At 58.7% G+C, this 57,671-nt stretch carries 47 protein-coding genes (1 of these 47 only partly in view); 25 read left to right on the top strand and 22 right to left on the bottom strand.

The window, feature by feature from the left end; genetic code table 11:
- Nucleotides 1-492 carry the beginning of an ABC transporter ATP-binding protein gene (locus ACU4F7_RS12890; protein WP_481637072.1) on the bottom strand. Its footprint begins 624 nt before the window's first position, so 492 of the gene's 1,116 nt are visible here — the first part of the coding sequence; it begins with the start codon at nucleotides 490-492; its stop codon lies off the left edge, out of view.
- A 353-nt stretch (nucleotides 493-845) separates the two neighbouring features.
- Between ACU4F7_RS12890 and ACU4F7_RS12885 the strand changes: the two genes are divergently transcribed.
- The 6 genes from ACU4F7_RS12885 (at nucleotide 846) to ACU4F7_RS12860 (ending at nucleotide 8,057) form a co-directional block, all read left to right on the top strand.
- Entirely contained in the window at nucleotides 846-2,078 is a 1,233-nt protein-coding gene (locus ACU4F7_RS12885) for an extracellular solute-binding protein (RefSeq protein WP_481637071.1), read from the top strand.
- 55 nt (nucleotides 2,079-2,133) lie between these two features.
- The gene (locus ACU4F7_RS12880; RefSeq protein ID WP_029591466.1) at nucleotides 2,134-3,441 is read left to right on the top strand and encodes a carbohydrate ABC transporter permease; all 1,308 of its coding nucleotides are present in this window, start codon (nucleotides 2,134-2,136) and stop codon (nucleotides 3,439-3,441) included.
- Nucleotides 3,442-3,452: 11 nt separating this feature from the next.
- Nucleotides 3,453-4,304, top strand: a complete 852-nt coding sequence (locus ACU4F7_RS12875) for a sugar ABC transporter permease (RefSeq protein ID WP_029591467.1) — start codon at nucleotides 3,453-3,455, stop codon at nucleotides 4,302-4,304.
- A gap of 4 nt (nucleotides 4,305-4,308) precedes the next feature.
- A complete protein-coding gene (locus tag ACU4F7_RS12870; protein ID WP_481637070.1) occupies nucleotides 4,309-5,511 on the top strand; it encodes a glycoside hydrolase family 53 protein in 1,203 nt (400 codons plus the stop codon).
- A 31-nt stretch (nucleotides 5,512-5,542) separates the two neighbouring features.
- Nucleotides 5,543-7,600, top strand: a complete 2,058-nt coding sequence (locus ACU4F7_RS12865) for a beta-galactosidase (RefSeq protein WP_481637069.1) — start codon at nucleotides 5,543-5,545, stop codon at nucleotides 7,598-7,600.
- Between the two features lie 142 nt (nucleotides 7,601-7,742).
- Entirely contained in the window at nucleotides 7,743-8,057 is a 315-nt protein-coding gene (locus ACU4F7_RS12860; RefSeq protein ID WP_029591470.1) for a PTS sugar transporter subunit IIB, read from the top strand.
- Between the two features lie 141 nt (nucleotides 8,058-8,198).
- Here ACU4F7_RS12860 and ACU4F7_RS12855 read toward each other — a convergent pair whose 3' ends face one another.
- A complete protein-coding gene (locus ACU4F7_RS12855) occupies nucleotides 8,199-9,464 on the bottom strand; it encodes a maltoporin (protein WP_029591471.1) in 1,266 nt (421 codons plus the stop codon).
- A gap of 268 nt (nucleotides 9,465-9,732) precedes the next feature.
- Here ACU4F7_RS12855 and ACU4F7_RS12850 point away from each other — a divergent pair, with 268 nt between their 5' ends.
- Nucleotides 9,733-10,809: a LacI family DNA-binding transcriptional regulator gene (locus tag ACU4F7_RS12850; protein ID WP_029591472.1), complete on the top strand. Its 1,077-nt coding sequence runs from the start codon at nucleotides 9,733-9,735 to the stop codon at nucleotides 10,807-10,809.
- A gap of 77 nt (nucleotides 10,810-10,886) precedes the next feature.
- On the opposite strand, the gene ychF is transcribed toward ACU4F7_RS12850, so the two are convergent.
- Complete coding sequence (gene ychF, locus ACU4F7_RS12845) at nucleotides 10,887-11,978, bottom strand: redox-regulated ATPase YchF (RefSeq protein ID WP_024558577.1); 1,092 nt, start codon at nucleotides 11,976-11,978, stop codon at nucleotides 10,887-10,889.
- Nucleotides 11,979-12,118: 140 nt separating this feature from the next.
- Complete coding sequence (pth, locus tag ACU4F7_RS12840; RefSeq protein WP_481637068.1) at nucleotides 12,119-12,703, bottom strand: aminoacyl-tRNA hydrolase; 585 nt, start codon at nucleotides 12,701-12,703, stop codon at nucleotides 12,119-12,121.
- 273 nt (nucleotides 12,704-12,976) lie between these two features.
- Between pth and ychH the strand changes: the two genes are divergently transcribed.
- Together ychH and ACU4F7_RS12830 are read left to right on the top strand one after the other, a co-directional pair.
- Nucleotides 12,977-13,246 (top strand): stress-induced protein YchH, encoded by a 270-nt coding sequence (gene ychH, locus ACU4F7_RS12835; RefSeq protein ID WP_024558579.1) that lies wholly within the window; start codon nucleotides 12,977-12,979, stop codon nucleotides 13,244-13,246.
- Nucleotides 13,247-13,379: 133 nt separating this feature from the next.
- Nucleotides 13,380-14,420, top strand: a complete 1,041-nt coding sequence (locus tag ACU4F7_RS12830) for a MerR family transcriptional regulator (RefSeq protein WP_481637067.1) — start codon at nucleotides 13,380-13,382, stop codon at nucleotides 14,418-14,420.
- A gap of 10 nt (nucleotides 14,421-14,430) precedes the next feature.
- Here ACU4F7_RS12830 and dauA read toward each other — a convergent pair whose 3' ends face one another.
- The 4 genes from dauA to lolB all read right to left on the bottom strand — a co-directional run bounded on the left by dauA (nucleotide 14,431) and on the right by lolB (nucleotide 18,782).
- Nucleotides 14,431-16,119: a C4-dicarboxylic acid transporter DauA gene (gene dauA / locus ACU4F7_RS12825; RefSeq protein ID WP_481637066.1), complete on the bottom strand. Its 1,689-nt coding sequence runs from the start codon at nucleotides 16,117-16,119 to the stop codon at nucleotides 14,431-14,433.
- A 110-nt stretch (nucleotides 16,120-16,229) separates the two neighbouring features.
- Entirely contained in the window at nucleotides 16,230-17,177 is a 948-nt protein-coding gene (gene prs, locus ACU4F7_RS12820) for a ribose-phosphate diphosphokinase (protein WP_024553864.1), read from the bottom strand.
- A gap of 115 nt (nucleotides 17,178-17,292) precedes the next feature.
- Nucleotides 17,293-18,159 (bottom strand): 4-(cytidine 5'-diphospho)-2-C-methyl-D-erythritol kinase, encoded by an 867-nt coding sequence (gene ispE, locus ACU4F7_RS12815; RefSeq protein ID WP_029591476.1) that lies wholly within the window; start codon nucleotides 18,157-18,159, stop codon nucleotides 17,293-17,295.
- Complete coding sequence (gene lolB, locus ACU4F7_RS12810) at nucleotides 18,159-18,782, bottom strand: lipoprotein insertase outer membrane protein LolB (protein WP_024558583.1); 624 nt, start codon at nucleotides 18,780-18,782, stop codon at nucleotides 18,159-18,161. Before lolB ends, ispE begins: the two co-directional genes overlap by 1 nt.
- 201 nt (nucleotides 18,783-18,983) lie before the next feature.
- Here lolB and hemA point away from each other — a divergent pair, with 201 nt between their 5' ends.
- Genes hemA through kdsA form a run of 6 tightly spaced genes read left to right on the top strand, consistent with a single transcriptional unit; the run spans nucleotide 18,984 to nucleotide 24,308 of the window.
- Entirely contained in the window at nucleotides 18,984-20,240 is a 1,257-nt protein-coding gene (gene hemA / locus ACU4F7_RS12805) for a glutamyl-tRNA reductase (RefSeq protein ID WP_481637065.1), read from the top strand.
- Nucleotides 20,241-20,279: 39 nt separating this feature from the next.
- Complete coding sequence (gene prfA / locus ACU4F7_RS12800) at nucleotides 20,280-21,362, top strand: peptide chain release factor 1 (RefSeq protein ID WP_024558585.1); 1,083 nt, start codon at nucleotides 20,280-20,282, stop codon at nucleotides 21,360-21,362.
- Nucleotides 21,362-22,204 carry a peptide chain release factor N(5)-glutamine methyltransferase gene (gene prmC, locus ACU4F7_RS12795; protein ID WP_481637064.1) on the top strand — a complete coding sequence of 281 codons (843 nt, stop codon included), beginning with the start codon at nucleotides 21,362-21,364 and terminating at the stop codon, nucleotides 22,202-22,204. The genes prfA and prmC overlap by 1 nt, the downstream gene beginning before the upstream one ends.
- A 7-nt stretch (nucleotides 22,205-22,211) precedes the next feature.
- Nucleotides 22,212-22,607 carry a SirB2 family protein gene (locus ACU4F7_RS12790; RefSeq protein ID WP_024558587.1) on the top strand — a complete coding sequence of 132 codons (396 nt, stop codon included), beginning with the start codon at nucleotides 22,212-22,214 and terminating at the stop codon, nucleotides 22,605-22,607.
- Entirely contained in the window at nucleotides 22,604-23,413 is an 810-nt protein-coding gene (sirB1, locus tag ACU4F7_RS12785) for an invasion regulator SirB1 (protein ID WP_024558588.1), read from the top strand. Before ACU4F7_RS12790 ends, sirB1 begins: the two co-directional genes overlap by 4 nt.
- Before the next feature lie 40 nt (nucleotides 23,414-23,453).
- Nucleotides 23,454-24,308 (top strand): 3-deoxy-8-phosphooctulonate synthase, encoded by an 855-nt coding sequence (gene kdsA, locus ACU4F7_RS12780; protein WP_024558589.1) that lies wholly within the window; start codon nucleotides 23,454-23,456, stop codon nucleotides 24,306-24,308.
- Between the two features lie 215 nt (nucleotides 24,309-24,523).
- On the opposite strand, the gene ACU4F7_RS12775 is transcribed toward kdsA, so the two are convergent.
- From ACU4F7_RS12775 to chaA, 8 genes are all read right to left on the bottom strand, one after another.
- The gene (locus ACU4F7_RS12775) at nucleotides 24,524-25,891 is read right to left on the bottom strand and encodes a hypothetical protein (protein ID WP_481637063.1); all 1,368 of its coding nucleotides are present in this window, start codon (nucleotides 25,889-25,891) and stop codon (nucleotides 24,524-24,526) included.
- Between the two features lies 1 nt (nucleotide 25,892).
- A complete protein-coding gene (locus tag ACU4F7_RS12770; protein ID WP_414842472.1) occupies nucleotides 25,893-26,156 on the bottom strand; it encodes a PAAR domain-containing protein in 264 nt (87 codons plus the stop codon).
- Nucleotides 26,153-26,872 carry a T6SS immunity protein Tli3 family protein gene (locus tag ACU4F7_RS12765; protein ID WP_481637062.1) on the bottom strand — a complete coding sequence of 240 codons (720 nt, stop codon included), beginning with the start codon at nucleotides 26,870-26,872 and terminating at the stop codon, nucleotides 26,153-26,155. Before ACU4F7_RS12765 ends, ACU4F7_RS12770 begins: the two co-directional genes overlap by 4 nt.
- A 121-nt stretch (nucleotides 26,873-26,993) precedes the next feature.
- Entirely contained in the window at nucleotides 26,994-27,713 is a 720-nt protein-coding gene (locus ACU4F7_RS12760) for a T6SS immunity protein Tli3 family protein (protein WP_481637061.1), read from the bottom strand.
- Between the two features lie 121 nt (nucleotides 27,714-27,834).
- Nucleotides 27,835-28,554: a T6SS immunity protein Tli3 family protein gene (locus ACU4F7_RS12755; RefSeq protein ID WP_481637060.1), complete on the bottom strand. Its 720-nt coding sequence runs from the start codon at nucleotides 28,552-28,554 to the stop codon at nucleotides 27,835-27,837.
- Nucleotides 28,551-30,704, bottom strand: a complete 2,154-nt coding sequence (locus ACU4F7_RS12750) for a T6SS effector phospholipase Tle3 domain-containing protein (protein ID WP_481637059.1) — start codon at nucleotides 30,702-30,704, stop codon at nucleotides 28,551-28,553. Before ACU4F7_RS12750 ends, ACU4F7_RS12755 begins: the two co-directional genes overlap by 4 nt.
- A complete protein-coding gene (locus ACU4F7_RS12745) occupies nucleotides 30,704-33,217 on the bottom strand; it encodes a type VI secretion system Vgr family protein (protein ID WP_481637058.1) in 2,514 nt (837 codons plus the stop codon). Before ACU4F7_RS12745 ends, ACU4F7_RS12750 begins: the two co-directional genes overlap by 1 nt.
- A 345-nt stretch (nucleotides 33,218-33,562) precedes the next feature.
- On the bottom strand, nucleotides 33,563-34,666 hold the full coding sequence (gene chaA, locus ACU4F7_RS12740) for a sodium-potassium/proton antiporter ChaA (protein ID WP_029591491.1): 1,104 nt from the start codon (nucleotides 34,664-34,666) through the stop codon (nucleotides 33,563-33,565).
- Between the two features lie 272 nt (nucleotides 34,667-34,938).
- Between chaA and chaB the strand changes: the two genes are divergently transcribed.
- Nucleotides 34,939-35,169 carry a putative cation transport regulator ChaB gene (chaB, locus tag ACU4F7_RS12735; protein ID WP_024558598.1) on the top strand — a complete coding sequence of 77 codons (231 nt, stop codon included), beginning with the start codon at nucleotides 34,939-34,941 and terminating at the stop codon, nucleotides 35,167-35,169.
- A 229-nt stretch (nucleotides 35,170-35,398) separates the two neighbouring features.
- The gene (locus ACU4F7_RS12730; protein WP_029591492.1) at nucleotides 35,399-36,094 is read left to right on the top strand and encodes a gamma-glutamylcyclotransferase; all 696 of its coding nucleotides are present in this window, start codon (nucleotides 35,399-35,401) and stop codon (nucleotides 36,092-36,094) included.
- Nucleotides 36,095-36,123: 29 nt separating this feature from the next.
- Here ACU4F7_RS12730 and ACU4F7_RS12725 read toward each other — a convergent pair whose 3' ends face one another.
- The 3 genes from ACU4F7_RS12725 to ACU4F7_RS12715 form a co-directional block, all read right to left on the bottom strand.
- Nucleotides 36,124-36,366, bottom strand: a complete 243-nt coding sequence (locus tag ACU4F7_RS12725; protein ID WP_024558600.1) for a DUF1883 domain-containing protein — start codon at nucleotides 36,364-36,366, stop codon at nucleotides 36,124-36,126.
- A gap of 221 nt (nucleotides 36,367-36,587) precedes the next feature.
- Nucleotides 36,588-38,375, bottom strand: coding sequence for a methyl-accepting chemotaxis protein (locus ACU4F7_RS12720; protein ID WP_481637057.1), 1,788 nt, complete (start codon nucleotides 38,373-38,375; stop codon nucleotides 36,588-36,590).
- Between the two features lie 106 nt (nucleotides 38,376-38,481).
- Nucleotides 38,482-38,835 carry a DsrE/DsrF/TusD sulfur relay family protein gene (locus tag ACU4F7_RS12715; RefSeq protein ID WP_029591494.1) on the bottom strand — a complete coding sequence of 118 codons (354 nt, stop codon included), beginning with the start codon at nucleotides 38,833-38,835 and terminating at the stop codon, nucleotides 38,482-38,484.
- Between the two features lie 75 nt (nucleotides 38,836-38,910).
- On the opposite strand from ACU4F7_RS12715, the gene ACU4F7_RS12710 reads away from it, so the two are divergent.
- The 6 genes from ACU4F7_RS12710 (at nucleotide 38,911) to ACU4F7_RS12685 (ending at nucleotide 51,392) form a co-directional block, all read left to right on the top strand.
- Nucleotides 38,911-40,125 carry a nitrate- and nitrite sensing domain-containing protein gene (locus ACU4F7_RS12710; RefSeq protein WP_481637056.1) on the top strand — a complete coding sequence of 405 codons (1,215 nt, stop codon included), beginning with the start codon at nucleotides 38,911-38,913 and terminating at the stop codon, nucleotides 40,123-40,125.
- A gap of 1,612 nt (nucleotides 40,126-41,737) precedes the next feature.
- Nucleotides 41,738-42,994 carry a CmpA/NrtA family ABC transporter substrate-binding protein gene (locus ACU4F7_RS12705; protein ID WP_029591496.1) on the top strand — a complete coding sequence of 419 codons (1,257 nt, stop codon included), beginning with the start codon at nucleotides 41,738-41,740 and terminating at the stop codon, nucleotides 42,992-42,994.
- Nucleotides 42,995-42,999: 5 nt separating this feature from the next.
- On the top strand, nucleotides 43,000-43,884 hold the full coding sequence (gene ntrB / locus ACU4F7_RS12700) for a nitrate ABC transporter permease (RefSeq protein WP_029591497.1): 885 nt from the start codon (nucleotides 43,000-43,002) through the stop codon (nucleotides 43,882-43,884).
- Between the two features lie 9 nt (nucleotides 43,885-43,893).
- Nucleotides 43,894-44,682 carry an ABC transporter ATP-binding protein gene (locus ACU4F7_RS12695; protein WP_481637055.1) on the top strand — a complete coding sequence of 263 codons (789 nt, stop codon included), beginning with the start codon at nucleotides 43,894-43,896 and terminating at the stop codon, nucleotides 44,680-44,682.
- Between the two features lie 9 nt (nucleotides 44,683-44,691).
- Nucleotides 44,692-48,756: a nitrite reductase large subunit NirB gene (gene nirB, locus ACU4F7_RS12690; RefSeq protein WP_481637054.1), complete on the top strand. Its 4,065-nt coding sequence runs from the start codon at nucleotides 44,692-44,694 to the stop codon at nucleotides 48,754-48,756.
- Nucleotides 48,753-51,392, top strand: coding sequence for a nitrate reductase (locus ACU4F7_RS12685; protein ID WP_481637053.1), 2,640 nt, complete (start codon nucleotides 48,753-48,755; stop codon nucleotides 51,390-51,392). Before nirB ends, ACU4F7_RS12685 begins: the two co-directional genes overlap by 4 nt.
- Here ACU4F7_RS12685 and ACU4F7_RS12680 read toward each other — a convergent pair.
- On the bottom strand, nucleotides 51,330-51,881 hold the full coding sequence (locus ACU4F7_RS12680) for a YbhB/YbcL family Raf kinase inhibitor-like protein (RefSeq protein WP_024556070.1): 552 nt from the start codon (nucleotides 51,879-51,881) through the stop codon (nucleotides 51,330-51,332). The genes ACU4F7_RS12685 and ACU4F7_RS12680 overlap by 63 nt on opposite strands.
- Before the next feature lie 241 nt (nucleotides 51,882-52,122).
- On the opposite strand from ACU4F7_RS12680, the gene ACU4F7_RS12675 reads away from it, so the two are divergent.
- Nucleotides 52,123-53,502 (top strand): YchO/YchP family invasin, encoded by a 1,380-nt coding sequence (locus ACU4F7_RS12675; protein WP_481638729.1) that lies wholly within the window; start codon nucleotides 52,123-52,125, stop codon nucleotides 53,500-53,502.
- Here ACU4F7_RS12675 and narL read toward each other — a convergent pair.
- Nucleotides 53,499-54,149, bottom strand: a complete 651-nt coding sequence (narL, locus tag ACU4F7_RS12670) for a two-component system response regulator NarL (RefSeq protein ID WP_024559770.1) — start codon at nucleotides 54,147-54,149, stop codon at nucleotides 53,499-53,501. The genes ACU4F7_RS12675 and narL overlap by 4 nt on opposite strands.
- On the bottom strand, nucleotides 54,142-55,935 hold the full coding sequence (narX, locus tag ACU4F7_RS12665) for a nitrate/nitrite two-component system sensor histidine kinase NarX (protein WP_481637052.1): 1,794 nt from the start codon (nucleotides 55,933-55,935) through the stop codon (nucleotides 54,142-54,144). Before narX ends, narL begins: the two co-directional genes overlap by 8 nt.
- Before the next feature lie 307 nt (nucleotides 55,936-56,242).
- On the opposite strand from narX, the gene ACU4F7_RS12660 reads away from it, so the two are divergent.
- The gene (locus ACU4F7_RS12660; RefSeq protein WP_024556074.1) at nucleotides 56,243-57,634 is read left to right on the top strand and encodes a NarK family nitrate/nitrite MFS transporter; all 1,392 of its coding nucleotides are present in this window, start codon (nucleotides 56,243-56,245) and stop codon (nucleotides 57,632-57,634) included.
- Nucleotides 57,635-57,671 lie beyond the last annotated feature (37 nt).

Below are 57,671 nucleotides of genomic sequence, written 5' to 3'. Positions count from 1 at the left end.
CAGGTTGGAAAGCGGCTCGTCAAACATGAACACGCGCGGGTTACGCACAATGGCGCGGCCAATCGCCACGCGCTGACGCTGTCCGCCGGAGAGTTGCTTAGGTTTGCGGTCCAGCAGGTGCGAAAGCTGGAGCGTTTTGGCGACCATCTCCACCTGGTGGCGGATTTGCGCTTTCGGCACTTTATTTACTTTCAGCCCGTAGCCCATGTTTTCCGCCACCGTCATATGCGGGTAGAGGGCGTAGGACTGAAACACCATCGACACGCCGCGGTGCGCCGGAGCGATATCGTTCATCACCTCGTCGCCAATCAATACTTCCCCTTCACTGACCTCTTCCAGCCCGGCAATCATGCGCAGCAGCGTGGATTTACCGCAGCCGGAGGGGCCGACAAACACCGCGAACTCCCCGTCTTCAATAGCCAGATTCACATTGCGCAGCGTAACGGTGTCGCCAAAGCGTTTGGTGACGTTCCTTAATTGTATGTTCGACATCAGAAATCCCCGAGTAAGCCGCCGTTTTGGGTCGTTGTCAGAGTGCGGATGCATTGTTTGTGTTTTACGTATAACAATGAAGCCGGACACGGCGCGACGGCGCATTTTGTCTGCACTGACTATAACTTCCCGTATCTGCAGGCCCTATACAGATATTTCATTTGTGTTATGACGATCACACAACTTACCGTTTTTAGTAGAGTTATCCTGACCTGAAGGGTAGCGTATAACAAACCAAATGCATCGACTGCTTTGCTCTGTAAGTCAGTAATCATAAGCAATCTGAAGAAGTATCACGGCAGCCTGGTGCGATAAAAACCATTAAATTGTTATACCTTCACATGAGGTTGATAATGAAAAAGAACAGACTCTCTGCTTTGATCCTCTGTACGCTGGCCACCGGTTCCTTGCTCAGCCTGCAGGCTCATGCGGCGCAGCAGCTTAATGTCTGGGAAGACATCAAAAAATCGGCCGGCATCAAAGACGCCATCGCCGCCTTTGAAAAGCAGTATGACGTTAAGGTCAACGTGCAGGAGATGCCTTATGCCCAGCAGCTGGAGAAGCTGCGTCTGGATGGCCCGGCGGGCATCGGCCCGGATGTGCTGGTTATCCCTAATGATCAACTGGGCGGCGCCGTGGTGCAAGGGCTGCTGGCCCCCCTGAATCTGGAGGGGATGGCGACCGAGCAATACACGCCCGCCTCCATTAACGCCTTCAAAATGGACAATGCGCTTTACGGCGTGCCGAAAGCGGTTGAAACGCTGGTGCTGATTTACAACAAAGAGCGGGTGGATAAGCCGTTCGCCACCTTGCAGGAGTGGTACGACTTTTCAAAACAGCAGCGCGCGAAAAACCAGTACGGCCTGCTGGCGAAGTTTGACCAGATCTATTACAGCTGGGGCGCCATCGAACCGATGGGCGGCTACCTCTTCGGTAAAAATGACAAGGGCGGCTATAACACTGCCGACATCGGTCTGAACAAGCCCGGCGCGGTGGAAGCCGTTACTTACCTGAAAAAATTCTACGCCGACGACATCTTCCCGGCAGGGATCCTTGGCGATAACGGCCTCAATGCCATCGACTCGCTGTTTACCGAGAAAAAAGCGGCGGCGGTGATCAACGGCCCGTGGGCGTTCCAGCCCTATGAAGCCGCCGGGGTGAACTACGGCGTCGCGCCGCTGCCCACTCTCCCGGACGGCAAGCCCATGAGCTCCTTCCTTGGCGTGAAAGGCTACGTGGTATCAACCTGGAGCCAGGACAAGGCGCTGGCGCAGAAGTTTATTGCGTTCATCAACCAGCCGCAGTACGTAAAAACGCGCTACATCGCCACCCGAGAAATCCCGCCGCTGACCGCCATGATTGACGACCCGGTGATTAAAAATGATGAGAAAGCGAGCGCCGTCGCCGTGCAGGCGGCGCGCGCGTCGGCGATGCCCGGCATCCCTGAAATGGGCGAAGTCTGGGGACCGGCCAACGCCGCGCTGGAGCTGAGCCTCACGGGCAAACAGGCGCCGAAAGCGGCGCTGGATGGCGCCGAGAAACAGGTTCAGATGCAGATAGAAGCCATGCAGGCCAGCAACCAGTAATTGTCCGGGAAACCGAGCGGGAGGGCTGCCTCCCGCTTTTCGAAAGGAGTTGTCTGTGATTATCAGTCCCAGCGAAAATTTTGCCAAAAGGCATGCAGCCGGGCGCCATGCCTGGCGCGGTTTGCTGTTGGCGCTCATACCAGGTTTTGGGCAGTTTTATCACCGCCAGTGGCTGAAAGGGCTGGTGTTTCTGGTGCTGCTCGCCAGTTTTCTCGGCGTCTTTTACGATTTTCTCGGCGAAGGGCTATGGGGGCTCGCCACCTTAGGCGAAGCGGTGCCGCGCGATAATTCCATCTTCCTGCTGGCGGAAGGGATAATCAGCGTGCTGCTGGTCGCATTCGGGGCGCTGGTCTATTACCTGTCGCTGCGCGACGCGTGGGTTAACGGCCGCAAACGGGATGAAGGGGGCCAGTTGAACAGCGTGCGTAAGCAGTACCAGATGCTGCTGAGCGACGGTTTTCCTTATCTGATGATCACGCCCGGTTTTATCCTGCTGGTGTTTGTGGTGGTGTTCCCGATCCTTTTCGGTTTTTCTATCGCCTTTACCAATTACAACCTCTACCACACGCCACCGGCGAAGCTGGTGGACTGGGTGGGCTTCAAAAACTTTATTAACATCTTCACGCTCTCTATCTGGCGCTCCACCTTCCTGGACGTGCTGCAGTGGACCGTGGTCTGGACGCTGCTCGCCACCACGCTGCAATGCACCGTCGGCGTGCTGCTGGCTATCCTGGTTAACCAGAAAGATCTGCGCTTCAAGCCGCTTATCCGCACCATTTTTATTCTGCCGTGGGCGGTGCCGGGGTTTGTCACCATCCTGGTGTTTGCCGGCATGTTTAACGACTCTTTCGGCGTTATCAACAATGCCATCCTGGCCTTTTTCGGCATCGCGCCGAAAGCCTGGATGACCGACCCGTTCTGGACCAAAACCGCGCTTATCATGATGCAGACCTGGCTTGGCTTCCCGTTTGTCTTTGCCATGACCACCGGCGTGCTGCAGGCCATTCCGGATGACCTGTATGAAGCGGCGACCATGGACGGCGCGAGCAGCTGGACCAAACTGCGCACCATTACGCTGCCGCTGGTGCTCTACTCGATTGCGCCGATCCTTATCACGCAGTACACCTTCAATTTCAATAACTTCAACATCATCTACCTGTTTAACAACGGCGGACCGGCGGTGGTGGGGTCGAACGCGGGCGGGACCGACATCCTGGTGTCCTGGATTTACAAACTCACCATGTCCTCGTCGCAGTACGCGATTGCGGCGACCATCACCATCCTGCTGTCGATATTTGTCGTCGGCCTGGCGCTGTGGCAGTTCCGCGCCACCAAATCTTTCAAAAATGACGACATGGCGTAAAGGACATAACAATGGCTAAATCACAAAGCATCCGGCGTGAAAAAGGGGTTCGTCTTACGCTCTCCTGGCTGGTTATCGCGCTGGTGTCGGTAATCATTATCTACCCGCTGGTCTGGACCGTTGGCGCGTCGCTGAACGCGGGCAACAGCCTGCTGAGCTCGTCGATCGTTCCGGAAAACCTCTCGTTTCAGCACTATGCCGATCTCTTCAACGGTCAGGTCAACTATGTGACCTGGTACTGGAACTCGATGAAGATAAGCTTCATGACCATGGCGCTGACCCTGATTAGCGTCAGTTTTACCGCCTACGCCTTCTCGCGCTTTCGTTTCAAAGGGCGGCAGAACGGCCTGATGCTTTTCCTGCTGTTGCAGATGATCCCGCAGTTCTCCGCGCTTATCGCTATCTTTGTGCTTTCGCAACTGCTCGGGCTTATCAACAGTCACCTGGCGCTGGTGCTGATTTACGTCGGCGGCATGATCCCGATGAATACGTACCTGATGAAAGGCTATCTCGACGCCATTCCGAAAGACCTGGATGAGTCGGCGCGTATGGACGGCGCCAGCAACTTCCGCATTTTCATCGAAATTATTCTGCCGCTCTCCAAACCGATTCTGGCGGTGGTGGCGCTCTTCTCTTTCACCGGACCGCTGGGGGATTTCATCCTCTCCAGCACCATTCTGCGCACCCCGGATAAATACACGCTGCCCATCGGGCTTTATAACCTGGTGGCGCAGAAAATGGGGGCCAGCTACACCACCTACGCGGCAGGGGCGGTGCTGATAGCCGTACCGGTAGCCATCCTTTATCTGGCATTACAAAAATATTTTGTTTCCGGCCTGACCTCCGGCAGTACTAAGGGATAACGACATGACAGGTTTCAAACCCGCTTTGCTTGCTCTGTGTCTCTCCTGCGGCGTCGCCGCCAGCGCCTGGAGCGCGGATGCGCTGGTGACGCGGCCTTTTACGGCGATGCCGGGCGACTTCATCAAAGGCGCCGACATCTCGACATTGCTGGAGGCCGAACAGCACGGCGCGACGTTTTATAACCACAATCGCCAGCAGCAGGATGCGCTCGCCATTCTGAAGGCCAACGGGGTGAACTATGTGCGCCTGCGTCTGTGGGTCGACCCGCAAGATGCGCAGGGCAATAGCTACGGCGGCGGCGGTAATTCGCTGCAAACCACGCTTGCGCTGGCTAAGAGGGCCAAAGCGCAGGGCATGAAGCTGCTGCTCGATTTTCACTACAGCGATTTCTGGACCGACCCGGGCAAACAGTTCAAGCCGAAGGCCTGGGAGAAAATGGACTATCCGCAGTTAAAAACGGCCATCCACGATTACACCCGCGACACCATCGCCCGCTTTAAAAAAGAGGGCGTACTGCCGGACATGGTGCAGATCGGCAATGAAATTAACGGCGGCATGCTCTGGCCGGAAGGCAAAAGCTGGGGGCAGGGCGGCGGCGAATTCGATCGTTTAGCCGGGCTGCTGAACGCGGCTATCGACGGGCTTAAAGAGAATCTTAACAACGGCGAGCGGGTGAAAATCATGCTGCACCTCGCCGAAGGCACCAAAAACGACACCTTCCGCTGGTGGTTTGATGAAATCACGAAACGCCAGGTGCCGTTCGATATTATCGGCCTGTCGATGTACACCTACTGGAACGGCCCGCTTAGCGCTCTGCAAGCCAACATGGATGACATCAGCAAACGGTATAACAAAGAGGTTATCGTTGTTGAAGCCGCCTACGGTTATACGCTGGAAAACTGCGACAACGCTGAAAATAGTTTTCAGGCGAAAGAAGAAAAAGATGGCGGTTATCCGGGCACCGTGCAGGGGCAATACGATTTTCTTCACGACTTAATGCAGACCGTTATTAACGTGCCGGCGCATCGCGGCAAAGGCATATTTTACTGGGAGCCGACCTGGATTGCCGTGCCGGGCACAACATGGGCTACCAGAGCAGGCATGAAATATATCCACGACGAGTGGAAAGAGGGCAATGCCCGTGAAAACCAGGCGTTATTTGATTGCCAGGGCCACGCGTTGCCGTCGCTGGCCGTTTTTAAATAAATTCCTCCTCTGAATTCAGGAAGCTGTAAAGATGAATAAATTTGCGCCTTTAAGTCCGAAGGTCGCCGCCTTATTGCATGGCGCGGACTATAACCCGGAACAGTGGGAAAATTATCCCGGTATTATTGAAAAAGATATCGCCATGATGCAGCAGGCGAAATGCAACGTGATGTCGGTCGGTATATTTAGCTGGGCGAAGCTGGAACCTCGCGAAGGGGAATATGATTTCGCGTGGCTGGATAATGTCATTGAAAAACTTTACGCCGCGGGAATTCATATTTTTCTCGCCACGCCGAGCGGCGCGCGTCCGGCCTGGATGTCGCAAAAATATCCGCAGGTGCTGCGCGTGGGGCGCGACCGTGTGCCGGCGCTGCACGGCGGTCGCCATAACCATTGCATGACATCGCCGGTCTACCGTGAAAAAACGCTGAAAATTAACCGTCTGCTGGCGGAGCGCTATTCGCGCCATCCGGCGGTATTGGGCTGGCATATTTCTAATGAGTACGGCGGCGAATGCCACTGCGAGCTGTGCCAGGAGAAATTTCGCGACTGGCTGAAGGCGCGTTACGAGACGCTCGATAATCTTAACCACGCGTGGTGGAGCACCTTCTGGAGCCACACCTACACCGACTGGTCGCAGATCCAGTCGCCAGCGCCGCAGGGCGAGATGTCGATTCACGGCCTCAATCTTGACTGGCGGCGCTTTAACACCGCGCAGGTCACCGACTTCTGTCGCCATGAAATCGCCCCGCTGAAGGCGGCGAACCCGGAGCTGCCGGTCACCACCAACTTTATGGAGTATTTCTACGACTACGATTACTGGCAACTGGCCGAAGCGCTCGACTTCATCTCCTGGGACAGCTACCCGATGTGGCACCGGGAAAAAGACGAGACCACGCTTGCCTGCTACACCGCCATGTATCACGACATGATGCGCAGCCTGAAGGGCGGCAAGCCGTTTGTGCTGATGGAATCGACGCCGAGCGTGACCAACTGGCAGCCTACCAGCAAGCTCAAAAAACCAGGCATGCATATTCTCTCTTCGCTACAGGCCGTCGCTCACGGCGCTGACGCGGTGCAGTATTTCCAGTGGCGTAAAAGCCGCGGTTCGGTGGAGAAGTTCCATGGGGCGATTGTCGATCATGTGGGGCACCTTGATACCCGCGTAGGTCGCGAAGTGACGCGGCTCGGCGAGATGCTGGCGCGTTTGCCTGACGTGGTGGGCTGTCGCACCGAGGCGCGGGTGGCGATTATTTTCGACCAGCAAAACCGCTGGGCAATGGATGACGCCCAGGGGCCCCGCAACCTGGGGCTGGAGTATGAGAAAACGGTCAACGAGCACTACCGCCCGTTCTGGGAGAAAGGCATCGCGGTGGATGTGATTGACGCTGACGTGGATTTCAGCCAGTACCAGTTGGTTATCGCGCCGATGCTTTACATGGTGCGAAGCGGCTTTGCGCAGCGGGCGCAAGCGTTTGTCGCCGCAGGCGGCCATCTTGTGACGACCTACTGGACCGGGATTGTGGATGAGAACGATCTCTGTCATCTGGGGGGCTTCCCCGGCCCGCTGCGCGATCTGCTGGGCGTCTGGGCCGAAGAGATTGACTCTCTTGCCGAAGGGGAGCGCAACCTGGTTCAGGGGCTGGCGGGCAATGCTTCCGGCCTGCAGGGGCCTTATCAGGCGCGCCATTTATGCGAACTTATCCATGCCGAGTCGGCGCAGACGCTGGCGACCTACCGGGAAGATTTCTACGCCGGAAGGCCAGCGGTGACGGTTAACCGCGTCGGCAAAGGGAAGGCATGGCATGTGGCTTCGCGCAACGATCTTGCCTTCCAGCGCGATTTCTTCAGCGGCATTATCGCCGAGCTGAGGCTGCCGCGCGCGGTCGACAGCGACTTCCCGCCAGGCGTGGTGGCGACGGCGCGCACCGATGGCGACACCCGCTGGGTATTCGTGCAGAACTTCACCGCGCAGCAGCAGATGATTACGCTTGCGCAGGAGTACGTCGACTGCATGACGGATGCGCAGGTGACGGGCGAGACGCTGCTGCTGCCGTGGGATTGTCGCGTACTTCGCTGCAAGGCGTAGCGTCACCGCAACGCGCATAGGGCGCCGCGTGTAAAGCGCGCCAGAATAAACCTGCGCGAAATAGCCGCGCTTTTACAACATCAAACATGGCGCCTGCTCTTGCGAGCAGGCTTTTTTTATCTGTGTAGTCAGGAGAAAGAATATGGTGAGTCTTAAAGCGTTTCTGCATTATTTCTCGGCGGATAACGCCCCCGCGCCGTTAAGCGATAACGAGCGGCAGATTATTCAACGTTTAATCAGCGCATTTGGCGGCGAAGAAAATATTGTGCAGGTAGAAGCCTGTATTACCCGCCTTCGCGTAACGGTAACAGCGTTAAATCTTGTCGATTCAGAAGCATTACAGAAAGAGGGGGCGCTCGGCGTGATTATTATCGGCCAGCAGGTGCACGCGATATTTGGCAAACAATCGGACGCATTACGCCAGCTTCTTGATGAGCATTTTAATCGCCGTAAATAAAAAAACGGGATAACCAATAAAGGGGTTATCCCGTACAAGAACATCAGTAGCCGATTGATATAAAACCAACGGAGGAAATTAATTGCCAGATGCTGGAGATAAAATAACGATTAACGCAAATTGTCGCTTACTCGTGATGCGTTACCACCAGGCTTCGACCTGCACGCCGAAATTCCAGGTGTCATTCGCCGTGCCGTCTTCAAACGATTTCCCTTTCTCAGAATCGTTCAGATAAGAGGCGAACAGGCGCAGCTCCGGGCGCGACATAAAATCGGGCCCATCAGCCAGACCCAGCGCAAGCGTGTATTTCTCGCCGCTCTGCTTATAGCGCGACCCATCGCGATAGGTGTCTTTCTGATAGAAGCCGCCCACTTCGCCAATCAGACGCACATACTCGGTAAACTGATACTGCGCGCGTCCCACCAGCGAAATCAGGCGCGACTTGTCGGTAAACTGAGTGGTGTCATCGGCGGAGCCCCAGGTCAGCACGTGGTTAAAGGAGAATTTGCTGGTGATGGGCAGTAAGCCGGTGTTAATTACCCGGTAGCCGGATGCGTCATTAACGTCGTTCCACATGTCATACCAGCCGCCGCCCTGGGAAACCATGTTTTGCGCCAGCCCTTTGTTGGCGTATTGCAGCACCAGCTTGTTATAGCCGCCAAACATATCCTGACTTATCTCGCCGGTCACCATCACGCCGTTATCAGCGTCATACAGCCCGCCATATTCCTTTTGCTTGTTGGTGGGGTTAGGCATGGCGTAGTCAATGCCAAACTCCGTCCAGGCGCCAGCCCAGGGTTTCCAGCCAGCGTAGCGCAGGTCGATATAGTTAATGTTCACATCGTTATCGCCGTCCACACGGTAATCGACGTCGTTGGCGTCGCCGCGGATCCAGGCTACCGACACTGCGCCCGGCCCGAGGGTATAGTTTTCTATGCCAGCGCCGGCGCCGGAGATATTCCAGTATTTGGTATCGATAATGTGCAGGTCGTGGCGCTGGTAATAGCGCTTGCCGCCCCAGATAACGGCGTTCGGATCGCCCGGGATCAGCCCCTTAATTTGCAGGTTCAACTGACGCAGGCCAAATTCGGCGTCGTCGCCAAACGTGGTTTCGCTGTCGTTCGAGCCGTTGGAAACCATACTGACCATGCTGTCGAGATAGAAGCTGACATCGTTCTTCTTGTAGACCTCAGAGCCCAGCTCCAGCTCGCCATAGGTATCGGCTTCATTACCCAGACGGCCAACTTTATTTTTTTGCCACTCCTCCATCCCGCCATCCCGCGAGACGCCCACGCCGGAGCGAAGATAGCCATGGAAATCAATAGGTACCGAAGACGCCGCAAACAGTGACGGCGACGCCAGGGCGGCGGCCAGCGCAACGGATACAGAGCGGATCGTAGTGTTCATTGTTATCCTCTTATTATTTTGTAATACGTTCACAAAAGCGCTGCCATAAAATGCTTAAACCGAAGCGGTGGCAATTGAGTCATCATAAATGTGTGACTAAGTGCAAATAAAACAGTCAACTTTGTTACGATTGATGCGTTAGAGAAGGATGTATGGCAATGTGAGCGTCTTACTTTTTTGGTTTCGGAAAGCGGGAGAAGATGGCGGTGAGCGTTTTTTTAAATGGCCCCTGTTACAATCGGCGAATAATAACGTAAGGAACCGGACCATGAAGTCGAAAAGCGCGACATTAGAAGACGTTGCCCGCCACGCGGGCGTCTCCTACCAGACCGTGTCCAGGGTACTCAATAAATCTGCCAATGTATCCGAAGCCACGCGTCTCAAGGTGGAGAAATCCATAGAGTTATTGCGGTATGTGCCGAACCGGCTGGCGCAACAGCTGGTAGGGAAGGAGACCCAGACGGTAGGGCTGGTCACTATTTCACTGGCCCTGCATGCCCCTTCACAAGTGGCCGCGGCGATAAAACGCTATGCCAATGTTGAAGGCTATCAGGTGCTGATCTCAATGATTGATGAGAACGTCAACCATAGCATTCAGGATTCCCTTAACGAGCTTAAATCACAGCGGGTTAACAAAGTCATTATTAACGTGCCGTTAGAGGCCGGGCAGGCGCAGAAAATCGCCTCGGACAACGATGACATTGTCTGCCTGTTTCTGGATGTTGACCCTTACAGCGCCGTGTTTAACGTTTCGTTTAACCCGGCAGACGGCACGCGCGCCAGCGTTAAGTATCTTTATGAACTGGGACACCGGGATATCGCTTTGCTTGCTGGCCCGGCCTCTTCTGTTTCAGCGCAGCTGCGGCTAAAAAGCTGGATTGAAACCCTTAAGAGCTATGGCCTCGAGCCCGCCTCCGTCATTCGGGGAAACTGGGATGCGCAGAGCGGTTACGCAGGCGCTTTGCAAATGCTGCGCGAAACGGCGCAGTTTTCGGCGGTGCTGGTTGCCAATGACCAGATGGCGCTCGGCGTGCTCAGCGCGTTTCATCAGCATCAAATCTCCATCCCTGGCGAGAAATCAGTAATTGGCTATGACGATACCTATGAAAGTTCCTTTTTCTATCCGGCGTTAACCACCGTCTCATTAGACCTGGATCTCCAGGGTAAAGAGGCGGTGCGTCGCATTCTTGATAACAGCGACGACAACGCGCTGCGCATGTCGTCCATTCTGCCCGCCCGCCTGGTGGTGCGAAAATCAACCGGACCGAAAGGGGAGAAAGGCCAGAATCTTCAGGAGATAGCGCAGCAGCTGCGTTTGTTAGCGCATCAGCTGGGGGATGTGTGAGGTGAAAGACTAAAAAAAATCCACGCCGAAGCGTGGATTTTTTCAAGGCAGGGAGCCTGCGCCCTGTACTTGCTGGCTTAGACGTTAAACAGGAAGTTCATCACATCGCCGTCTTTAACGATGTAGTCTTTCCCTTCCGCACGCATTTTGCCGGCTTCTTTGGCGCCCTGTTCGCCTTTATAAGCGATGAAATCTTCATAGGCGATGGTCTGGGCGCGGATAAAACCTTTTTCAAAGTCGGTGTGGATTTTACCTGCCGCCTGCGGCGCGGTGGCGCCGACCGGGATGGTCCATGCGCGCACTTCTTTCACGCCTGCGGTGAAGTAGGTTTGCAGGTTCAGCAGCGCGTAGCCTGCGCGAATTACACGGTTCAGGCCCGGCTCTTCCAGACCCAGCTCCTGCATGAACTCGTCGCGCTCTTCATCGTCCAGCTCGGCGATGTCCGCTTCTACCGCCGCGCATACCGGCACCACGACGGAACCTTCCGCTTCGGCGATTTCACGCACTTTGTCCAGGTACGGGTTGTTTTCAAAACCGTCTTCGTTAACGTTGGCGATGTACATGGTCGGCTTGAGGGTCAGGAAGCTCAGGTAACGCACCAGCTCCTTCTCTTCTTTGCTCAGGTTGAGCGCGCGCAGCATGCCGGCGTTTTCCAGCTGCGGCAAACATTTTTCCAGCACCGCCAGCTCGGCTTTGGCGTCTTTGTCGCCGCCTTTCGCCTTTTTAGAAATACGGTGGATCGCGCGCTCGCAGGTATCGAGGTCCGCCAGCGCCAGTTCGGTGTTGATGGTGTCGATATCTTCCGCCGGATCCACTTTGCCGGAAACGTGAATGATATTGTCATTCTCAAAGCAGCGCACCACGTGGCCGATAGCTTCGGTTTCACGGATGTTCGTCAGGAACTGGTTGCCGAGGCCTTCGCCTTTGGAGGCGCCCTTCACCAGACCGGCGATATCGACAAACTCCATCGTGGTCGGCAGGATGCGCTGGGGCTTCACGATTTCCGCGAGCTTGTCCAGACGCGGATCGGGCATAGGAACGACGCCGGTGTTCGGCTCAATGGTACAGAACGGGAAGTTGGCTGCCTCGATTCCCGCTTTGGTCAGCGCATTGAACAGGGTGGATTTACCGACGTTCGGCAAGCCGACGATACCGCATTTGAATCCCATGGTTTAAATCACCTTAATTTCTTGATAATCAGGGGGTTAGAAATAACCCGATGATGGAAAAAAACAAACTTTGCCTATTATACACGTAACAGAGGTCCAACGGGCGGAGAAATCACCCCGCGGCGTGGTTAAAACCCCTTTTATTGCGCTTTAAAGGTGTGAAGGCGGTTGGTGGCTTTGGTTAACCCATCCTGAAGCCAGATTTCGGTGCAGCGCGCCGCTTCGTCAACGGCGTCATCTATCAGCTTCTGTTCGCTCACAGGCGGTTTGCCCAGCACAAAACCGACAACCTTGTTTTTATCGCCAGGATGGCCGATTCCAATCCGTAAGCGATGAAAGTTAGGGTTATTGCCCAGTTTGCTGATGATGTCTTTCAGGCCGTTGTGTCCGCCATGACCGCCGCCGAGCTTGAACTTCGCCACGCCTGGCGGCAAATCCAGTTCGTCATGCGCGACCAGAATTTCATCCGGTGCGATGCGGTAGAACGTCGCCATCGCCGCCACCGCTTTGCCGCTCAGGTTCATAAAAGTGGTCGGCACCAGCAGACGAACATCGTTGCCCGCAAGCGTCAGGCGCGAGGTATAGCCGAAAAATTTGGCTTCCTCTTTCAGCGGCGCACGGTGGCGTTCCGCCAGTAAGTCTACATACCATGCCCCGGCGTTATGGCGCGTTGCCGTATACTCGGCGCCCGGGTTCGCCAGGCCGACAATCAGTTTAATCGTCACGTTATTGTTCCTGAAAAGCGCTAAATTCGCGGCGTAGTTTACTGTGACGCCTGGCAAATCACAAAGCGCAACAGGCCATGTGAATGAATTTGAATAGTCGCAACGCGTAATAATTAGAATTTCAATTTGATCAGGGGCTTATTTGTAAAGTTTTGTGAGAGATATATCCAGAATTGTGACCTGACCCTCATCGGCTACCTATAAGCGTTACCTATACTTTACACACAAGGAGAGGGGGCATTCCCCATCAACCCATTTACCTGGAGGTGACCTGTGAGACGCAAAAACGCTTCATTACTTGGTAATTTTCTGATGGGGTTGGGGCTCGTTGTTATGGTTGTCGGCGTCGGCTATTCCATCCTCAACCAGCTTCCACAGCTGCAACTGCCGCAATTCTTCGCCCACGGCGCGGTACTGAGCATTTTTGTCGGCGCGGTGTTATGGCTGGCTGGCGCGCGCGTAGGCGGCCATGAGCAGGTATGCGACCGCTACTGGTGGGTGCGACACTTTGATAAGCGCTGCCAGCGCAATCAACACCGGTAACGTTAACGCCCCCACGGCGAGAAAAAACGGCTTTTGCAAAGAGGCCGTTTTTTTTATGCTTTTCGGCTTGACCCTCACGTTACGTAAGACATCACACTTCGCCGTGAAGCAGCAAAACAGGAGCTACGACAAGATGTTAATACAGGTAGGCGAACTGGCCCGGCGCGCCGGGATTACGGTTCGCGCGCTACACCACTACGAGTCGCAGGGCCTGCTGTTGCCTTCGGCCCGCACTGAGGCAGGTTACCGGCTTTATAACGCCCGGGATGTAGAGCGTTTGCATACCATCCAGGCATTAAGCCATATGGGACTGACGCTTGCCGAAGTGCGCGCCTGTCTGGAGAACCATTCGGTTGCCCTGACCGATATCATCGATCAGCAAATCGCCATGCTCGACAGCCAGATTTCACGCATCACTACGCTGCGCGAAAGACTGGAGGCATTGCAGAGCGACCTGAAAGCGGGGCAGGAGCCGAATCTCTCTGAATGGCTAATCACACTGGAGTTGATGAAAATGTACGATCGTTGGTTCAGTAAAGCAGAACTGGAAGCGCTGCCCTTTGCGAAAAAAGATCCGGCGCGGGAAAACGAATGGCTGCAGCTTGTGCAGCAGGTGAAGCAGCTGATAGCCCAGAACACGCCGCCGGAAGCGCCGCAGGCGCAGCGCCTCGCCACCCGCTGGATGGAGATGCTGGAGCGCGACACCGCCGGCAAACCCGATTTCCTGACGCGCCTGAACGAAATGCACGCCAAAGAGCCGCAGATGCAGGAGCAAACCGGCATTACGCCGGAGGTGATGGAGTATGTCACGCGGGCGTTTGCGGAATCAAAGCTGGCGATTTATCAGCGCTACCTTAACCCTGAAGAGTATGCTTACACTCGCGCCCACTATTTTGACCGCATGATGGAGTGGCCGCCGCTGGTGGCGAAGCTGCATGCGGCGCGGGCGAAAGGGATTGCGCCGGGAAGCGAAGAGGGTAAAGCGCTGGCGGCGAACTGGCTTGAACTTTTTACCTCGATTGCCGGCAACAATCCCCAGACCCATCAAAAATTCCGCGAGGCGATGAGCAAAGAGCCTGCGCTTTCCGTCGGCACATGGATGACGCCGGAAGTGCTGAGCTGGTTGCAGGAGGCGGTGGGCGCGCTGATGCAAGGCAATGCGCCAGCGCGCTAAGCAAAGTGAATCAGAGGTCGGCTAACGCGCTGGCCTGATCCGGGAAGAAGGCAAGACGCCCAGGGATGGGCTGTACGCCTGCGCGCGCCAGCGTGCGCAGCGGTTGAAATTCCAGCTGGCAGATACGCAGCTCGCAACCCTGCGGCAGGCGCTCAATAAAGCGCTGCAGCGCATCCAGCCCGCCGGCGTCCAGCACCGGCACGGCGTCCCATTGCATCACCACCACACGTTTGCCTTCGGCCTGCTGCAAAAGCGGGCTGAATACGCCTTCCGCCGCCGCAAAAAAGAGCGGCCCGGTGACCCGCACCGCCAGTACGTCATCCGCTAACGCGACACTCAACGGCACGGTTCGCGTCATGCGCGCTACGCGGCGCATAAACAGCAAGGATGCCAGCACAATCCCCACGCTTATTGCGATGACCATATCGAACAGCACGGTCAGGGACATGCAGATCAACATAACGATAATATCGTCGCGCGGCGCCCGCCTTAGCAGGTTTACCACCTTGTGCGCTTCGCTCATGTTCCAGGCCACCATCAGCAGCAGCGCCGCCATGGCGGAAAGCGGCAGCCAGGAGAGCAGCGGCGCCAGCGCCAGCAGCGCGAGGAGCACCAGCAACGCGTGGATCACCGCAGAGACGGGCGAGGTGGCCCCGGCGCGCACGTTGGCGGCGGAGCGGGCGATCGCCGCCGTGGCGGTAATGCCGCCAAAGAAAGGCGCGACAAGGTTGCCAAAGCCCTGGCCTATCAACTCGCTGTTGGCGTTGTGTTTAGTCCCGGTCATGCCGTCCAGCACCACGGCGCAGAGCAAGGATTCAATCGCCCCGAGCATCGCCATGGAAAAGGCGGCGGGCAGCAGCGCCTGCAGCGAATCCCAGCTTAGCGTAAAGGTTGAACCCGGCAGGTTCCAGGGCAGCACAAGCTGCGGCAGTAACGGGGGGATCCCGTGGCCCTGGGCGCCGTCGGCCAAAACATAGTGAAAGCGCGAGCCGATGGTCGCCACCTCCCCGCCAAGCAGGTTCACCACGCCCATGACCGCGCACCCGGCAAGCAGGGCAGGGAGATGACCCGGCAGGCGAATGCCGAGGCGGGGCCATAAAATAAGCACTGCAAGCGTCACGATACCGATAGCCGCATCGCCGGTATTCACCGTTGGCAGCGCCATCGCCAGCGCGCCTACTTTTTGTAGGTAGTGCTCCGGCACATGCGCCATCTCCAGCCCGAGAAAATCTTTAATCTGCATGGTGGCGATGGTAATGCCGATCCCTGAAGTAAATCCCAGCGTGACGGAAAGCGGGATATACTCAATCAGCCTGCCGAACCGCGCCAGGCCGAAGAGCACCAGAAAAAGGCCGGAGAGCAACGTCGCCATTAACAGCCCGGCCAGGCCGAACTGCTGGGCGACCGGATAAAGAATGACGACAAACGCCGCCGTCGGCCCGGAAACGCTAAAGCGTGAGCCGCCGCTTAAGGCGATGACCATGCCGGCAATCGCTGACGTATAAAGGCCATACTGCGGCGGCACGCCGCTGCCGATGGCCAGCGCCATCGCGAGCGGAATGGCGATGATGCCGACGGTCACGCCCGCAATCAAATCGCGTGAGAAACGAGAAAGGGTGTATTTTTCGCGCCAGCAGGCATCCACTAGCGCGCGAAAAGGCATTATCTGAGCAGAGAAAAGGGTTTTCACAGTTTTCATCCCTGAGGAATCATCTGTCACGATTATGAAAGATGATGAAGGTATAAGTCATACAAATAAATCACAAAAACAAAAAAACCCGCCGCAGCGGGTTTTTAGGCGTTGTCCGATTAATGCTCGAACATAGCAGAGATAGATTCTTCGTTGCTGATACGACGAATCGCTTCGGCCAGCATGCCAGAGAGCGTCAGCGTACGTACGTTCGGCAGCGCCTTGATCTCTTCAGCCAGCGGAATGGTGTCGCAAACCACCACTTCGTCAATGACGGAGTTGCGCAGGTTGCTGACCGCGTTGCCGGAGAAAATCGGGTGCGTTGCATAGGCGAAAACGCGCTTCGCGCCGCGCTCTTTCAGCGCTTCCGCCGCTTTGCACAGGGTGCCGCCGGTGTCGATCATATCGTCAACCAGTACGCAATCGCGGCCCGCTACGTCGCCGATGATGTGCATTACCTGAGAAACGTTAGCGCGCGGGCGACGTTTATCGATGATAGCCATGTCGGTGTCGTTGAGCAGTTTAGCGATAGCGCGGGCGCGAACCACGCCGCCGATATCGGGAGAAACGACAATCGGGTTGTCCAGGTTCTGCTGCAGCATATCTTCCAGCAGGATAGGGCTGCCGAATACGTTATCTACCGGCACATCAAAGAAACCCTGAATTTGTTCTGCGTGCAGGTCCACGGTGAGCACACGGTCAACCCCAACGCTCGACAGGAAATCGGCCACCACTTTCGCAGTGATCGGCACACGAGCGGAACGCACGCGGCGGTCCTGACGGGCATAGCCAAAGTAGGGGATAACAGCGGTGATGCGGCCTGCGGAAGCACGGCGCAGCGCATCAACCATCACAACGAGTTCCATCAGGTTGTCGTTGGTAGGGGCACAGGTGGACTGGATGATGAAAATATCACCACCGCGTACATTTTCATTGATTTGTACGCTGACTTCACCGTCGCTAAAGCGACCGACAGCAGCGTCGCCGAGGGAAGTGTACAGGCGGTTGGCAATACGTTGTGCTAGTTCCGGGGTGGCGTTACCAGCAAAAAGCTTCATATCAGGCACGAGAAGAACCTCAGGCATGCGTCCAGTGGTGGATGGCGGTTACCGCGGCGATAACGACCATCCAGGCGGTGTATTTAAAGAGCGTGGCGCAACGTCTGGAACAAGGGTGACGTTGTCACCAGGGCTCAGCTTGCCCGGAAATGGCTTGCTGTAGCGGCGAAATATTCACGCCTTGCGCAACGAAACCGCGCAGCCATTCCGGGGCTTGCTCAAGCACCTTTCGGGCAGCGGACTCGGTGTCAAATTCAGCAAACACGCAAGCGCCAGTGCCAGTCAGGCGCGACGGCGCGTATTCTAACAGCCAGGAAAGCGCGGCATCAACCTCGCGAAAACGTTTTCTTGCGATCTGCTCGCAATCATTACTGAATTCACAATTCAGTAACGTTTCGATTGACCGGACGGGCGTGTTACGCGGTAAATCAGGGTCTTTGAAGATAACCGGCGTCGCGATGCTCACGCCCGGATGCGCGACCAGGTACCATTTTTCCGGCGGCGAAACGGGCGTTAAGCGTTCACCCACCCCTTCGGCGAAGGCGGCATGACCGCGCACGAAAACCGGCACATCTGCGCCAAGCTGTACGCCAAGCTCGGCAAGCTCCGCTTCGCTTAAGCCGGTTTGCCACAGATGGTTTAGCGCGACCAGAACGGTGGCGGCATTAGAAGAGCCGCCGCCCAGCCCGCCGCCCATCGGCAATCGCTTTTCTACACCCAGATCCGCGCCGGCTCCTGCTGGCAAACGGCCCGTCTCCCGGGCGCGGCGCATGAGCAGTCGCGCCGCGCGCAGGATAAGGTTTTCTTCATCGGGCACGCCCGCAATCGGCGTGGTTAACCGCAGCTCGCCGTCATGACGTGGGGCAATAAGCACCGTGTCGCCGTAATTCACAAACTGAAACAGCGTCTGCAAAGTATGGTAGCCATCTTCACGACGGCCCGTGATATAGAGAAACAGGTTCAGCTTTGCCGGAGAGGGCCAACGCGTCATCATTTAACTATCCAGTTATCCATTTTCAGCTTGATGCGCTGGTCGCCTTCGGTCAGCTCCATATTCGAAGGCAGGGCAGGCTGGGTTTTACTGTCATAGCCGCTATAAACCACATGCCACGTTTTGCCGTTTTGCGTGTAATTCACTTCGCTCAGGCGATACTGGTTGTCGAGTTTATAATCGGTCGCGTCGCCCGGCAGGCCCAGGATCCACTGACGCAGGCTGTTGATGGGGATCGGCATGCCGGTCAGCTTCGCAATCATCTCTTCGGCATCGGTGGCGGTGTAGCGCTGGCCTTTGTTATCCACCAGTTGCACCACGCCCGGTTGCGCGTTCAGCTCCATCTCCGTGCTGCCAAGCGGGTTGGTCAGCAGCAGTCGGTAGCGATCCTGACCGGTTTGCTGCCAGAAGAAGCGGGCATAGACTTTCTGTTCGTCGGAAAGATAAGCGAAAGCGCCGCGAGTCTGGTACTGATTCAGGCTGCGCACCTGCTGTTGGTGCTGCTGCCACTGCGGGGAGTCGGGGCTTTTGCCCGGACCTTTCGGCGCATTAACGGCGCAGGCGGTCAGAACGAGGCTCGCCAGCGGCAAAAGACGCAAAAAGCGCAGAGATGAAATAGCCATATTGACGTCAAATCCTTGATGCGTGTTGGGGTTATAACCTTTCATGCTAGCGCTCGCGTGCAAGAGCGTCTACGTTCAAGTTGTCTTAAATCATGAAATTAACTATTACTCCAAAAGAGGCGGTTCTCTTTTATTGACCTTACGCATCCTGTATGATGCGCGAAGTCAAACCTTATCAACGCTGGTACTATTCCCGCTCACATGACCCTTTTAGCACTCGGCATCAACCACAAAACGGCTCCTGTTTCGCTGCGAGAACGCGTTACGTTTTCGCCGGATACGCTCGACCAGGCGCTGGAAAGCCTGCTTGCGCAGCCAATGGTGCAGGGCGGCGTAGTGCTCTCAACGTGCAATCGCACAGAGCTCTATCTGAGCGTGGAAGAGCAGGACAATCTCCACGACCGGCTGGTGCGCTGGCTTTGCGACTACCACAACCTCAATGAAGATGAGGTGCGCAACAGCCTTTACTGGCATCACGACAACGATGCGGTAAGCCACCTGATGCGCGTCGCCAGCGGGCTGGACTCCTTAGTGCTGGGCGAGCCGCAAATCCTGGGCCAGGTGAAAAAAGCGTTCGCAGACTCCCAGCGGGGCCATGCGAAAGCAAGCGAGCTGGAACGTATGTTCCAGAAATCGTTCTCCGTTGCCAAGCGCGTGCGCACCGAAACCGACATCGGCGCCAGCGCCGTTTCCGTCGCTTTCGCCGCCTGCACGCTGGCGCGCCAGATTTTCGAATCCCTTTTCAGCGTCACGGTGCTGTTAGTCGGGGCGGGGGAAACCATCGAACTGGCCGCCCGTCATCTGCGCGAACACAACGTCAAGAAGATGATTATCGCTAACCGCACCCTGGAGCGCGCCCAGCGTCTGGCGGATGAGGTGGGCGCGGAAGTCATCAACCTGGCGGAGATAGACGAGCGTCTGAAAGAGGCCGACATTATTATCAGCTCCACCGCAAGCCCGTTACCGATTATCGGCAAAGGCATGGTGGAGCGCGCCCTGAAGGCTCGCCGCAATCAGCCGATGCTGCTGGTGGATATCGCCGTACCGCGCGACGTCGAGCCGGAAGTGGGCAAGCTCGCCAACGCTTACCTTTACAGCGTTGACGACCTGCAATCGATCATCCAGCACAACCTCGCGCAGCGTAAAGCGGCGGCGGTTGAAGCGGAATCGATTGTCGAGCAGGAAGCGCACGAATTTATGGCCTGGCTGCGCGCGCAAAGCGCCAGCGCAACCATTCGTGAATACCGCAGCCAGGCGGAGCAGGTGAGGGAAGAACTCACCGCCAAAGCCCTGGCCGCGCTGCAACAAGGCGGCGACGCCGAATCCATTTTGCAGGATCTGGCCCGCAAACTGACCAACCGCCTGATCCACGCGCCAACCAAATCTCTTCAGCAGGCCGCCCGTGACGGGGATGACGAACGCCTGCATATTCTGCGCAACAGCCTCGGGCTGGAGTAGCGCCACACATTCTTATTACAAAAAGGTGAACTACCGCCTATGAAGCCTTCTATCGTTGCCAAACTGGAAGCCTTGCAGGAGCGTCATGAAGAAGTTCAGGCGCTCCTCGGCGACGCGAGCACTATCGCCGATCAGGATCGCTTTCGCGCGCTTTCCCGTGAATACGCCCAGTTAAGCGATGTTTCTCGCTGTTTTTTACAGTGGCAACAGGTTCAGGACGATCTGCAAACCGCAGAGAGCCTGCTTGAAGACCCGGAAATGCGCGACATGGCGCAGGAAGAGCTGCGCGATGCGAAAAGCCGCAGCGAAGAGCTGGAACAGCAGCTGCAGGTATTGCTGCTGCCAAAAGATCCGGACGACGAGCGCAACGCGTTTGTCGAAGTGCGCGCCGGCACCGGCGGCGACGAGGCGGCGCTGTTCGCCGGCGATCTTTTCCGTATGTACAGCCGTTATGCGGAATCCCGCCGCTGGCGGGTGGAAATCATGAGCGCCAACGAAGGCGAGCATGGCGGTTATAAAGAGGTGATCGCCAAAATCAGCGGCGAAGGCGTGTACGGGCGTCTGAAGTTTGAATCGGGCGGGCATCGCGTGCAGCGCGTTCCGGCGACGGAATCCCAGGGCCGTATTCACACCTCCGCCTGCACCGTGGCGGTGATGCCGGAGCTGCCGGAGGCGGAGCTGCCGGACATCAACCCAGCCGATCTGCGCATCGATACCTTTCGCTCTTCTGGCGCGGGCGGCCAGCACGTTAACACCACCGACTCCGCCATTCGCATCACCCACCTGCCGACGGGCATTGTGGTGGAGTGCCAGGACGAACGCTCGCAGCATAAAAACAAAGCCAAAGCGCTGGCGGTGCTTGGCGCGCGTATCCACGCCGCAGAAATGGCGAAACGGCAGCAGGCGGAAGCGTCCACGCGCCGCAACCTGCTTGGCAGCGGCGACCGTTCCGACCGCAACCGCACCTATAACTTCCCGCAAGGGCGCGTTACCGATCACCGCATTAACCTGACGCTCTACCGTCTGGATGAAGTGATGGAAGGGAAGCTGGACGCGCTTATTGAGCCTATCATTCAGGAACACCAGGCGGACCAGCTGGCCGCGCTGGCTGAGCAGGACTAATGGACTATCAGCACTGGCTTAAGCAGGCTATTGCGCGCTTAACGCAAAGCGAATCTCCGCGCCGGGACGCGGAGATTTTGCTTGGTCTTGTAACGGGTAAAACCCGCACGTTTATTCTCGCTTTCGGCGAAACCCTGCTTCGCGAAGATGAAGCGCAGGCGCTTGAAATCTTGCTTGAGCGCCGGGCGCAGGGCGAGCCGGTGGCACATCTGACCGGTTTGCGTGAGTTTTGGTCGCTGCCGCTGTTTGTCTCTCCCGCCACGCTTATTCCCCGTCCGGATACGGAATGTCTGGTGGAGCAGGCGCTGGCGCGTCTGCCCGCAGAACCCTGTCAAATTCTGGATTTGGGCACGGGCACCGGCGCTATTGCGCTGGCTCTCGCCAGCGAACGACCAGACTGCCATGTCACCGCCCTTGATGTAGTGCCGCAGGCCGTCGAGCTGGCACGCCGCAATGCGCAACACCTCGCTATTCCTAATATTACGCTTCTGCAAAGCGACTGGTTCAGCGCGTTAGACGAAGCGCGTTTCACGCTTATCGTCAGTAATCCGCCTTATATCGACCATGCCGATCCGCATCTTGCCCAGGGCGACGTGCGCTTCGAGCCGCGCAGCGCGCTGGTGGCGGACGAGAACGGCCTTGCGGATCTCAGAACATTAATTTTCGAGGCGCGCCGCTTTCTTGTTAACCAGGGCTGGCTATTGTTAGAGCACGGCTGGCGTCAGGGTGAAGCGGTGCGGGAGCTTTTTAACGAAGCGGGTTATCATGCGGTGGAGACCTGCCGGGATTACGGCGGCAACGAGCGCCTGACGCTGGGTCAATTAGCAATAAAACAGGAGTAACAAAGCCATGGCGGCTTATTTTGCACTGAAGCATTTTCATATCCTGACGGTGATCATCTCCATCAGCCTGTTTGTTTTACGCTACGTCTGGCAATATCGTGGCTCGGCCATGTCGGCGAAGCGCTGGGTGCGCATCGTTCCACATGTTAACGACACCCTTTTGCTGGCGAGCGGTGTTGCGCTAGTGCTCATAACGCACTTTTATCCCTTCACGCCGCAAGGCGCATGGCTGACGGAGAAGCTCTTTGGCGTTATCATTTATATCGCTTTAGGGTTTATCGCGCTGGGTCGACGCCCGCGAAGCCAGCAAACACGCTGGATCGCGTTTTTGCTGGGGCTGGTGGTGCTTTACATCATCATTAGACTTGCCACCACGAAGATACCGTTATTGGGGTTGATATGAAGTCGTTGGCCGATTTCGAATTTAACAAAGCACCGCTCTGCGACGGCATGGTGCTGGTTTCACAATTAATCCGCGATGATTTTCCCGATCAGGAGGTCTATCAGCAGCTTGACGCGCTGGTTAGCCTCGCCCGGGAAGAAATTTGCGAGGGACTCCATCAGGATATGCAGCTTGAGCGCCTGCTTGAGCTGTTTTATGGCGAATGGGGTTTTTCCGACGCCCGCGGCGTATACCGTCTTTCCGATGCGCTCTGGCTGGATAAGGTATTAAAAAATCGCCAGGGCAGCGCCGTATCGCTGGGCGCGATTTTGCTGTGGATAGCCGACAGGCTGGAGATCCCGCTGACGCCGGTGATTTTCCCGACGCAGCTGATTCTGCGCGCGGACTGGATGGATGGCGAAATGTGGTTGATTAATCCGTTCAATGGCGAAACGCTGGATGAGCACACGCTTGAGGTGTGGCTCAAGGGCAACGTTAACCCGGTGGCGGAGCTCTATGTCGACGACCTTGAAGAGTCGGAAAACGCCGAGGTTATTCGCAAGCTGCTGGATACGCTGAAATCCGCGCTGATGGAGGAGAGCCAGATGGAGCTTGCTCTGCGCACCAGTGAAGCGCTGCTGCAGTTCAACCCGGAAGATCCGTATGAGATCCGCGACCGTGGGCTTATCTACGCGCAGCTCGATTGCGAACATGTCGCGCTGAACGACCTGAGCTATTTTGTCGAGCAGTGCCCGGAAGATCCGATTAGCGAAATGATCCGTGCGCAAATCAATTCGATTTCGCACAAGCAGATTACGCTGCACTGATTAAACCGTATACCGATTTACCGCTGACAAGGGCGAACTTATGAAGCAAAAAGTGGTTAGTATTGGCAATATCAACGTGGCGAACGATCTGCCGTTCGTCCTCTTTGGCGGCATGAATGTGCTTGAATCGCGCGATCTCGCGATGCAAATCTGCGAGCACTATGTCAACGTGACCGACAAACTCGGCATTCCTTACGTTTTTAAAGCCTCCTTTGATAAAGCCAACCGCTCCTCCATTCACTCCTATCGCGGACCGGGTCTGGAAGAAGGGATGAAAATCTTCCAGGAGCTGAAGCAGGCCTTCGGCGTTAAAATCATCACTGACGTGCATACCGCCGAACAGGCGCAGCCGGTTTCTGAAGTGGTGGACGTTATCCAGTTGCCGGCCTTCCTGGCGCGTCAAACCGATCTGGTGGAAGCGATGGCGAAAACCGGCGCGGTTATCAACATCAAAAAGCCGCAGTTCATCAGCCCGGGGCAGGTTGGCAACATCGTGGATAAATTCCACGAGGGCGGCAACGACAAAGTGATCCTGTGCGACCGCGGCACTAACTTTGGTTATGACAACCTGGTGGTTGATATGCTGGGCTTCAGCGTGATGAAGAAAGTGTCTGGCAACGCGCCGGTGATTTTCGACGTGACGCACGCGCTGCAATGCCGCGACCCGTTCGGCGCCGCCTCGAGCGGTCGTCGCGCGCAGGTGGCTGAGCTGGCCCGCGCCGGCATGGCGACCGGCATCGCCGGCCTGTTTATTGAAGCGCATCCGGACCCGGAACATGCCAAATGTGACGGCCCGTCCGCACTGCCGCTGGCGAAGCTTGAGCCGTTCCTGAAGCAGATCAAAGCTATCGACGATCTCGTTAAAGGCTTCGAAGAGCTCGATACCAGTAACTAAGGTTCGGGCTAACAAAAAACCCCGCTCCGGCGGGGTTTTTTTATGGGGCAGGGAAGGGGAGCGGGAATACGGAAGGGGAGGTGCCCCACCTGACGTGTGAGTTTAGCGATTATGTCGTCGTTGGAATAAACTGCGCTTTTTCCCGGCATACGCTCATATCATACCGGTAGCAAAGCGGGTCATGGCAATCACCGCCAGACATTCAATCCCTTGATTTATAGAGTGGAATCATGGCTTTCGTCTCGTCCCATAATAATGGCTAACCATGCAATGCTGCCTGTAATCAGCCCTGTCAGGCACGTTATTACCATACAGGTTGTAAAACTAATAATTGGTTCCTTTGCTGTGGAATACGCAATATCAGCGGCCATGATCGTCACCAACATCATTATCGTTGAAAGAACCGTATGGAATATCGGTAGCGGAAGCCACGCCTGGGGCGGATCAGGCGGCGTATAATAGCTACCGGCCAGCGACAACAGGCCAAATTCATTGCTGCCCGACGCGGCAACCAGCTGCGGCCCCTGCGCATACAATGCCGCGTCTGCTGCCAGAGTCAGCGCCAGCCACCGATAGCCGTCTGAGCATTGACCAAAAGTTGTATCCAGATCCCGTCGTTCCGGGGCGGTTTTTTCCTGGTTCAGCACTTCATAAAGCGGGTATTTCTCTTTGCGCTCCAGTCCGGTATGCCAGAAAACTTTCGCCGACGTAATGCATTTGGTTCTGATAAACGCGGCGGCGGCAGTTTCCAGGTCCTCGCTTTGCGTCAGCGGCATGGAGATAAACAGCGGCTTTTCGGCACGGTCTGAGTAATAACCGAAAAGAAAGGCCGAGGCGCTTTCCATAAACGCTTTTTTATCCTCACCGTGAAGATCCGCTATGAGCAGCAGATGAAAGGAATGGTTACGTTGATGCAACGTGTTAATCCATTTCTCAATAAACGAATAACCGGGGCACTTCTCCAGCACATGTACCGCCGTTACATTGGCTGTTTTTATCCCAGCCGCCTTCAGCGCATTGCGTACGGAGTCATCGTAATCCGCTTCCTGACCGCGCACCCATACAGACACGTCAAACACATAAGGTTCATTAAGCTTCTCTTTCAGCGGCTCCACCAGCTTTCGCAGTATGATCTCAAGCCGGGGCGCGTCATAGCCCTCTTCGCTGTCAATTTCCAGCGGCGTTTCAGGCGCAAGCGGCATTGATCCTTCGAGCTTAAGCATTTTCAGCGCGATATGTTCAACAGGCGCGAGCGAATGCCAGGCTATCAGCGTCATTTGGCGCCGGGAATATGCCGTTACCCGATAGTTGTTTTCATTTCTGCGCAGCTGACGCATCTGAAAGACGTGTATCCGGCAGCACTCCCCGATATACAAAATAAACGACGCGGTTAACGCTATTATTAAGGGAACCAGCACGCCCTGAAACGCAATCGTGACGAGGGGAGCTTTTTTCTCCAGCCAGTCAGCCAGCCCGATGCTGTTTGCCACCACCAGCGCGATGATAAACAGCACTGCAAACAGGCCGCAGAAAGAGACGACTTCCGGTTCTTTTTCGGTATCTTCGAATAATTTCCATCTCATATTACTTCTCCTCTCCGGCTACGGGCAAAGTGGTGATTACCGCGCAGCCGCATTCAGCCCGGCATTTATCCAGCACCACGCCGCGCCCGTTTATCGTCCAGTCGGGCGAGCAGTCGTTTACGACATACTCCCCGTTGTGGACAGGGCATATCACCCGGTCGCCCCTGAGCATCACGGGGATGCCGTCAAATTCCGGCCCGGATGCGGAAATCACTTTCCCGCCGCTGGTCAGCGGGTCATGCAGCCTGATTACCCCACGCATCATTTCCTCCCGGCGTCCATGTCGCAGCGCATGTGATCCCATCCGGTGTAGCTTTTCACTTCCGGGATTTTCTCCGGCAGGTTCTGGTAGTTGGCTTTGTGCCTGTCTACCAGATGTATTAATGTTTGCGGGTTGAAGTAATCCAGTCCCCACGCCCAGCCGGGGAACTGCGGCGTGATTTCCTGCTTCTCGCCGTCCAGCTCATAAGTGATACCCGGCCCGCCGGGAGCCAGGCGCGGGTCGTCGAAGGGTTTTGAGGACATATAAATCCGTCCCTGTTTTGTCAGCAGAAAGCCCTGGTCGTTGACCACGGTAAAGGAAACGATATCCTCTCGCCTCGGACTGCTGGTGCCGTCATCTTCGGATGTGGTTGGCGCGTACTCGACTGATTCCCATGTCTGACCATAGTCTTTAGAAACTCTGAACCCCTGAGAATCCCAGGACATAATGGCAATATAACGCTCGGAGGGATGGAGGTATTTTTTCGTGAAAATCCGGTAAAACTGTAAGCCCGGCTGTGAATGAATGCCGCGTTTTGTATCCGTGTACCAGAGTTCGCCTTCGCAGTCCCATCCTTTCAGCTCCAGATAGCGGTGGTCGTCAAAGCGGTAGACCACCTGGACGGGCGTCGGTGGGGGCGGCTGAACGGTGTCGAAGGCGCCGTCACAGCCCGCAAGCTGAAAAAGTATCAGCATGGTCAGCAGACATTTCCCTTTCATTTTTTGATTCCTTCCTTCAGCACCTGTTCACTGAGCGGGCGCGGCATAGCCCACTGGAGGTGATGCTGTCCGGTGATGTCATCGCGCCGCGGAAACGCCATTGCAGTATCAACACTGGGCATCATTTCCTCCCGGCGTCCATGTCGCAGCGCATGTGATCCCATCCGGTGTAGTTTTTCACTTCCGGGATTTTCTCCGGCAGGTTCTGCCAGTTGATTTTGTGCTTCTCAACGGAAGTGATAAGAGTTTTGGGATTGAAATAAACCATCCCCCACGCCCAGCCGGGGAACTGCGGCGTGATTTCCTGCTTCTCGCCGTCCAGCTCATAAGTGATGCCCGGCCCGCCGGGAGCCAGGCGCGGGTCGTCGAAGGGTTTTGAGGACATATAAATTCGTCCCTGTTTTGTCAGCAGAAAGCCCTGGTCGTTAACCACGGTAAAGGAAACGATATCCTCTCGCGTCGGACTGCTGGTGCCGTCATCTTCGGATGTGGTTGGCGCGAACATGACAGTATGCCAGGTCTGGCCATAATCTTTCGATACCGTGAACCCTCCCGCCCGCCATCCCAGGACAGCAATATACCGTTCAGAAGGATGAACATATCTGGCAGTAAATATTCGATAGAACTGTGAAGATACTTCAGAACGGATATTGCGCCGGGTATCCACATAGGTGAGCGCCCCTTCGCAGTCCCATCCTTCCAGCTCCAGGTAGCGGTGGTCGTCAAAGCGGTAGACCACCTGGACGGGCGTCGGCGGGGGCGGCTGAACGGTGTCGAAGGCGCCGTCACAGCCCGCAAGCTGCAAAAGTATCAGCATGGTCAGCAGACATTTCCCTTTCATTTTTTGATTCCTTCCCTTAGCACCTGTTCACTGAACGGGCGCGGCATAGCCCACTGGAGGTGATGCTGTCCGGTGATGTCATCGCGCCGCGGGAACGGCAAGGCAGTATTAACTCTGGGCATCATTTCCTCCCGGCGTCCATGTCGCAGCGCATGTGATCCCATCCGGTGTAGTTTTTCACTTCCGGGATTTTCTCCGGCAGGTTCTGCCAGTTGATTTTGTGCTTCTCAACGGAAGTGATAAGAGTTTTGGGATTGAAATAAACCATCCCCCACGCCCAGCCGGGAGACTGCGGCGTGATTTCCTGCTTCTCGCCGTCCAGCTCATAAGTGATGCCCGGCCCGCCGGGAGCCAGGCGCGGGTCGTCGAAGGGTTTTGAGGACATATAAACCCGTCCCTGTTTTGTCAGCAGAAAGCCCTGGTCGTTGACCACGGTAAAGGAAACGATATCCTCGCGTCGGGGGCTGCTTGAACCATCGTCTTCTGAGCTGGTTGGCGCGTACATAGCTCCTTGCCAGGTTTCGCCGTAATCTTTTGAAACGGCAAAGCCACTCGAATCCCACGACATAATGGCAATATACCGCTCAGAAGGATGAACATACTTTTTGGTAAACAGACGATAAAACTGCGTTGTCACTACCGAACGGATATTGCGCCGGGTATCCACATAGGTGAGCGCCCCTTCGCAGTCCCATCCTTTCAGCTCCAGATAGCGGTGGTCGTCAAAGCGGTAGACCACCTGGACGGGCGTCGGCGGGGGCGGCTGAACGGTGTCGAAGGCGCCGTCACAGCCCGCAAGCTGCAACAGTATCAGCATGGTCAGCAGACATTTCCCTTTCATTTTTTGATTCCCTCCATTAATACCTGCTCACTTAAAGGGGCAGGCATCTTCCACTGATCTTCATAAACTGTTGTGGCTCCCTCCAGCGTGTAGTAGCCGTTCAGTTGCGTGGTCGCCTGGCCTGCATATTCATTAACCACGCCAAATTCGCCTTTCGGCAGCACTTCATCAGGCCTGTTCATATGCCATTTGGTATCCCGCTCCGGTAAATTTCCCGTCCGGTAATATTCTCTGGCTGGCGCATACTCACCGAGCCGGTCGCGCCAGTCGGCGGTGTGGAGCAGCATTTCCCAGAATTTCCCCTCCCTGTAATCAAACGCCTCGCACTGGCCAATCGCCAGGTCGAACGCCATGGCGTGGGACGGCGCTTTGTCGCTCATCACGATACTGGAGTGCTGGCTGTAACTTACCGGGTCGGCTTTTTCCCATTCCTGGTGAAGTTGTTCATCCGATTTGAGCCGGGTGTATTCCACTGAACGGAAATCCATGCTGCTGCCGCGCACGATGCCACGGATAAACTTCTGGTTATAAAAGCCGCTCATCATCGCCAGATCTTTTTCATTCAGCTCATAGCCAACGGGCCAGGTATTGGCGCGGTAGTTCGGCAGGGTATAAATCACCTGTTCAGTACGTTTCAGCGCCACCGCCCTGGCGGAGTAAGAAATCTCCCGGTCCGGGCCGCTGACCTGCCCTTTGTATTTTTCGTCGCAGGTGGCCGGGTCAGCGTCGGGGTGGTTATGTTCGCCCATTAATTCAAAGACAAAGGGTTCCGGTAACGCCTCGCCGCTAACAATGACATCGCGAAAATCCCATTCGGCATTGGTTATACCGCTGTAGCTGAAATCGCCTTTGCGGGGTTTGGGTTTACGGAAAGGCACGCCATCCGGCGGCTGGCCCACCTCCGTTCCCTGAAAGAACACCCGCTGGCGCAGGTTGGGTATTGTTTCGGCCAGCGAGGCAGGAATACCCCGCCAGCCGATGCCCTGCACGTTTTTCAGGGAGACGGTGCCGTCATTGGGGCAGAAGTAGTTATAAACCTTGCCGTTGTTGTTGCGGCGGTAGCGCGGGTCGCTGTGCCATTTCGCGTTCACCGGGCGGGGAAGCGTGCCGCGGGCCTCCATGCGGGCCAGCTCCTCCGCAGTATGCTCGCCGCCGCTGTACTGCGTCGCCATCAGGCGGCAGAAGTTGCTGAACGTCTCCTGCCGCGCCCGGCGGGTCTGGTGGTGGCCGTCCTGGATATTCTCCATCAACGTGTCTTCCAGCGCGTAGGGGGAGTGGTTCAGGATGCAGCAGTTCACAGGGTCAAAACCCGCCTTCTTGACCAGCATGTTCGCCAGCATGGTGATCAGCGTACCCTGGCTGTGCGCGACAATGTTTATAACGTCTTTTTTAGTGCGTTCCTCCTGGCGAATACGAATAATCAGCTCCGCCAGCCGCTGGGCGGCAAAAAACTGGTAAATGCGGTGCGGGTTGCGATAGATGGGGTGGGTGTAGTCGCCGCCGTTCATGTAGAGCGAGATAAACCCCGCCGCCGCCAGCGCCGCGCCGCCCGCGCCGGGGCCGAGCATATCGGGGATACTGGTGGTGGCGTTGGCGAAGGTGCCGCCGTTTTTGGCAAAGTTCGTATCAAGCGTATTGCCGTAGCAGTCGTTTTCAAACTTAACGCTGCCTTGTTCGTCGTTGCCGTACCCGCGTTTCTTCTCCCGGTCGTTTTCCTGGTAGGCGTCGTACGGCAGTCTGGTTTCGCTGTTAAGCTTGCTGACCTCGTCGCGGTAACGGCGCTGGTCGGCGGCCCACTCCTCGCGGGTTACGGGTTTGTAGCCCCAGTAAAACGGAATAACGGGCGAGCGCCCCGGCGCACAGATTTTCTTCTGCGCCTGGCCGTTGTGCACCGGTAGAAACTCCCGCCACTCGTGGGGGTAGAAGTCGCTGCGGCTCAGGCGCCTGCCCAGGCCTGCCACGATGCCGCGCTCCTGGTTTTCATAGGCTTCGCCCACGTCGTTGACGCCGTGCACCAGAATCACGATGCAGGGCATCGGACGGGGTACGCCGATATTGCAGGTCTGCGCGGTAAGGCCAAGGTCGGCATGAACTGCCGGGTCGTTTTCAATTACCACGCGTTTGCGGTACGGTTTGGTGCTGTTTTCCATCACAGTAACTCCATTCTCCAGGTGTGCAGGTCAGCCGTATCGAGCAGCGGCGAATGGCCTTCGGCATCGGTTTCACCTTCAATCACGTCGCCTGCAGTACTGACCAGACGGAATTTCTGGTTCGCCAGTACCTGTTCCGCGTCGTCGCCCGCATGAAGGCGGTAGCGGCGTTTAAACGCGCCCTTCTCAAACAGCGGTGGGGAGGTTTTCACGCTTTCGCCCGTCATGTAGCGCAGGACGGGGGCTTTCAGCTCAATCTTGACGGGGGAGAAAATCTCCACGGCGCCGTTGGGATTAATGCGCACACCACCGCCGCCGCACGTTATCTGGATACCGTTTTTGGCGCTGGCGCTCAGCCTGCCGTCCGAGGTTGCAAGGGTGAAATCCTGCTGTGAAAAGAGATGCATCCTGCCGCGTTGCGCCTGCGTGACCACGTTGCCGGAGGCGGCAATCAGCTTTATGCCGAGTTTGCGGGAGAACAGTGAGACAGCCTCGCCTGCCGCCAGCGAGAACTTTTTGAATATACTCAGGCTGGCGCCGCCGCCCGCCGTGGCGACCAGATCCTGGCCTGCGGTGAGTTGCAGGCTCCCCGGCGTGAGCTGGGCGATGCCTTTGTCGGCATAGGCCAGCAGCCCTGGCGCGGAAAGCTGGTTCAGCGCCTGGCTTAACTGCTGCTGCAACGTGGTATCCGCGCCGTCCGCCCCGGCGGTGTCGGCGCACTGTTGCAGGGTGCGGGCGAGCGCCAGGGCGCTTTCCAGCGCGGCGACGGCGGCGGACATATCAAGCTGCTTGCCCTGGGCGCGGGGCTGCGGTTCGGTGGTGAGCAGGATGCCTTTTGCGGCGCGGGCGGCGAGCCAGTTATCGGTGCGGGCTTCCACCCCTTCGCCGCGCTGCTTACGGCTGGCGTCCACCAGGTGGCCAAGGCTGAGCTGGCTTTTGCCATGCTCCGTGGCCACCTTGATGTGCTCCCGGCCGCGCTCATCATCAAGGCGAATTTTATTGTTCGCCGGGGTGCGTATGACGTTGCGCCGTTCGTTGGCGGCGGTCACCAGGTCGTGGTGTCTACCGTCATGAAGCGCATGGGCGATATAGGGCCTGTCCGGGTCGCCGTGCTCAAAGGCGACGGCCACCTCCGTGCCGTCCAGCAGGGGAAAGTGGAAGCCGTAGGTATCTCCCGCATAGGGTCTGCCGAGCCGGAGCCAGGCGCTCTCGAGTCCTTTCTTTTTCTCCTCCAGATCGAAATCAAACTTAACGTGATAGCGACCCTGTAAATCCAGGTCGCCGTACAAGGTGTCGGCGCTCGAGGAGACTCGGGCGGGGACGGTGCCGCTGATAACCGGGCGCGGCAGCGGTTCGGGACGAAAGCAAACGCGATTGCTGTCCGGGATGCCGCTTAGCCTGGCGCGGTAGCTTTCGCTGCGGCTGCCGCTCAGGGTGACGGCGGTGATAACCATGCCCTGGCTGAAAGCGTCAGGAGCCCCACCGACGATTTTAAACACATCGCCTGCCACCAGAGCCGGGTCGTTAGTGAGCGCTGAAAGCCGGAACTGGTTATTGAGTAGTTGCTCATGCCGTAGGCGAGCATAGAACGAGTCGGTTTCACAGGTGTCGCCGTAAAAATCTCCCTCTACCAGATGCGGGGCGGGGTAGCGGTAAACCCGGCCGGTGGTGATAGATTCAGGGATATCGGGAACATGAACGGAAAAGATGCGCTGCGGGGAATCAGGCGTGCGGTAGTTATAGTTGCGCGCCAACACCGAGGCGGGAACTACGTTTACCGTGTCCTGCAATTGCGTTACGTAAACCTTATGGCTGGTCAGTCCGCTGAAACGGACATACGGGCGCGTTTCGGCGCTGTAGCAAAGACGCCGCCCGGTATCGTCAAAAATCATCAGCACCTGCTCTTTCACGTCCGGGTGGTTTTCGAAGCGCCAGAAAATGCCCACCTCCGCCAGCAGCCGCTGAATAAATTGCAAGTCCGTTTCGCGCCACTGAACAATCATTTCACGGCGCGGATAGTCCCGCAGCGTGCTCATATCGACCTTGAAGGCGCCGTGCGGCATATGCTCAAGGATCACGGTTTTGACCAGCTCCGGTACGCTCATATCCAGGTAAACGGCTGACTTCGTGGTGTTATTGAGCAGCGACAGTTCATGCTCCAGCACGCATTCATAGAGCGTTTCATCAGCGGAATCACTGACACGGCCAAGCGAGGTAATAATGCCGTTAACCTGCCGCTGCGGGAGCCAGGGGTTATCTTTCTCCCAGGCGTGAGGATTGCGTGCCCGCATCAGGAAAGTGGCGGGGCAATTAAGAATATCTTTAAGCGGAAGGTGATTATCGGAACAGGTAAAACGAATGGTGTAGCGGTAGGGCTGACTTAACTTTTCTTCGCCTGTAAAACTCAGTACATCGGCAACTATTGAAGGGTTCCGGTTAAAACGTAATAAATAACGGTTGATGGTATTAATGTGCTGAATACGATCTGTGGGAATATCACCAGCGCTGGGCATAATTTCCTCCATGAAAAACACGTTGCCGTTAATATAAATTAATTTTCTGGCGGTTAATATTTATAAAGTGCTGCAAAATATAATTTATTTAATATATTCATGTCGTTAATAATTTTTAGACTATTGAGAGCGTAAGGGAATTAATTAAAGGCATTAAAGCTTGCGGCAATAATTTCTTTCAGCGAGTTGGTAAAGTAATTCAACGAATAAAATTTGCTGGAATAAAGGCAGGGATAGCCGTAGCAGAAAAGTGGCGGGCAGCGGTTTAGCGGGTGGGCTGCGAAGCAAAGCGCGTTTTTAAGCGTTGCGGCGCCTCGCCCTCTTTCGGGGGAGGCGCCGCAACGGTCAGGCAAAAATCGTCATTAAATAGGCGGCGAAAAGCGCCAGATGCGCCGCGCCGTTAAGCACGTTCGTACGCCCTGTGGAGAAAGAGATCTGGCAGAGCACCAGCGAGGCCAGCATAACCACCATCTCCGGCGCGCCCAGACCAAACACCAGGTCGTTGCCGGTCAGGATCGCTATCAGCGTGACCGTGGGAACCGTTAATGAGATTGTCGCCAGCACGGAACCGAAGAAAAGGTTCATGGCGCGCTGCACCTGGTTATTGAGCACCGCTTTCAAGGCGCCCAGGCCTTCTGGCGAGAGGATCAGCAGCGCCACCAGAAAGCCGGTGAAGGAGACCGGGGCGTTCAGGTGCGTCAGCAAGGCTTCCAGCGGACTTGCGTTCATTTTGGTCACGGCGATAACCGCAATCAGATGAACGATCAGCCAGATGGCGTGCCACAGGCTGCTGTGCGCCGAAGGTTTGCCGTGGTGCGGGTCGTCATCGTCGCCTTCATCTTCATGCTCATAGACAAACAGGCTCTGGTGCGTTTTGGTTTGAATCAGCAAGAAAACCCCGTACATGGCAGCGGAAATGAGCGCCACCAGCAGCGACTGGGCGGTGGTAAAGTTGCCGCCCGGCAGCGCCATCGGGAAGACCAGCACAATCACCGCCAGCGGAAAGAGCGCTATCAGGTACTGCTTAATGCCGAACAGGTTCACATATTGCGTGGCGAACTTGCGCCCGCCCAGCAGCAAGGCGAAACCCACCAGCCCGCCGGTGACAATCATGATGATGGAGTAAAGCGTATCGCGCATCAGCGTTGGCGCGGCGTCGCCGGTCGCCATCAGGGCGGAAATCAGGCTGACTTCGAGGATAACGACCGAGAGGCTCAGGATAAGCGAACCATAAGGCTCGCCCAGGCGGTGCGCCAGCACATCGGCGTGTCGCACCACGCTAAACGCGCTGTAGAGAATGGCTATCAGGGAAAGGAGGTTAATACCCACTACCGCTGGCAGCGACTGGCTCCCGCCCCACAGGGCCAGCACCGCCAGCGCCAGCACCGGGAAAATGAGCGAGGTCTCCTTGTGACGGGTTTTCACCGCCTCATGCGTTGTTTTGGTCATTAATTTTCTCCAGAGTGGCGATTCTTTATCATTATAGTGAGCGAACAAGCTGCGCATAAAATAGCAAACACGCGCTTTTATCGCGGGATATTTACGAATTTTTACGGCTTAAGATTATTTTTACGCTGAAAGCGTCATAATTAACGGCTTTGTTTAGATTACGTTTATCCGCCAGCGGGTTGAGCCCGACCACAGACCACAATTCACCCCGGCTGGCGAAGGCGCGCATCCTGTTCCACACTTACTTTTCATCATGAAAAAGGAGACAGCCGATGCCATACGATTCCCGCAGCGATTTACCCGACAACGTGAAAAACGTGCTGCCTGCCCACGCGCAGGATATCTATAAAGAGGCCTTTAACAGCGCCTGGGACCAATATAAAGATAAAGATGACCGACGCGGCGACGATACCCGGGAAGAGACGGCGCATAAGGTGGCCTGGGCCGCGGTGAAAAATGAGTATGAAAAAGGCGATGATGACAAATGGCATAAGAAAAAATAAGGGTACTTTAATGCCTTGATTACCCGATACCTTTACAGCCCGATCGCTTATTCTGGCAGAAAAAGATGACGGTTATGTGTTTTTGTGATGGCCGTCACCCTTGCCAGCGCCACGCTAATTGCATATCGTCAGCACTGTTGCTTTCTAAATAAACAGCAAAAATGCCCGGAAAGCGCTTAAAAATGGCAAGGAAGAGAGCAGTAGCAGTAAGCAGTGGCGGAGGTAGAACGTGTTAACTCGTGATTTCTTAATGAAAGCGGACTGTAAAACGGCGTTTGGCGCAATTGAGGAATCCTTACTCTGGTCGCCGGAGCAGCGCGCCGCGTCGCTGGCGGCTACGCTTGCCTGTCGGCCGGACGACGGCCCGGTATGGATTTTCGGCTACGGCTCGCTGATGTGGAACCCGGCGCTGGAGTTTGAAGAGTGCGCGCCCGGCACGCTGGTGGGCTGGCACCGCGCTTTCTGCCTGCGTTTAACCGCCGGACGCGGCACCGCCTGCCAGCCAGGACGCATGCTGGCGCTTAAAGAGGGCGGCCGCACGACCGGCGTCGCTTATCGTCTTCCCGAGTCGCAGCTTGAAGCGGAGCTGACGCTGCTGTGGAAGCGGGAAATGATTACCGGCTGCTATCTGCCAAGCTGGTGCAAACTTGAGCTTGATGACGGCCGCACCATCAATGCGCTGGTCTTTATTATGGATCCGCGCCATCCCCTCTATGAACCCGACACCCGCGCAAGGGTTATCGCTCCGCTTATCGCCGCCGCCAGCGGGCCGCTTGGCACCAACGCACAGTATCTCTTTTCGCTTGAACAGGAGTTGGAAAAGCTGGGGATGCGGGACGATTGTCTGGATGAACTGGTAAGCGAAGTGCGCGCCTGGCAACAGCGCGGTGAACAGGGCGGGGAGCTCCAGCCCGGGTTTGCATAAAGCCCTCCGCTTGCGCGGAGGGTAAACGGTCAGGCTGGTACGTAGCTGATGGAATGCTCCAGCGACTGGCTGCGGCTATCAATCAGGACATTCCATAAACCGCTGTAGGGCACCGTCAGATACGCGCTGCTGCGATCCTCCACGCTCAGAATATCCGCCGCCTCTTCAGCGCGCGCTTTCGCGCTCATTAAGTGGATATGACATTTATCCGAACAGCGCACCACCACGGTGTCGCCGCCAAAAAGTTTCAACGTTGTTTTAACCAAAGCCATTTTTTACCCCTGCTATCAATGTGAAAATGCCTGCTTTCATCTCGTCAGGCGATAAAAGCAGTGAACTCGTTCACAAAACCCTTGTTGCATAACACCAAAGGGGAGGGCGGTTAATGCTGACTTTGATCAAAAAAAACGATAACCCATAAACTTTTGTGACATTTCTCCTGAAACCATTCAGCGAGCGCATTTTTATTGCCTGAAAACGCGCCCGCGCAGGGTTAAATGCGGAAATGGCCCGCCGTTTCCGCCAGCTCGCCCGCCTGGCTTTGCAGCGCGCCTGCGGCAGCGGCGGATTGCACAACCAGCTCGGCGTTCTGCTGCACCATGCGATCGAGATGCACGACGGCGTGGTTAATCTCCTGAATCCCTTTCATCTGCTCGCTGGTGGCGATGGTGATTTCCCGCATGATGCCGGAAACATTGCCGATGCTGCTGACAATATCCTGCATCGACTCGCCCGCTTCACGCACATAGCGCGAGCCTGTCGCCACGCTGCTGGTGGTGGAGTCGATAAGCGACTTAATCTCTTTCGCCGCCTGCGCGCTACGGCTGGCGAGGCTGCGCACTTCGCCCGCCACCACGGCGAAGCCGCGGCCCTGTTCGCCGGCACGTGCCGCTTCTACGGCGGCGTTCAGCGCCAGAATATTGGTCTGAAACGCGATGCCGTCGATAACGCTGGTAATATCGCCAATCTTCGACGAGGCGGTTTCGATAATCTGCATCGTGTCGATAGCGCGGGACACCACTTCGCCGCCGCGGCTCGCCACTTCAGAGGCGGTCTGCGCCTGGCCGCTCGCCTGGGCGGCGGCTTCGGTAGACTGTGCGACGGAGGCAGTAATTTGCTCCACGGCGCTGGCGGTTTCGCGCAGGCTGGAGGCGGCCTGTTCGGTGCGCCCGGAGAGATCCTGGTTGCCCGCCGCAATCTCATTGGCCGCGACTTTCACCGAGGCGCTGGCGTCGCGCAGTTGACCCATCACCACCGAAAGCTTGTCGCTGAAGGCGTTAAACGCATGGGCAATTTGCGCCACTTCGTCACTGCCGTTTTCAGGCAGGCGTTGAGAAAGATCGTTCGTGCCGTTGCTGATGGCGTGCATGGCGTCGCGAATGGTCAGCAGACGTTGAAGCAGTCTGGCGACCAGCAAATGCACCAGCGCGCCAGCCACCAGCACCAGAATGATAAGCGAGAGGGCGGATGCTTTAAGTTGCGCCTTCATACCTGACGTAGCATCGCCTTCATCCAGCGCCACCACCAGATACCACTGCGTGCCCGCCACCCGCGCAGCCAGCAGCTGTTTCGCCGCGCCCGCCTGTTCGCCTCTCTCGCCTTCCTGCGCCTGAATAAGCTGGCCGAACTCAACGCCGGAAACCGCGTCGCTGAAGGGCTTGAGCGTCAGCGACGCGTCGCCTGCGGCAATTACCGAACCATCGACGTTAACCAGCATGCCGCTGCTGTGTTCGGTAGGCTGAATGCTGCGCACGTTGGCGACCACGCTCTCCATCGACAAGTCGCCCGCCACCACGGCGGCAAGCTCGCCGTTGCGCTTCACCGGCACGGCGAAAGTGACCACCAGCTTACCGGTGCCGGCGTCGACGTAGGGCGCGGTGACGACCGGGGCGTCGGCCTTCAGCACCTGCTGATACCAGGGGCGGATGGTCGGATCGTAATCGGCGGGCACGCCAGTGGGATCGGAGAATTTCGCGGTTTTACTGGGGTAGCCCACATAGACGTTGGTAAACCCGCCCGCGGCGGCAATCTGGCGAAACACCGGCACCGGGTCTTCGCTCACGGCGACGGCATCCAGCGACTGGATAACCGTCATTTTGTTTTTTACCCAGTCTGCAATCGCAAGCGTATGGCTTTTGCTGGTGCTGCGCAGCGTTTCGAGGCGGGTCTGTTGATTATCGTGTTGTGAAACCAGGTAGTTAATCACCGTATTAAGCAAAAGCGCGACAACGAGACAGCCGGCGGTGGCGGCGATTATCCGTGTGCGAATAGAAGTAAACATAGTAAGTACCCTGCTGTGTTGTTATTAAAGGGCTATCGGCAACCCCAGCAGGGACTTGATGCGCAAAGTCGCAGTATAAGAAAACAGTATTACCCAGGCGTGATTATTAGAAAGTCAACACCTTGTCCGCCGCCAGCGTCCACTGCGCCAGCTCCACCAGCGTGCCGATGGCCACGCCGTCCGCGAGCGGCAGGTCGGTCATGCCTCGGCCGTCGGTGCAGGTCTTACAGAGTTTTACCGGCACGCCCTGGGCTGTGAGGATCTCAAGCATTTGCTGAATGTTATACCCCTCGGCCGGGCGCTGGCCGCGCAGCCCGGCGGTGACCGCGTCGGACATCAAGAACAGCTTCAGCGTCACGCTTTCGTCTTGCTCGCACAGCGCGATGGCGAGCCGCAGGCTGTTGAACAACGACTCGCTGCCGTAAGCAGCGCCGCTTGCGATAATCACGATATTTTGCATGTTGGCTCCTTTGCCCTGAAGGCACAGTTATTGCTTTAAAGGAAATAAGGTAAAACTTGTTACAGGAGATGCAGGATGCGCAATGTGGCCGATCATCCGACAGATGCGCTGGGCTGGTTTCGCTTCGCCCGTCAGCGGCGACGACGCCAGCTCGAAGCGGGGCTGCACGTAGGGGAATGGGCCAGCCAGATAAGCCATCTGGTGCATATGCTACAGCGCGAGCGGGGCGCCTCCAACATCTGGCTCTGTTCCGGCGGCCAGCTTTTTATTCGCGAAGTGCCGTTTTGCATCGCGCAGTCGGATGAACAGATAGCCGCGCTGCGCCAGCGGCTGGCGTTGCCCGACCCGATTATCAACGCCGCCATTGCCGGGCGTCTGGCCTGCGCGCTCTGGTTTCTCGACGCGCTGCCTGCGCTGCGCAGCCGTATTCAGGCGCGCAGTATTGAGCCGGAAGCGGCGATGGCGCAGTTCAGCCAGAGCATTGGCCATTTGTTGAGCATTGTGCCGGAGGCGAACGACACGCTGGATGACGCAAGCCTCGCCCGGGCGCTGACGGCGCTCTACAGTTTTATGCAGGGCAAAGAACTGGCGGGGCAGGAGCGGGCGATTGGCGCGATGGGCTTTACCCGCGGGCATTTTAGCGATCCGCTGCGCCAGATGCTGGTGGACCGCATCGATGGACAGCAGCGCTGCTTCGGCACGTTCATCGCCCTTGCCGCGCCGGAACTTGCCGCAGAGTTTCGGGAGCAGGGAGAGGCGACGCGAGAAATGGAGCAACTGCGTCGCCTTGCCTGTACCCGTCTGCCCCCGGACGAAGAGACCGCCGGGCTGGCGGTGCGCTGGTTCGCCCTGCAAACCCACCGTCTCGACAAACTGCGGGAAACCGAAGAGAAGTTAATCGACGTCTTGCAGCAGGCGGCGCAAGCGCAACTTCATCAAGAAAGTGAGAGTAATGAGCCGGACGAAGCGGCTTTCTCCCGCTGGGTGCAGGCGCATGCCTGCCAGGAGGAACCCGCCGCGCTGGACCGCCATCTGCTGCCGCTGGTTCGCCAGCAGGCCAGACAGCTTGAAACCCTGACGCGCCAGCTCGCCTCGCTGCAGGAGACGCTGGAAGAGCGTAAGGTTATCGATAAGGCCAAAAGCCTGTTGATTCGCCATCAGCAACTCAGCGAGGAGCAGGCGTGGCAGCAGCTGCGCAAGCTGGCGATGGACCAGAATAAACGCATGGTGGAGATTGCCCGCGCGATGCTCTCCGTGGCCGATTTATGGCCGATAACCCCAAAGGAGTAGCTGCACAGCGAGAGGGCATTTTGTGCATGGTGATGGTGCGAGGAAGGGGGCTCAGGCGCTGAGCCTTACTCTCTCAGGAGATATGCGCGGGCGGTGAAGGGTTACGTTGCCGAAGTGTTGTTTTCATTTGTCTCCTCCCCTCACGCGAGCGTGTTAAGGGGCTCAAAGCCAGCCCCCTGGCAACCCCGGCTCCTGGCTCGCAAAATCGACCCCTTCGGGGCAAACCTTCCGGTCTGTCATCTGGCTTCGGGTCGGCAGGACGGCAGTTACTCGGTCCATCCATGGGCCTCGCCCCTTCGGGGCCAACGCTTTGCGTTGTTCAAAAACGCTCCCGTCGTTTTTGTCCGTGTGCCGACCCGCCTCTGGCCGTTCCCGACGGCCAGCCCCGGCCATCTGCCCGCCCGGAAGGCGATTTTGAGGCCGCATAAAAATCATCGCTGACAGGTTGATTAAAACAGTCGTGATGGCGTCGCTCTAGGGCAGGATACGTTTTGGTGATTCAGGGGGGAGCAAGCGCCGCGCTGCCCGTCGGGTTTCGGGGGGAGAGGTGCAGGCGGCTCATACGCTGAGCCTTACTCTCATGATGTATGCGCGGGCGGTGAAGGGTTACGTTCGCCAAAATGTTGTTTTCATATGTCATTTCCCCTCACGCGAACGTGTTAAGGGGGCTCGCCGCCGCCCCCTTAACAATCCCGGCTCCCGGCACGCAAAATCGACCCCTTCGGGGCAGACCTTCCGGCCTGTCATCTGGCTTCGGGTCGGTCCTGACGGTGCATCCCTGCACCGACATGACCTCACGCCGGTTCCCTCCGGCGTGCCCCGGCCATCTGCCCGCCCGGAAGGCGATTTTGAGGCCGGATAAACGCCATCGCTGACAGCGTAATGAAAATAGTCCTGTTAGCGTCGCTGTAAAGACGGAACAGTCTTCGTGGTTCGCAGGGTAAGCAAGCGCAGCGCCACTCTCCGGTTTTCTCCCTCGCCCCTCGGGGGCAAGGGCCGGGGTGAAGGGAAATGACGGCGCAGCCGTATCACGTGAACAGCCAAGTGGCACTTTACTGACCTGCTTTGAACATGCCCTGTACAGCCGTTAAAGCGAAGCATCTCCTGTAACCAAAATAAAAATCCCGCAGCGGAGGGTTTGAATCCGGCCTCAAAATCGCCTCAGCTTTTTCACGGTGGCCGGGGCGCACCGGTTGGACCCGGTGCGAGGGCATGTCGGCACAGGGACGTGCCGTCATGCCCGACCCGAAGCCAGCGGGGAAAAGATGAGGTTTCCCGCTTCAGCGGGCGATTTTGCGTGCCGGGAGCCGGGATTGTTAAGGGGGCGGCGGCGAGCCCCCTTAACACGTTCGCGTGGAGGAAGGGTGCATATGAAAACAACGCTCTGGCGAACGTAACCTTCGCCGCCCGCATACACTCAACTTCGGCGAACGTACCCCGCCTGCCTCCCCCTCGCCCCATAAACCTGGCACACCCTTTGCTTATTATCTCCTGACTGACATTTCCCGGCAGCCTGCCAACGGCGGCAGGCTAACCGGAAAGGATAAAGGCGTCCTGCAATGTGTTCGCACATTGCCGGGCGCTTTTTTTTGCACTTCTTCCAGGAGCCGACATGAGCGATTCGTCTTACACCTTCTCCCGCCGCCGCTTTTTACAGGCTGGCGCAGCGCTGGGCGGCGCGATGCTGCTGCCGGGGCTGATGAACAGCGCCTGGGCCGCCGGGTCGGATGCGCCGGAACTCACGACCGTGAAAGTCGGGTTTATCCCGCTGACCGACTGCGCGCCGGTGGTGATGGCCGCCCTCAAAGGGTTCGACAAAAAACATGGCATCACCCTCGTGCCGAGCAAAGAGGCGAGCTGGGCGGCGGTGCGCGATAAGCTCGTCTCCGGCGAGCTTGATGCCGCCCATGTGCTCTACGGCCTGCTTTATGGGCTTGAGCTTGGCATTGCTGGCAAAAAGCAGGCGATGGCTAACCTGATGACCCTTAACCGCAACGGCCAGGCGATCACGCTCTCCACCGATCTGCAGGAAAAAGGCATTACCGACGCCGAAGGGCTGAAAACGCTCATCGCCAGCGCCGAGCCTGGCGCTTACACCTTCGCCCATACCTTTCCCACCGGCACGCACGCCATGTGGCTCTACTACTGGCTGGCGTCGGCGGGCATCCATCCTTTTAACGATGTGCGCACCGTCGTGGTGCCGCCGCCCCAGATGGTGATGAACATGCGCATCGGCAATATGGTCGGCTTCTGCGTCGGCGAGCCGTGGAACGCCCGGGCCATTAACGATCGCATCGGCTTTACCGCTGCCACGTCGCAGTCGATCTTCCCCGATCACCCGGAAAAAGTGCTCGGCACGCGACGCTTATGGGTGGAGCAAAACCCCAACACCGCCCGGGCATTAACGGCGGCGGTGCTGGAGGCGGCGCGCTGGATTGACGCCTCTGACGATAACCGGCGCGAGACCGCCCGCGTGCTGGCGAAGCGCGCTTACCTCAATACCAAAGAGCAATACCTCACGCCGCGCATGCTGGGCGAGTACGACAACGGCATCGGCAAACGCTGGCGCGACGCTCACGGCATGCGCTTCTTCGCCGATGGCGATGTGAACTACCCGTGGATCTCGGACGGCATGTGGTTTCTCACCCAGTTCCGGCGCTGGGGACTGCTGAAAACCGACCCGGATTACCGCGCTGTCGCGCAAGGCATCAACCGCACCGACATCTACGCGCAGGCCGCCGCCGCCGCGGGCAACGTGGCGCTGCCCGCTTCACCGCTACGCGCAAGCCAGCTGATGGACGGCTCCCGCTGGGATGGCGCTAACCCGGCTGCTTATGCCGCCAGCTTCTCTCTCAATCGTCAGGGGTAAACAAGATGAAACAGGCACAACAGAGTGACATTACGCCGCAGCCGCAACCCGTCCGCGCGGAAGTGATAACCATGCCGAAACCGGCGGTGCGCAAGCGTCGCGCACCGTGGCAAACCCACGTGAACGCCTTGCTTCAGCGCGTTATTCCGGCGCTGCTGGGAATGGGGCTGCTGCTGCTGGCCTGGCAGATAGCCGCCCTGAACAGCAAAGGCTTTCCCACGCCGCTCAGCACGCTCGACTCGGCGCTGACGCTCTTCGCCGACCCCTTTTATAACGAAGGGCCGAACGACCAGGGCATCGGCTGGAACGTGCTCGCCTCGCTGATGCGCGTGGCGGTGGGCTTTGGGCTGGCGGCGCTGGTCGGCATTCCGCTCGGCTTTTTGATAGGCCGCTTCACCTTTTTCTCGCGCATGTTCACGCCGCTTATCGCGCTGCTGCGCCCGGTCAGCCCGCTCGCCTGGCTGCCAATCGGCCTGCTGCTGTTTCAAAAAGCGGAGCCCGCCTCCAGCTGGACGATTTTTATCTGCTCTATCTGGCCGATGGTGATTAACACCGCCGATGGGGTGAAGCGCATCCCCGAGGATTACCTGAACGTCGCCCGCGTGCTGCAACTCTCCGAATGGACAGTGATGCGCCGCATTCTCTTCCCGGCGGTGCTGCCCGCCGTGCTCACCGGCGTGCGGCTGTCCATCGGCATCGCCTGGCTGGTGATTGTGGCCGCCGAAATGCTGACCGGCGGCCTCGGCATCGGCTTCTGGATCTGGAACGAGTGGAACAACCTCAACGTGGAAAACATTCTCATCGCCATCGTCATCATCGGCGTGGTCGGGTTGCTGCTGGAGCAGGGGCTGATGCTTATCGCCCGCCGCTTTAGCTGGCAGGAAAAATAAGGAGCGCATATGAAACCGATTATTCAGGTCCAGAACGTCAGCCAGCGTTTCTCCACCGCCAGCGGCGAATTTCTGGCGTTGCAGAACGTCAGCTTCGATATCCGCGAAGGGGAAACCGTCAGCCTTATCGGCCACTCCGGCTGCGGCAAATCAACGCTGCTCAATCTTATCGCCGGGATCGCCTTGCCGAGCGAGGGCGGGCTGCTGTGCGACAACCGCGAAATCGCAGGCCCAGGGCCGGAGCGCGCCGTGGTCTTCCAGAACCATTCGCTGCTCCCCTGGCTTACCTGCTTTGACAACGTGGCGCTGGCGGTCGACCAGGTCTTTAAAAAAAGCATGAGCAAAAGCGAGCGCCAGGAGTGGATCGTCCACAACCTTGAGCGGGTGCAGATGGGACATGCCCTGAACAAGCGTCCCGGCGAGATCTCCGGCGGCATGAAGCAGCGCGTCGGCATCGCTCGTGCGCTGGCGATGAAGCCGAAGGTGCTGCTGATGGATGAACCCTTCGGCGCGCTGGATGCGCTCACCCGCGCCCATCTTCAGGACGCCGTCATGCACATCCAGCATGAGTTGAACACCACCATCGTGCTGATTACCCACGATGTGGACGAAGCGGTGCTGCTCTCCGACCGCGTGCTGATGATGACCAACGGCCCGGCGGCCACGGTGGGCGAAGTGCTGGAAGTCGATCTGCCGCGCCCGCGCAACCGCGTACAGCTGGCCGAAGAGAGCCGCTATCACCACCTGCGCCAGCAGATCCTGCATTTCCTCTACGAAAAACAGCCGAAGGCGGCGTAAGGAGGCGACATGGCGCAGCGACTGGCGATTATCGGCAACGGCATGGCGGCGGTGCGGCTGGTGGAGCAGCTTACCGACCGCGCGCCCGGGCGCTTTGCCATCACCCTGATTGGCGAAGAGCCGACGCTTGCCTACAACCGCATCCTGCTCTCGCCGGTGCTGAGCGGCGAAAAGCCTGCCCGCGCCACGCAGCTGCACGACGCGGCCTGGTATGCCGCGCGCGGCGTTGAGCTGCTGACGGGCGAAAAGGTGGAAGCGGTGGACGTGGCTTCGCGCTGGCTGCGCACCACGGCGCGGATGCTCAGCTGGGACGAACTGGTTTTCGCCACCGGCTCCACGCCGTTCATTCCGCCTGTTGCAGGCCATCAGCTGCCGCACGTGCGCGGTTTTCGCACGCTGGCGGACGTGGAGGCGATACTTGCCGCCCCCGGCCCGGCGGTGGTGCTCGGCGGCGGGCTGCTCGGGGTGGAGGCCGCCGCCGCGCTTAACCGTCAGGGCGCTGACGTCACGCTGGTGCACCGCCATCCGTGGCTGATGGAGCAGCAGCTCGACGAGCAGGCCGGGGCGATGCTGGCGGAGCATTTGCGCGAGCGCGGCATCGACTGCCGCCTTGCGAACGGCATTGCGAGTATCGACGCGCAGCACGTCACGCTTAATGACGGCGAGCGGTTGCCCGCCAGCCGGGTAGTGATGGCGACCGGGGTCCGCCCGAACATCGCCCTTGCGCAAGGCGCCGGGCTGCATTGTCAGCGCGCCATTGTGGTGGACGGCCAGCTTCGCGCTTCGCATCCGGGCGTGAGCGCGCTCGGCGAATGCTGTGAACACAACGGCGAGCTGTGGGGGCTGGTGGCGCCCTGTCTGCAACAGGCGGATGTGCTCGCGGCACGGCTCGCGGGCGAGCCCGCAGCCGATTTCCGCTACCAGCAGAGCGGCACGCGCCTGAAGGTGACGGGCATCGAACTCTTCAGCCTCGGCGACATCGTCCCAACGCCTGAAAGCCGCACGCTGACCGCCTTCGACCCGCTTTCCCGTCACTATCGCCGCCTGTTTATCCGCAACGGCAGGCTGACGGGCGCGCTGCTGCTTGGCGATACCTCCGGCGCCGCGCAGCTTGCCGCCCAACTGCAACAGCCGGTGGATGAACACGCCGGGCTTCTTTTTAACCACGATTCGCAGCCGCAGGCTGCTGGAAGCGATGCAATGACAAAATCAACTCTGGTGGTCATCGGCCACGGCATGGTAGGGCACCACTTTCTTGAGCAATGCGTGAACGCGAAGCTGCATGAGCGCTACCGTATCGTCGTTTTTGGCGAAGAGCGGCACCCGGCGTATGACCGGGTGCACCTGTCGGAATACTTCAACGGCCGCAGCGCGCAGTCGCTCTCCATGGTGCAGGCGCATTTTTTCGAAACGCACGGCATTGAACTGCGCAGCGGGTGCAAGATCAGCCGGATAGACCGCAGCCGACAGGTGGTCATCGACAGCGAAGGCCACGAAACCCGCTGGGACAAACTGATGCTGGCGACCGGCTCCTTTCCTTTTGTGCCTCCCGTGCCGGGCAACAACCTGCCGGGCTGCTTTGTCTACCGCACGCTGGATGACCTTGACGCCATTCGCGCCCATGCGCAAAACGCCACGCGCGGCGTGGTGATAGGCGGCGGCCTGCTTGGGCTTGAGGCGGCGAACGCCTTAACGCAACTGGGGCTGCAAACGCATGTGGTGGAATTCGCCCCCGGCCTGATGGCGGTACAGCTGGATGCGCCCGGTGCGGCGATGCTGCGCGGGAAAATCGAGGCGCTTGGCGTTAGCGTGCATACCAGCAAAGCGACAACGGAAATCGCCGCTGCGGGGAGCGGCCTGCGCATGCAGTTCGCCGATGGCGAAAGCCTGGAGACCGATCTGATTGTCTTTTCTGCCGGCATTCGTCCGCAGGATGCGCTGGCGAAAGCCGCAGGGCTTGCGACAGGCGAGCGCGGGGGCATTGTGATTAATGACCAGTGCCAGACCAGCGATGAGAATATTTTCGCCATCGGCGAATGTGCGCTCTGGCAGAGCAAAATTTTTGGTCTGGTGGCGCCGGGCTACCAGATGGCGCGCGTGGCGGCGGCGCAGCTGTCGGGCGAGGCGGCGGCGTTTCAGGGCGCCGACATGAGCACAAAACTCAAGCTGCTGGGGGTGGAGGTGGCGTCATTCGGCGACGCGCACGGCGCAACGCCGGGCTGCCAGAGCTACCAGTGGACCAACGGCCCGCAGCAGATTTATAAAAAAATCGTCGTTTCGCCAGACAACAAAACGCTGCTCGGCGGCGTGCTGGTGGGCGACAGCAGCGAATACGCCACGCTGTTGCAGATGATGCTTAACGGCATAGCGCTGCCCGCCCAGCCGGAGACGCTGATCCTGCCCGCAAGCCAGGGCGCGCCCGCGAAGGGACTCGGCGTGGCGGCGCTGCCGGAAAGCGCGCAGATCTGCTCGTGCCACAACGTCAGTAAGGCGGATATCTGCGCGGCGGTGGCGAACGGCGCCGTTGAGATGGGGGCGGTCAAAAGCTGCACCAAAGCGGCCACCGGCTGCGGCGGCTGCAGCGCGCTGGTGAAGCAGGTGATGGAATACCAGCTTGAGCAGCAGGGCGTGGCGGTGAAAAAAGATATCTGCGAACACTTCCCGTACTCGCGCCAGGAGATTTATCACCTGGTTCGCGTTAACCACATCCGCACTTTTGAACAGCTTATCAGCCGCTACGGCCAGGGGCATGGCTGCGAAATCTGCAAGCCGCTGGTGGGTTCCGTGCTCGCCTCCTGCTGGAATGAATACCTGCTCAAGCCCGCGCACCTGCCGCTGCAGGACACCAACGACCGCTACTTCGCCAATATCCAGAAAGACGGCACCTATTCCATTGTGCCGCGGATGGCGGCAGGCGAGGTGACGCCGGACGGGCTCATCGCCATCGGCCAGATAGCCAAACGCTATAACCTCTATAGCAAGATAACCGGCGGTCAGCGTATCGATCTTTTTGGCGCTCGTCTGGAAGAATTGCCCGCCATCTGGGCGGAACTGGTGGCGGCAGGTTTTGAAACCGGGCACGCCTACGGGAAATCGCTGCGCACGGTGAAATCCTGCGTTGGCTCCACCTGGTGTCGCTACGGCGTGCAGGACTCCACCGGGCTCGCGGTGGAACTGGAGAACCGCTACAAGGGGCTGCGCGCGCCGCACAAAATTAAGATGGCGGTTTCCGGCTGCACCCGCGAGTGCGCCGAAGCGCAGGGCAAAGATGTGGGCGTCATCGCCACTGAGAAGGGCTGGAACCTTTACCTGTGCGGCAACGGCGGCATGAAACCGCGCCACGCGGATCTCTTCGCAAGCGATATCGACCACGACACGCTTATCCGCACCATCGACCGCTTCTTGATGTTTTACATCCGCACCGCCGACCGCCTGCAGCGCACCAGCGTCTGGATGGATAACCTGGAGGGCGGGGTAGCGTACCTGCGCGAGGTCATTCTCGAGGATTCGCTCGGCATCGGCGAGGAGCTTGAGCGCGAAATGGCGCAGGTTGTCGACAGCTACCAGTGCGAGTGGCAAACCACGCTGGCAAGCCCCGACCGGCTGGCGCTGTTCCGCTCTTTCGTTAACAGCGACAAGCCTGACGAAGCGGTGCAGCGCCGCACGCTGCGCGGCCAGCCGCAGCCAGTTGAGACGGTTGAGCCGGTAAGCCTGAAGGCGAGCGAGCGTCCGTGGCAGGCCGTCTGCGACGTGACCGATATTCCGCCGCAGGCGGGGATCGGCGCGCGCCTTGGCGAGAGGCAGATCGCGCTGTTTCGCATCGGCGAGCAGGTTTACGCGCTGGATAACCTTGAGCCTGGCAGCGAGGCGAATGTGCTTTCGCGCGGCCTTCTCGGCGATGCGGCGGGGGAGCCCATCGTCATCAGCCCGCTCTATAAACAGCGCATCCGCCTGCGCGACGGCCGCGGCGTGGAGAATGACGCCGTCTGCGTGCGCGCCTGGCCGGTAAAAGTGGAAGCGGGCAAAGTGCTGGTCGGCAGCCAGGCGCTGATCGCGCGCGCGGAGGCGTCATGAACGCGGCGCGCACCACCTGCCCGTACTGCGGCGTGGGCTGCGGCGTGGTTGCGCAGCGCGACGAGCGCGGCGTGGTGACGGTGCGGGGCGATGAGCGACACCCGGCGAACTTTGGACGGCTGTGCGTAAAAGGCGCGGCGCTTGGCGAAACCACCGGCCTTGCCGGGCGGCTGCTTTACCCCGAAGTGGGGGGCGAGCGGGTAAGCTGGGCGCGCGCGCTGGATGAAGCGGGCGGGCGCCTGCGCGCCATTATCGACCAGCACGGCCCGCAGTCCGTCGCCTTTTACGCTTCCGGCCAGCTGCTGACGGAAGATTATTACGCCGCCAACAAGCTGATGAAAGGGTTTATCGGCGCGGCGAATATCGATACCAACTCCCGGCTTTGCATGTCCTCCGCCGTGGTGGGCTACAAACGCGCGTTTGGCGCGGACGCGATGCCGTGCAGCTATGAGGATGTGGAACAAACGGACCTGATCATTCTGGTCGGCGCGAACGCCGCCTGGGCGCATCCGGTGCTTTACCAGCGCATCGCGGCGGCGAAGCAGGCGCGCCCGGAGATGAAAATCGTGGTGATCGACCCGCGGCGCACCGCCACCTGCGATATCGCCGACACCCATCTGGCGATAAAACCGGGCAGCGACGCCGGGCTGTTTGTCGGCCTGCTGGCGCTGATGGACGAGCAGGCGTGTGATTTCGACGGCGCAAGCGACGCCTTTGCCGTTGCGCGAGAGTGGCCTCTTGAGCGGGTGGCGGATTTTTGCGGCGTAACGCCGGACGAGGTCGCGCGCTTTTATGATGACTTCCTCTCTGCGCCGCGCGTCATGACGCTCTATACCATGGGCATTAACCAGTCTTCCAGCGGCAGCGACAAGTGCAACGCCATCATTAACCTGCATCTGGCGAGCGGAAAAATCGGCCGCCCCGGCTGCGGCCCCTTTTCGCTGACCGGACAGCCAAACGCCATGGGCGGTCGCGAGGTGGGCGGGCTTGCTAACCAGCTTGCCTGCCACATGAACTTCGAACCAGCAGATATCGCCCGGCTCGGCCGCTTCTGGGGAAGCGAGCGCATTGCCCACACGCCAGGGCTGATGGCGGTGGAGCTGTTTGACGCCATCGGGCGCGGCGAGGTGAAAGCGGTGTGGGTGATGGGCACCAACCCGGCGGTTTCGCTGCCGGATAGCGACCGGGTGCGCGCGGCGCTCGCGGCCTGCCCGCTGGTCATTGTCTCTGAGGTGGCGGCGCAAACGGACACCGGCCGCTTTGCGCATATCCGCTTTCCGGCGCTGGCCTGGGGCGAGAAAAACGGCACCGTGACCAATTCCGAACGGCGTATTTCGCGCCAGCGGCCCTTTCTGGACGCGCCCGGCGACGCGCGGGCCGACTGGTGGATAGTGGCGCAGGTGGCGCAGCGGCTCGGCTTTAGCGAGGCGTTTGGCTGGGCGCATCCGCATGAGGTTTTTTGCGAGCATGCGGCGCTCTCCGGTTTTGAAAACGACGGCGCGCGGGCGTTTGATATCAGCGCGCTTGCCGGGTTGTCGCGCGCAGAGTACGACGCGCTTGAACCCGTGCAGTGGCCGATAAACGCCGCCAACCCGCAGGGCGCGGCGCGGCTGCTGACGCAGCGGCGCGGCTGGCGAAAAGAAGGGAAACTGCAGATGGTCGCCGTTACGCCGCAACTGCCGCAGGCGCAGGTAAACGCGCAGTACCCTTTGCTGCTAAATACCGGGCGCATTCGCGACCAGTGGCATACCATGACGCGCACCGGCGAGGTGCCGCGTTTGATGCAGCATATGCCGCTGCCGCAGCTGGATGTGCATCCGGACGATGCCGCGCGCTACGGGCTTTTCCCGCAGGCGCTGGCGCGGGTTAGCTCGCCTCTGGGCTGGATGGTGACCACCGTCAACGTCACGGCTGCGCAGAGGCCGGGCGCGCTTTTCGCGCCGATGCACTGGAACGACCGCTTCGCCCGGCAGGGGCGGGTCAACGCGCTGGTGGCGCCGGTGGTTGACCCGCACTCCGGACAGCCGGAAAGCAAGCAGACCGCGGTGCGCGTGGAGGGGTGGCGCGCCGCGTGGCAGGGCGAAATCTTCAGCCGCGAGGCGGTCGCGCTGTCGCAGGAGACTATCTGGTGGCGACAGCCGGCGGGGCCGTTTCACCATTTTCTTTTTGCCACTGACGGCCCGGCGCAGACATGGGTTGCGCAGCTTTGCCGCGCTCAGGACTGGCAACTCCAGTACGCGCAGGGAGAGGGGTTCTATCATTTGCTGGCGTGGCGCGAAGGCGAGCTGCAACTGGCCTTTTTCGGCGCAAACAGCGCGCCAAACGTTCAGCGCGAGGCGGTGCTGGCCGCCTTCACGCAGCCGCCGACCACGGCGCTGGAGCGTCACGCGCTGCTTGGCGGCAAAGCGCCCGGCGAGCAGGAGGCGGCGGGGCGGACAATCTGTAGCTGCTTTGGCGTGGGGGAAAATCGCATTCGGGCCGCTATTCTTGAGGGCTGCGCCAGCGCCGCAGCGCTGGGCGAAAAGCTGCGCTGCGGCACCAACTGCGGCTCCTGCGTGCCGGAACTCAAAGCGTTACTGGCCGAAGCGGCCCACGAGACCCGTGGCGGCGAGCGCGTGCCCTTTAAGCTTTTGTAACAGTTCTTCACGGGTCAGCCCCGCCGGAAGGTTCGGCTCAAGGTCCGTGGCGATAAGGGTGAAATTATAGTGGTGCGCGCCGCTGCCGGTCGGTGGGCAGGGGCCGTACCAGGCGTGAGTGCCGGGGGTGGTTTTGCCGCCGGTAAACCCTTTTGCGTCGCGCAGATCGTTGGCCGCGAAGCCGGTTGCGGTGGGGGGAATGTTGTAAGCCACCAGATGCGTAACGCCAAGCCCTTTGGCGCCTTCCGGATCGAATACAATCAGCGCATAGCTTTTCGTGCCTTGCGGCTCGTTGCTCCAGACCAGCGGCGGCGACTGGTTCTCGCCCGTGCAGTTGGGGTTATCGTTGGCGTTGCCGGCGTATTTTTTCTCCATCATGGCGTTATCGGCAATCGCCGGGGACTGCAACATAAAAATGCCTTCCGCCTGAACGGCGGTCGCAAACAGCGCGGCGGCGCAGGTAAACGCAGAAAACAGCGGCCTTTTCATCATCGGTTTCTCGCGCGGGGTGGGTGAGTTAAGCGTAGCGCAGAGGGGTAAAAGCGCCTGAGGATAATCCTGAAATCGCGTGGCGGCGACCCGCTTTCTGGTGCAAACGGGTGAGGGCGCTTAGCGTGAGGGAGGGGTATGTTATACTGAGCCGATGTTTTGTTGTCCCGGTCAACCGGTCTGAGAGCTGTCGCCGCCTGTCGTTATGCTGTTGTTACGTAAACCTGCTGTCTCATCGTTAATGCTGCTTGCGCTCCTCTCCGGGGGCGGGGCTGCTGGTGCCCCGGCGACCTTTATGCAAAAGGCGCAAAATCCCTTCGATAATGATAACGATAACCTGCCCGACCTCGGCATGGCCCCCGAAAGCGACGCCACGGCGCGCCACATCGCGACCGTCGCCAAAGCCTTTGGCGAGGCGAGCCAGACGGAAAGCGACCTGGCGCCCGGTCAGCAGGCGCGGCAGTTTGCCTTTACGCATTTGCGCGACGCCTTAAGCAAAGAGGTGACCAGCGAGGCCGAATCGCTGCTTTCGCCGCTCGGCACCGCCAGTATCGACCTGCTGGTGGACGAACATGGCAATTTCAACGGCAGCAGCGGTTCGCTCTTTACCCCCTGGCAGGATAACAACCGCTACCTGACCTGGACGCAGCTTGGCGTCAGCGAGCGCAGCGACGGGTTAGTGGGCAATGCGGGCATCGGCCAGCGCTGGGTGACGGGCGACTGGCTGCTTGGCTACAACACCTTTTACGACAGCCTGCTGGAAGAAAACCTCCAGCGCGCGGGCTTCGGCGCGGAAGCCTGGGGCGAGTATCTGCGGCTTTCCGCCAACTACTATCAGCCGCTTAGCGGCTGGCGCACCGGCGATACCGAACTTCAGGAGCAGCGGCTGGCGAGAGGCTACGACGTCACGGCGCAGGCCTGGCTGCCCTTTTACCGGCACGTCAACACCAGCCTGAGCCTTGAGCAGTACTTTGGCGACAGGGTCGATCTCTTCGACAGCGGCACCGGCTACCATAACCCGATGGCCGTGAAGGTGGGGCTTAGCTACACGCCGGTGCCGCTGGTGACGCTGAGCGCGCAGCATAAGCAGGGGGAAAGCGGCGAGAGCCAGAATAACCTCGGCCTGCGGGTTAACTATCGCTTCGGCGTGCCGCTTGGCAAACAGCTTTCCGCAACGGAAGTGGAGAACGCCAGTTCGCTGCGCGGCAGTCGCTATGACCGCGTGGAGCGCAGTGGCGCGCCGGTAATGGAGTTTCGTCAGCGCAAAACCCTGTCGGTGTTTCTCGCCACGCCGCCCTGGGATCTGGCGCCGGGCGAGACGGTGGCGCTGAAGCTGCAGGTGCGCAGTGTGCACGGCATTCGCCAGCTCTCCTGGCAGGGGGACACCCAGGCGCTGAGCCTGACGCCGCCGCTTAACGGCCGCAGCGCCGACGGCTGGAGCATCATTATGCCCGCCTGGGATAGCGCGGCGGGGGCGAACAACAGCTGGCGGCTTTCTGTCACGGTGGAGGATGAACGCGGCCAGCGTGTGACCTCTAACTGGATAACCCTGCGCCTCACCGAGCCGGTGCAGACGCTGCCGCAGGACGACCCGCGCTATAACCTGTTGCCGGCGGATTAAAAGACGCGCTCCTGATGCACCCAGACCGCCGCCTCCACGCGAGATTTCAGCTTCATCTTTTTCAGCAAGTGCTTCACATGCACTTTGACGGTGCTTTCGGTGATATCAAGCTTGCGGGCGATCATTTTGTTCGGCAGCCCCTGGGCGATGAGCTTTAAGATGTCGCGCTCGCGCGGGGTAAGCTGCGACACATCGCGCTCGGAGGTGGCGCGACTGGCGCGAAGGCTCGCCGCCAGCACCGGCGTTAGCGCTTCGCTCAGCACCATTTCGCCCGCCGCTGCCTGCTGCAACGCCCGCAGCAGCTCTTCCGGCTCCATGTCTTTAAGCAGATAGCCGTCCGCGCCGCGCTTGAGCGCCGTCACCACGTCTTCTTCATGGTTAGAAACGCTAAAGACCACCACGCGGCCGGAAAGGGCCTTCTCGCGCAGCTTATCCAGGGTTTCCAGCCCGTTCATGCCCGGCATGTTCAGGTCGAGCAGGACCAGATCCGGATCTAGCGCCTCGGCCATTTCGATACCCTGTTCGCCATTGCCCGCCTCGCCGACAACCGTAATGCCAGGCGCCATGCTGATGAGCTGCTTCACGCCGGTGCGCAGCATAGGGTGGTCATCAATCAACAGGATAGTGGCCGGTTCCGGGTTACTCATGGGATTCTCCTTGTACAGATAAAAGGGGCGCATCGGGGATAAAGGTCACCACCACTTCGGTGCCGCCTGCTTCCCGCCGCCGGATCTGACAGTCACCGCGCAAACTCTGGGCGCGGTCACGCATAATAATCAGGCCGTAATGGTTGCTGCGCTCGGCGTTGTCCGGCAGACCGCAGCCGTTATCTTCCACCGCCAGCCGCACCTGCTTGCCCTGAAGCGTTACGCAAACGCGCAGGGCGCTGGCGTCGGCGTGCTTGAACGCGTTGTTGAGCGCTTCACGCGCTATCTGCACCAGATGTATCGCCTGGTGCGAAGGCACAAGGCGCGGCGGCAGCTGGTAATCAAGCGTAACCGGAAAGCCCAGCCGCGCGCCGAACTCCTGGCAGCTTGCCTCAAGCGCGGCTTTCAGCCCCGGCTCTGTAAGCTTAAGACGAAACGTGGTGAGCAGCTCGCGAAGCTGTCGCCACGAGGTGTTAAGTTCGTTACGGATCTGCCCGAGCAGGTCGCGGCTCGCCTGCGGCAGCGCGTCGCCCTGCATTTGCAGACAACTGACTTGCATCTTCATACAGGAGAGCGACTGGGCGATGGAATCATGCAGCTCGCGGGCGATGGCCGCGCGCTCTTCCAGCAAGATAAGCTGCTGCTTGCGTTCCTGCTGACGCTCAAGCGCGAGCGTGGCGGTGAGCTGCTCGGTAAGGGTGTCTATCATCTGCTGCTGATCGTGGCTTAAATGACAGCCCGGCGGCAGCTTCGCCAGCAGCAGGCCGTACTGGGTATGGCTGTCCGCCAGCCGCCATTTCAGCGTGGTCTGCGTCTCGCCCGCAGGCTCGCGGCGCGGGCAGAGCGCGCAGCCTTTTTCCGCGCAGCGTTCGTCCGGCTGCCAGAGAAACTCCTGATAGTGCTCTTCGTCGTCCACTTCATAAACCCGCAGCGCGAGGTCGTGCAACAGCGTCAGCTGCTGCAAATCGTTCAACACCGGCGCCAGCCTTTCGCACAGCGGCGCGCTGGAGTGCAGACGGCGGTTCGCCTGCCAGAGAAAGGCGAGGATCTGGTTCTTGTGCTCAAGGCCAGCGGTTTTCTCCTTCACCCGCGCTTCCAGCACCGCGTAGCTTTGCGCAAGCTCCGCCGACATGCTGTTAAGCGCCTGGCCGAGCGTCGCCATTTCGTCGCGCCCGGCTATCTGCACGCGCTGGTTGAAGTCGCGCTGTCCCGCCGCCTGCGCCATGGCCAGCAGCGCCCGCCAGGGGCGCAGCAGCCGCTTGCGCAGCCAGACCAGCGTAAAGATAAGCAAAAGCCCCGTCAGCAGCGCCATGGCGCGCTGGAGCCAGACCACGCGCTGAATGCGCAACTCCGTGGTGTGATCGAAGGCGGTGACCAGGCTGTCTATCTGGCTGACGAACTGCCCGACCGCGGCGTTCACCTCCTGTGGGGAAGAGGCGGCGCGCAAGGCGGGTGACAGAAAGCGCCGCCAGTATGTCTGAATCGCCCGTAACTGCGGCTGCTGACCGTCGCGGGCCGCGGCATGCTCAAGCTCCGGGCTCCAGGCGGTGCGCGCCATTTCGTTCAGCAGCGGCGCGTCGCGCGCATCCAGCGGCACGCTGGCGAGCAGACGATAGCTTTGCATGCGCAGGGAGCCTGCCTTATTGATGGCGTGCGCATTGCCCTGAATGCCCTGCGCCAGCCAGCCCGCGACGCCCATGCCCGTTACGCCAAGCCCGGCGAGCAGAAAGACAATCAAGGCCAGCTGGTTAACCAGCGTCAACGGGGAGAAGAGGCGTTTTAGCATGCGCGGCGCGTCCTGAAAGGCGAGAAAAACCACAGGGAAACTATTGTCTGGTATCCCCTGGAGTATACCCATACCTCTAAGGGATTACTCCTTTATTGCCGCGAGAGGAAGGGAGGGGAGCAGGTCGGTCAGGAAGAAGCGCAGCGGAGTGAAAAACCACACTTTTTTTGCTTGCTTCGGCTACTCACTAAGGAGCATGGTTAAATTTCTACCGATTCAGGGCGTGAATATCCATTGATTTACATCAACTTACGTGACGCCCTAACGCCTAAGGTGGCGGGGTAAATCCCCAACATTTGAGGTGTCTATGAGTCACTCTTCCGTCCCAGAGCGTGCCTCCGGCGCGTTAATTACCGACTGGCGGCCCGAGGACAGCGCGTTCTGGCAACGCCAGGGGCATCGCACGGCGCGGCGCAATCTCTGGATTTCGGTGCCTTGCCTGCTGCTCGCTTTCTGCGTCTGGATGCTGTTCAGTGCGGTGGCGGTGAACCTGAACAAGGTCGGCTTTCAGTTTACAACCGACCAGCTCTTTATGCTGACGGCCCTGCCTTCGGTTTCCGGGGCGCTGCTGCGCGTGCCGTACGCGTTTATGGTGCCCGTGTTCGGCGGCCGCCGCTGGACCGCGTTCAGCACGGGTATTTTGATAATCCCCTGCGCCTGGCTTGGCGTGGTGGTGCAGGACCCGACCACGCCTTTCAGCACGTTTATTATCATCGCGCTGCTGTGCGGTTTCGCTGGCGCTAACTTCGCCTCCAGCATGGCGAACATCAGCTTTTTCTTCCCGAAGCAAAAGCAGGGCGGGGCGCTGGGCATTAACGGCGGCCTGGGCAACCTCGGCGTAAGCGTTATGCAACTGGTGGCACCGCTGGCCATTTCGCTCTCCATGTTCGCGGTCTTTGGCGGCACGGGCGTTGAGCAGGATAACGGCACGATGCTCTATCTTGAAAACGCGGCGTGGGTCTGGGTGCTGCCGCTGGCGATTTTCACCGTGGCGGCCTGGTTCGGCATGAACGATCTCGCCACGTCGAAAGCCTCCTTGCGCGAGCAGTTGCCCGTGCTTAAGCGCGGCCATTTGTGGATTATGAGTCTGCTTTACCTGGCGACGTTTGGCTCGTTTATTGGTTTCTCCGCCGGTTTCGCCATGCTTTCCAAAACGCAGTTTCCCCAGGTGGATATTCTGCATTTCGCCTTCTTCGGGCCGCTGGTGGGCGCGCTTGCCCGTTCGGCGGGCGGCGCTATCTCCGATCGCCTCGGCGGCACGCGGGTGACGCTGGTGAACTTTATTCTGATGGCGATATTCAGCGCGCTGCTTTTTCTCACGCTGCCTTCCGGCGGCGAGGGCGGCAACTTTGTCGCTTTCTTCGGCGTCTTCCTGCTGCTGTTCTTGACGGCGGGGCTGGGCAGCGGTTCCACCTTCCAGATGATTTCCGTTATCTTCCGCAAGCTGACCATGGACCGCGTGAAGGCGCAGGGCGGCAGCGAAGAGCAGGCGCTGCGCGAAGCGGCCACCGACACGGCGGCGGCGCTCGGTTTTATCTCTGCCATCGGCGCGATTGGCGGCTTCTTTATCCCAAAAGCGTTCGGCACCTCGCTTGCCTTAACCGGCTCGCCAGCGGGCGCGATGAAACTCTTCTTTGTCTTCTATGTCGTTTGCGTTGTGGTGACCTGGGCCATTTATGGCCGCAAGTCGGCACGCTAACAGTTAACCTTTTGGTTATCCTTTGCGCGGCTTCGGT

It is taken from the genome of Franconibacter pulveris (assembly GCF_056780215.1).
Note: the sequence above shows the minus strand (reverse complement) of the source record. Positions and strands in the feature narration are given on the sequence as shown.

Bases quoted from the DNA above. Each gene is read 5' to 3' on its own strand.
- ACU4F7_RS12885 (WP_481637071.1), top strand. From the start codon at position 846: ATGAAAAAGAACAGACTCTCTGCTTTGATCCTCTGTACGCTGGCCACC.
- ACU4F7_RS12875 (WP_029591467.1), top strand. From the start codon at position 3,453: ATGGCTAAATCACAAAGCATCCGGCGTGAAAAAGGGGTTCGTCTTACG.
- ACU4F7_RS12870 (WP_481637070.1), top strand. From the start codon at position 4,309: ATGACAGGTTTCAAACCCGCTTTGCTTGCTCTGTGTCTCTCCTGCGGC.
- ACU4F7_RS12865 (WP_481637069.1), top strand. From the start codon at position 5,543: ATGAATAAATTTGCGCCTTTAAGTCCGAAGGTCGCCGCCTTATTGCAT.
- ACU4F7_RS12860 (WP_029591470.1), top strand. From the start codon at position 7,743: ATGGTGAGTCTTAAAGCGTTTCTGCATTATTTCTCGGCGGATAACGCC.
- ACU4F7_RS12855 (WP_029591471.1), bottom strand. From the start codon at position 9,464: ATGAACACTACGATCCGCTCTGTATCCGTTGCGCTGGCCGCCGCCCTG.
- ACU4F7_RS12850 (WP_029591472.1), top strand. From the start codon at position 9,733: ATGAAGTCGAAAAGCGCGACATTAGAAGACGTTGCCCGCCACGCGGGC.
- ychF (WP_024558577.1), bottom strand. From the start codon at position 11,978: ATGGGATTCAAATGCGGTATCGTCGGCTTGCCGAACGTCGGTAAATCC.
- ACU4F7_RS12830 (WP_481637067.1), top strand. From the start codon at position 13,380: ATGTTAATACAGGTAGGCGAACTGGCCCGGCGCGCCGGGATTACGGTT.
- dauA (WP_481637066.1), bottom strand. From the start codon at position 16,119: ATGAAAACTGTGAAAACCCTTTTCTCTGCTCAGATAATGCCTTTTCGC.
- ispE (WP_029591476.1), bottom strand. From the start codon at position 18,159: ATGACGCGTTGGCCCTCTCCGGCAAAGCTGAACCTGTTTCTCTATATC.
- lolB (WP_024558583.1), bottom strand. From the start codon at position 18,782: ATGGCTATTTCATCTCTGCGCTTTTTGCGTCTTTTGCCGCTGGCGAGC.
- hemA (WP_481637065.1), top strand. From the start codon at position 18,984: ATGACCCTTTTAGCACTCGGCATCAACCACAAAACGGCTCCTGTTTCG.
- prfA (WP_024558585.1), top strand. From the start codon at position 20,280: ATGAAGCCTTCTATCGTTGCCAAACTGGAAGCCTTGCAGGAGCGTCAT.
- prmC (WP_481637064.1), top strand. From the start codon at position 21,362: ATGGACTATCAGCACTGGCTTAAGCAGGCTATTGCGCGCTTAACGCAA.
- ACU4F7_RS12790 (WP_024558587.1), top strand. From the start codon at position 22,212: ATGGCGGCTTATTTTGCACTGAAGCATTTTCATATCCTGACGGTGATC.
- sirB1 (WP_024558588.1), top strand. From the start codon at position 22,604: ATGAAGTCGTTGGCCGATTTCGAATTTAACAAAGCACCGCTCTGCGAC.
- kdsA (WP_024558589.1), top strand. From the start codon at position 23,454: ATGAAGCAAAAAGTGGTTAGTATTGGCAATATCAACGTGGCGAACGAT.
- ACU4F7_RS12775 (WP_481637063.1), bottom strand. From the start codon at position 25,891: ATGAGATGGAAATTATTCGAAGATACCGAAAAAGAACCGGAAGTCGTC.
- ACU4F7_RS12770 (WP_414842472.1), bottom strand. From the start codon at position 26,156: ATGATGCGTGGGGTAATCAGGCTGCATGACCCGCTGACCAGCGGCGGG.
- ACU4F7_RS12765 (WP_481637062.1), bottom strand. From the start codon at position 26,872: ATGAAAGGGAAATGTCTGCTGACCATGCTGATACTTTTTCAGCTTGCG.
- ACU4F7_RS12760 (WP_481637061.1), bottom strand. From the start codon at position 27,713: ATGAAAGGGAAATGTCTGCTGACCATGCTGATACTTTTGCAGCTTGCG.
- ACU4F7_RS12755 (WP_481637060.1), bottom strand. From the start codon at position 28,554: ATGAAAGGGAAATGTCTGCTGACCATGCTGATACTGTTGCAGCTTGCG.
- ACU4F7_RS12750 (WP_481637059.1), bottom strand. From the start codon at position 30,704: ATGGAAAACAGCACCAAACCGTACCGCAAACGCGTGGTAATTGAAAAC.
- ACU4F7_RS12745 (WP_481637058.1), bottom strand. From the start codon at position 33,217: ATGCCCAGCGCTGGTGATATTCCCACAGATCGTATTCAGCACATTAAT.
- chaA (WP_029591491.1), bottom strand. From the start codon at position 34,666: ATGACCAAAACAACGCATGAGGCGGTGAAAACCCGTCACAAGGAGACC.
- chaB (WP_024558598.1), top strand. From the start codon at position 34,939: ATGCCATACGATTCCCGCAGCGATTTACCCGACAACGTGAAAAACGTG.
- ACU4F7_RS12725 (WP_024558600.1), bottom strand. From the start codon at position 36,366: ATGGCTTTGGTTAAAACAACGTTGAAACTTTTTGGCGGCGACACCGTG.
- ACU4F7_RS12720 (WP_481637057.1), bottom strand. From the start codon at position 38,375: ATGTTTACTTCTATTCGCACACGGATAATCGCCGCCACCGCCGGCTGT.
- ACU4F7_RS12715 (WP_029591494.1), bottom strand. From the start codon at position 38,835: ATGCAAAATATCGTGATTATCGCAAGCGGCGCTGCTTACGGCAGCGAG.
- ACU4F7_RS12710 (WP_481637056.1), top strand. From the start codon at position 38,911: ATGCGCAATGTGGCCGATCATCCGACAGATGCGCTGGGCTGGTTTCGC.
- ACU4F7_RS12705 (WP_029591496.1), top strand. From the start codon at position 41,738: ATGAGCGATTCGTCTTACACCTTCTCCCGCCGCCGCTTTTTACAGGCT.
- ntrB (WP_029591497.1), top strand. From the start codon at position 43,000: ATGAAACAGGCACAACAGAGTGACATTACGCCGCAGCCGCAACCCGTC.
- ACU4F7_RS12695 (WP_481637055.1), top strand. From the start codon at position 43,894: ATGAAACCGATTATTCAGGTCCAGAACGTCAGCCAGCGTTTCTCCACC.
- nirB (WP_481637054.1), top strand. From the start codon at position 44,692: ATGGCGCAGCGACTGGCGATTATCGGCAACGGCATGGCGGCGGTGCGG.
- ACU4F7_RS12685 (WP_481637053.1), top strand. From the start codon at position 48,753: ATGAACGCGGCGCGCACCACCTGCCCGTACTGCGGCGTGGGCTGCGGC.
- ACU4F7_RS12680 (WP_024556070.1), bottom strand. From the start codon at position 51,881: ATGAAAAGGCCGCTGTTTTCTGCGTTTACCTGCGCCGCCGCGCTGTTT.
- ACU4F7_RS12675 (WP_481638729.1), top strand. From the start codon at position 52,123: ATGCTGCTTGCGCTCCTCTCCGGGGGCGGGGCTGCTGGTGCCCCGGCG.
- narL (WP_024559770.1), bottom strand. From the start codon at position 54,149: ATGAGTAACCCGGAACCGGCCACTATCCTGTTGATTGATGACCACCCT.
- narX (WP_481637052.1), bottom strand. From the start codon at position 55,935: ATGCTAAAACGCCTCTTCTCCCCGTTGACGCTGGTTAACCAGCTGGCC.
- ACU4F7_RS12660 (WP_024556074.1), top strand. From the start codon at position 56,243: ATGAGTCACTCTTCCGTCCCAGAGCGTGCCTCCGGCGCGTTAATTACC.